We start from the raw sequence: 56,856 nt of genomic DNA on the forward strand, positions 1-56,856 counted from the left end.
GCCTGTTCGATCAAGGTCGGCTGGAACCCGCCGGCCTTGAGCCAAAAGGCAAGTGTAGGTCCCGCTATCCCTCCACCGGAAATCAGCACGGTTCGGTTGGCCATGTTGAATTGCGCCATCGCCTACAACACTTCGCCGGGATATACGCCCCACAAGCGGACTTGTTTGATGAAGCCGTTGGTTGAGCCCGACGTCGCCGCGCACCATTGCCCGTCGCACCGCTTCAGTTTGACTTCGACGCGAGGGGCAAGCCAAGCGGTTATGGAGCTATCGATCGTCGGCCTCGTGCGCAGCGGAACATTGTCATTGTTCCAGGGCGCGACGATGCCGGTCCTTTTCCCAGACAGGAGTGACCCATAGATCCATCCGCTGGTCCCCTCCCAATCCCTTACCCGACGCCAATTGCCATATTGCTGGTAGATCTCGAGGGGGATCCCCGGCCGCACAAAGATCCATTCAATATCGAAGCTGGCCCCCGGCCCAACCCGCAGATTTGCGGTCGACGCTTTCAACGAGACAAAGCGAGGCAGGGGCAGAGGTCCGACCTCCGCGCGCAGCCCTGTGGTCGTTGCCGGCGTCGCGAGCAATGAGGCTGTAAGAACGGCACTGGCCAACATAATATACAAGTGACGCCTGACGGTTCTGCGGGCGGTGAAAAAGCCAATCGCGGCTTCGGATTTCATGGGCATCCACCCGCGAACATGGTGAGAGGCATCGCTCCGCGTGAGAACTGAGTCGGTAGAAGTCCCCATGGAAAAAGGGACATTGCTACAGCCACGCACCTGTCTCCGAGGATACGGGTGTTCGATTGCAGCATTCTATTCTACGAGCATGTGGGCTTCTCGGGCCGCGTCGACCAATGCGTCCCGGGCGACATCAGCTCCAATGCCACCGTTCATGGCCTGGCGGCAGGCACGCAACGCGGCCTGATGCTTCTGACTTCCCGCGCTGCGCCAGTGCTTGGTCAACAAGTCGACCGCTTGATTGGCGTTGGAGAGATTCTTAATATCGCCAGATATGCCGGTCGCCACCGGCACCGGCCGTGAAAACCATGCTTCATACATGCCTGCGCCTCCATCATGAATAGCCAGCGAACACTCGTCTCGCCGCGCTGACATCAACGCCATTCAGCTCTTAGTGTTCTCCTGAGCCGCGCTATTCGCCGGGATCGTGTCCATCGCTGACAATTTATCCGCACATAGATCCGCGGCACCGGGCACATCCCTCTTTAAACCAGCCAGTTTCACCCACCCGCCATCGCTGATGAAGCTGTCCCTCTGATAGGAAGACGTTCCCTTCAGCTTGGCCAGGTTATCGCTGGCGTTCGACGCGGTGATGAACTTCTCGACACACAGATTGGCTGCCAGCTCAGCCTTGGCCTTGATGGCGGAAGTCTTTGCCATTTCTGCCGCTGTGCCCGCAGTGATCCAACCGCCGGCCGTGAAGCCGACAATCATCGTCAGCACCACGGCGCCTGCTACCGACCAAAACCAGAGTGTTTTTGAGGGCTGATATTCGTCGAACCGTTGCGAAAGTGACTGATCAGCGGCCATTGTTTCCTCCCTTTTCAGGTATGCTGCTTGTTTTTTCAGGTTGATTTGCTTTTCCAGCCGACAGCGGCCGGTCGATCGACATGATTGAGGCCATCTCTGCAGGGGTGACCCAGTCGAAGAGACGAGACAAAGGAAGGCCGGGTCCGATCGGCAGAATTTTCGGTCGCGACCATGCTGGCGCCGATACCCGAACGCTCGCACTCCTCACCCGCACTCTAGCGGCTGAGAGGCTGTGCTTGAGCGCCCGGAAATTCTCCAAAATAATGAGTGCGGACAAACTTCACCTCGATGCTGCATATACCAAACTGGGTCGGAAACTATTCCAGCCAGTCGCAATCATGTGATCGCTACGGTGCCGAGGTGGTCACTTCCATGAAGGCAAGAACCTTTGCGGTCGGGTTCTGAGGCCGAGTTTGAAGCGGCTTGTTTTCCGGGGTGGCATGATTATGTGATTGGCTCGGCGTGTGCTGCGTGCGCCCGGATCTCGGTCCGACTACGGAGAACGATAGAACCGTTTTTCATAGGGGGCGTGGCGATGCGAAAGCTGAAATCGATCCTGCGCGAATTCCTCGACGGCGAGGCCGCTGGCGACATCATCCTGATGGTGGCTGCAGCCCTTGCGCTGATCGTCGCCAACTCGCCTTTGGCCACAACCTATTTCGCCGTCCTGCACGCCTATCTCGGACCGCTCAGCGTCTCGCACTGGATCAATGACGGGCTGATGGCGGTGTTCTTCCTGCTGGTCGGGCTGGAGATCAAGCGCGAGATGCTGGATGGTCAGCTCTCGACCTGGCCGCGCCGGGTGCTGCCCGGCATCGCCGCCGCCGGCGGCATGCTGGTTCCGGCGCTGGTCTACGTCGCCGTCAATCGCGACAACACGGCCGCGCTTTCCGGCTGGGCGATCCCGACCGCCACCGACATCGCCTTCGCGCTCGGCGTGCTTTCGCTGCTCGGCAGCCGCGTGCCGGCCTCGCTGAAGGTCTTCCTCACCGCTCTCGCCATCATCGACGACCTCGGCGCCGTCATCATCATCGCGCTGTTCTACACCAGCGGCCTGTCGCTCGCCTATCTGGCCGCCGCCTTTGTCGTCATCGCCTTGCTGGTCGTGCTCAACCGCATGCGGGCCATGAAGCTCTGGCCGTATCTGCTGCTCGGCGCGCTGCTGTGGGTGCTGGTGCTGAAGTCGGGCGTGCACGCCACGCTCGCCGGTGTGGCGCTGGCGCTCACCATCCCGCTCGAACGCTCTCCGGGCATCAGCCACGATCTCGAGCATTCGCCGCTGCACCGGCTGGAACACGGCCTGCACAAGCTCGTGCCCTTCCTCGTCATCCCGATCTTCGGCTTCGCCAATGCCGGCGTCTCGCTCGGCGGCCTGAGCTTTGCGGCCCTTGTCGAGCCGCTGACGCTCGGCGTCGCCCGGCCTGGTGCTCGGCAAGCTGGTCGGCGTCTTCGGCTCCTCGGCTCTGGCCATAAGGTTCGGCCTCGCCGACCTGCCGGTCAATGCCGGCTGGATGCATATGGTGGGCATTTCGCTGCTCTGCGGCATCGGCTTCACCATGAGCCTGTTCATCGGCCTGCTTGCCTTCGCCGGCAACGCGGCGCTGCAGGATGCGGTCAAGGTCGGTATCCTCGCGGGCTCGCTGGTCGCAGCGCTACTCGGCTCGGCTGTCCTATTGTCAATCTCAGCACCGAGACCGCGATGCTCATCTCACCTCTCTTAGAGCCGTGGCTCAATGTCGCCCGCGCCGAAAACTAATCCTTTTGCTGGTCTTTAGGTTCGCCAGACTATACGAGAGAATACGGGGAAATGGGTTGGCGAACCACGCGCTAACGTATTGATTTCCGGTCGAAAACGATGACCCTCAGCGACTAACACAATCGTTGTTTATCGATAGGTTACGAAGCAGTTCGCCGAAGTCGATTCAAGAAGTTGATCCAGCCACTTACCAATCGCATTAATTTTCTACCGATGGCAACTCTCGCCTCAAACTTGGCCATAAAGTTCAGCTTAACGGCTTGCTAAGAGTCGACGTCGGAGATCGCAATTATACCCTTACGTGGCCTTACAAACGCTTACGTGCGCGTCAAAGTCGAGAGCTGATCTGTGTCGTAGCGTTTCGCAGATCGGCGAGTGCTTTTGCATCCGGGGCACCCTGCGCCGCGAGTTTTGCGAACTCTTCGAAATAATTCTCGTGGCCAGGCGGAGAAAACGGGCCTCGTTCAACCGGCGCCGATGATGATGGGATCCCATTCCACAATCGTCGTTCCTTGCCGTCTCAGCTGCCAAGGCCGCCGTCGACGACGTGAACCTGGCCCGTGACGAAACCCGCCAGCGAAGAGGCCAGAAAAAGCGCGACATCCGCCACTTCCTCCGGTTTCGCATGACGGCCTAGCGGGATCGCCCTGTCGATGGCGGCAGTAAGGTCGCCGCCGGTCATCGCCCCCAGTCTTGCCTCGATATCCGCCTGGAATGCATTGCCGATCGGTCCGGGATTGAGCGAGTTGACGCGGATGCCGCGCGGCGCCAGCGCTCGCGACAGTGCCCGGACCAGACCTGTCTGGGCATGCTTGAAGGTGGTGTAGGCGATGTTCTTGTCCGAGCCTTCACCGCCATGCAGTCCCGCCAGGCTCGATGTGACGATGAAGCTGCCGCCGTCGCGCATGTGCGGCGCGCCGTATTTGGCTGCAAGGAAGGCGCCCCTGACGTGGATGGCGTATGTGCGGTCGAAAGCGTCCTCGTCATAGGTCTCCAGCAGGCCGATATGACCATGGTTCCCGGCATTGGAGAACAGGACGTCGATAGGTCCCCATTCGGCGACGGCCGCCTCGACATAGGCACGCGTGGCGGCGGCACCCGAGACATCGGCGGCGAAGGTGGCGACGCGATCAGATGAGAACTGGGCCTTGGCGGTCGTAAGCTGGTTGACGTCGAGGTCGACAAGCATGACGCGAGCGCCTTCCGAGAGGAAGCGGCGGGCCGAAGCGAGGCCGACGCTGCCGCAGCCGCCGGTGATGACGCAGTTTCGATCTTGGAGAAGAGGCATGACGCGCTTTCCGATAAGAGTTGACCCGAAGCTTCTACTTGAGGCTGCCCGAGGCGAAGCTGCCCTCGAGGTGGCGGCGGATTAGGGTGAGCGCGACGATGGGTATGGCGAAGTAGATGGTCGAGCCGGCGAAGATCTGGCCGTATAGCGGCCCCTGCGGCGGCACGTATCGCGTCAGCATGGGCAGAAAGGTGAGAGCGTGGCTGTCGGTGAGCACCAGGGCGAACAGGAATTCGTTCCAGCAGAAGCAGAAGATGAGCACTGCCGTCGTCAGGATGGGAGCCAAGGATAGAGGCAGGATCACGAGCCGCAGCGTTGCCCAGGCATTCGCGCCGTCGAGTGTTGCAGCCTCGTCGATCTCGTGCGGGATGGCTGCGAAGAAGCCGCGGATCATCCAGACGGCGAATGGCAGGGAGAAGGTGAGATAGGTGACCGCGAGGCCCACCACATTGTCCAGAAAGCCGATCTGCCGGTAGAGAATGTAAAACGGGATGATCAGAACGATGCTCGGCATCATCCGCATGGCAAGGACGAAAAGCGCTAGGCGATCATAATTGACCTTGAAGCGGGTCATGCCGTAGGCGGCCATGACGCCCAGCACGATCGACACGGCCGTGCTGAGGCTGGCGGCGGCGAAGGAGTTCCACATCGACAGCCAGAACTGCGGATCGGCGGTGACCTCGGCGAAGTGGTCGAAGCCGAAACGCGACCGACCGTCCACATTCACCGAGACCGAGACATAGAGCGCCCAGATCGGCGGAAACATCGTCAAGGCGCATGAGACGAGCGCGACGGCGTAGAGGAGAGTTGTGCTTTTGCCCTTCACGACGCCGTCGCCTTCTTGCGAAGCGCACCGAGGAGTATCAGCACCAGCGCCATGATGACCGCGAAGACGATCAAGGCGAGGGCGGAACCCTTGCCGACCTGGAAGTCGAGAAAGCTCGTCCGGTATGCGTAGTAGTTGAGGATTTCGGTACTGGTGCCCGGGCCGCCCTGGGTGATGACGATGACCAGGTCGATATTCTTGAGCGCATCGATCAGCCGCAAGAGCACCGCCACCAGAAGAATGGGTTTCAAGAGCGGCAACTCGATCAGATAAAGGATCTGGAAGGCGCTGGCGCCATCGACCTTGGCGGCTTCGACGACCTCGCCCGGCAAGGTCTGCATGCCGGCGAGGATGATTGCGAACATAAAGGGTGTCCACTGCCAGGCGTCCGCGACGACGAGGCTATAGAGCGCGAATTTCGGATCGTTGACCCAGGGGATGGCAGGCAAGCCCAGCCACTCAAGCAGGGAGTTGAAGGCGCCGAAATTCGGGCTGTAGATGCTGCGGAAATAGAAGGCCCATATCAACGGCGCGATGAACAGCGGCACGCACAGGATCACGCGCATGAGCGGGAAGCCGCGCAACCGTCGCCTGATTGCCGTACGGAAAACGATCGCCAGCGCATAGCCGGCGAAGAGCTCGATGCCGACGGCCAGCGCCGTGTAGATCATGGTGGTCACCGCGACCTGGGCGGTGTCGGGATCCTGGAAGATGTCGATGAAGTTCTTGATGCCGGCCCACCGCTGAGTTCCTGAGATCAGGTTCCAGCGGTAGAAGCTGGTCTCGATCGCCCTGGCTAGCGGATAGCCGATCACTCCCGCCAGGCAGACGAGGCTGGGGATCACGAAAAGGAACGCGGTCCCCCGCGAGGAGAGGCGCATCAATAGTAACCGGCGTCGCGCATGATCTCGTCGACGGCCTTCACGGCGGCGTCGAGCGCTTCCTTCGGCCCGAGCTCGCCGGCGAAAGCGCGGCTGAGCTGCACCCCGCAAGCATTGTCGACAGCGCCCCATTCGGGAATCTGCGGACGGACCATGGCGACCTTGAGGCTTTCGGCCACGGCCGGGAACCACGGCTTTGCCGAGGCATTGGCCTCCCAGGCGGAGTTGCGGCAGGGCTGGCCGCCATGGGGGACAAGGAGCTTGGCCTGCACGTCTCGGCTGTTGAACCAGGCGCAGTACTGGGCGGCAGCCGAGACATCCTTGCCGTATTTCGACACGGTAAGGCCAAGGCCGCCCATGACCGGCGCCTGGCGAGCCTTGCCCTTCGGCGAAACCGCGCTTTTGAGCTGGGCCTGAACCGTGGAGTCGGCGGTGGTGATCGCATCTGGAATCCAGGCGACCGGATCAAGGGCGCCCAGGCCGCTCGCCATGGCCTTGACCTCGTCGGCTTCGGTATAGGCGGCGCCGCCGGTCGGCATGGTCTTGACCAGCTCGAGCAGCCTGGTCAGCGCGTCCAGGCCTGTCTGATCACCGAAGGCGGGCTTCATCTGGTCGTCGAAAACCTTTCCGCCATCCGCCCAGAAAATGGGAAGCCAGACCGAGAAGGCTTTCACCAGACGCTCGGTGCCGGCAATGAAGCCGTAACGGTTCTTGGACGGGTTGACCACTTTCTGCGCGGCGGCCAGCAGCTCGTCCCAGGTCTGTGGAGCTGACAGGCCAGCGTCCTTCAGATACGCCTCGTTGTAGATGAAGCGCTGGCAGTTGCCGATCGTGGCCAGGCCGTAGGTCTTGCCATCGTCGGAATACATATCCCTGAAGGTCTGAGGAATGTCGCTGAAATAATCCGACAGCTCCTTGGCCGGGACAAGGTCGTCGAGCTGCTGGATGTGGCCGGCTTTCGCGAACCCCTTGATGAAGACCGAATCGACCTGGACGACGTCATAGGCGTCGCTCTGCGCGGCGAAGGCAGCGGCCTGCTTCTGGATCGCCTCGCTGTAGCCCATGGTGATCATGTTGACCGGGATGCCCGTCGCTTTCGTGAACTCGGGCGCGAGGTCGACGAAGGGCTGGCCGAAAATGCCCTGACTGAGGGTCATGACGTTGATCGGCTTGTTCTGGGCGATGGCCGGCAGCGGGAACGAGGCGCCGAGAGCCGACATGCCTGCGAGCGCCGCAGTACCCTTGAGCACGTTGCGGCGCGATATCCCCGACTGTGTTGCGTTCTTTTCTTTCACCATTGTTGCACTCCTCCAATGCGTTTCTGTTCTTGGCATGCTTTCGTGATAGCGAATCCTGCAGGGCTGCGGCCACGCGGGCCTTAGCGCGGCGCCCTCTGCGCGTACATGCGCTCGAATTCCGCCGTGACCGTTTCGGGCTTTACGAGGCCGGCGCCGGTCGCCACACGCCACCAAGCCGCGTCGGCTTCGCGAATGATGGTGCATTCGAGGCTGCGCTGGACATTGTCGCCCTCGGCGGAATGGCAGGCGGCTATGTGGGCCACTGATTCCGGCAGGCCAGCCGTCAGGCAGATGTGAGCGCCGAAGATCGGATGGCGCAGGGATGGACGGCCGGCATGGCTGGCATCGGCATTCCAGCGCCTCTGGTTTTCCGGGTCGCACTCGAAGGTCTTGCCGATGTCATGGCAAAGGCCGCCGGCGATGAGGATGTCGCGGTCGATCCGGGCGGACGCGAACGCGTTGATGAAATAATCGGCCATCCCAAGGGCGACGAGCGTCACGCCGCGAAGATGCAGGTCCTGCCCACCTTCCTTCAGGATGAGCGTGCCGGGCACCGCTTCCCCAGGCATGTCGCGAATGCGGCGGAAGCTGGACTGGCTGAGCGAAAGGACCCAAGCATCGATCGCCTGTTCGCGCAGGGTGGCGTCGCCGATGAGGTCCAATTCCGGAAGGTCTTCCAGAACGCCCCGACGCAAGTCGGCCGACGCGTTTTGAGTGTCGATCGCCATGCAGATTGATTTCCTCTCCGTCGATGGCCCCTTATGCCCCCGCTTGGCCAGTTGACCGATTGAAACCGCGTTGCTTGAATAAAACAATTTGAAAGTTCTCGTGTGGTGGAATCAGGATTCTAAAACTATGCGCCCGACCTTCATCCAGCTCGAGGCGTTCTTCTGGACGGCTCGTTTGGGCTCGCTGAAAGAAGCGGCCCGCCATCTGCATGTGGCACCGCCCACCGTTTCGCTGCGCATCGACCAGCTTGAGGCCGAGGTCGGCGGCCTGCTCTTCGAGCGCGCCGGGCGCGGCTTGGCGCTGACGCCGAAGGGCCAGGCGCTGGTACCGGGCGTCGCAGCCGTCATCGATGAATACGGACGCGTCCGGCAGGTGATGGGAGGGAAGGGACTCGATTTCGGAATTCTTCGCGTCGGCACGACCGAGACCTTCGCCCTGGCATGCCTGTCCGCTTTCATGAAGGAGATCGAGCGCCGCTATCCGGGGTTGGAGCTTGAATTCGTCGTGCGCACCAGCGCGGACCTGGAACTGGGCCTCCTTGAGCGGCGACTCGACATCGTCTTTGCCATCAACCCTTCCGGCGATCCGAAGCTGACCCTGATACCGCTGGGCATCCAGCCCGCGATCTGGGTCGCCACGCCGGACTTCGGCCTGCCGTCACGCCTTCACCCAACCCACCTGCACGGAATTACAATCATCACCAATCCGCACCCGGCGCCCATGTGGCGGCAGATCACGGACTGGTTCCGACAGGCTGGCCTAGAGCCGTCGCGGGTATGCCGCTGCAGCAGCCCGACCGTCGCCGCGCAACTGGTGAAGGGCGGGCGGGGAGTCAGCTTGCTGCCGCGCCTCCTTGTCCAAAGCGCCATCGACGCCAACGAAATTTGCGGGATGGACACGGACCTTCCAGTGCATCCTTCGCGCATGTTTGCCGCCTACCGTTTTGCAGAGGGCAACAGCTTCCTGCAGGAGATCATCAACCTCGGGCACGACGTGATGCTCGAGACCAAATTGATCGAGAAGATCGTCTACTGAACCCCTTGGGGCGTATTCGTGCGGGTCCGCTTCCCGCGACTCTTGAAGCGCAAGGCGACCCTTCGTGCCGTTGCAGGGAACTTACCGGCCGATCTGGCCCCATTGTCGCCGGTGTGGTTCGTAGCCGCGTTCGCTTTGACGCGTCGGAGTTCACCACATCATGAAGGACGCAACGTCCGCGTCCGAGACGTTGCCGGCACTCACGTCGGCGATAGCCTGATGGAGCGGCGCTTGCCGCACATCATCGGCTTCGACCTGCCGATCGAACGCCTCGAAGCCAAGTTCAAGATGGCCGAGCGCCTCTACGACACGAACGGAGCCATCGGCGCGCTGGAGGCGGACGATCCTGCGCTGGCGGTGATGATGAAGGCGCACAACGCGCACCGCAAGGAGTGACCGACGCCGGAACCATATGCGGTCCGGGACGAGACCCTCGACTGATTCTTGTTGAGGCGGCTCTACATCTCGGTCACGAACTTTGTCCGCAGATAGGCGTCGAGACCCTCGATGCCGCTCTCCGAACCATAGCCCGACTCATTGACGCCGCCGAACGGCGTCTCCGGTGTCGACACCATCATGTGGTTGACGCCGACCATGCCGGCTTCCAGCGCCGCCTCGGTTTTCTGCGCCAGGCTGAGATTGCGGGTGAAGACGAAGGAAGCCAGGCCGTAGGGCAGGGCGTTCGCCCGCTCGATCATGTCGTCGAAGGTCGAGAAGCTGGTGGTCGGCGCGATCGGCCCGAACGGCTCTTCGGACATGATACGCGCCGTGTCCGGCACGTCCTTCAGCAATGTCGGCGCGTAGAAATAGCCCTTGTTGCCGATCCGCGTGCCGCCGGTGACGACGCTCGCACCCTTGGCCGCGGCATCGCTGACGAAACCGTCCATGGCGTCGAGCCGCCGGGGCGCGATCATCGGACCCATCTGCACGCTTGTGTCGAGGCCGTCTCCGACCTTGAGCTTCGCGGCGCGCGAGGCGAACCCGTCGATGAAGCGGTCATAGACAGCCTCATGCACATAGAAGCGCGTCGGCGAGGTGCACACCTGGCCGGCATTGCGGAACTTGAAGGCGACGACCGTATCGAGCGTTTTGTCGAGATCGGCGTCCTCATAAACGATGACAGGAGCGTGGCCGCCCAACTCCATGGTGCAGCGCTTCAGCGTGTCCGCCGCCTGCTTCTGCAACAGCTTGCCAACCGCGGTCGAGCCGGTCAGCGAAACCTTCTTCGGAATCGGCGAGGCGATCAGGTAGGACGAGACCTTGGCAGGCTCGCCGAACACGATGTTGAGCACGCCTGCCGGAAGTCCGGCATCCTGGAAGCAGCGGGCGATGGCGACCGCGGTTCCCGGTGTTTCCTCCGCCGGCTTCAGGATGATCGAGCATCCGGCGCCGAGCGCGCCTGAGATTTTGCGGATGACATTGCTCGCCGGAAAATTCCAGGCGGCGAAGGCGACGACCGGGCCGACCGGCTCCTTGAGCACCATCTGCCGCACGCCGGGCAGCCGGGCAGGGATGATGCGGCCATAGGCGCGCTTGCCTTCTTCCGCGTACCAGCGCGTCGCGTCGGCCGCGAACTGCACCTCGCCGGTGGCCTCGGCCAGCGCTTTACCGTTCTCCATCGTCAGGATACGGGCGATGGTGTCCTTGCGCTGCTCGATCAGGTCGGCGGCCTTGTCCATGATCGCCCAGCGTTGCATCGCGGTCATCGTCTTCCACTGCTTGAAGCCTTTGAGGGAGGCGGCGAGCGCGCGGTCGAGATCGGCCTGTGTGGCATGCGGCACGGTTGCCAGCGCCTCCTCGGTGGCGGGATTGATCAGCGTTTCGGACTTGCCGTCCGACCCCTGGCACCACATGCCGTCAATCAGCAACTCGATCGTCTCTGGATACATGTCCTGGCCCTTTCCAGCCCGGCGTCCGCGAAAAGCCGCCGGCAGTTTGCACGTCACAAGAAAATTTCCGCGATGGCTTGACCAGTACATTGTATACAGTATGGTGTCGACATGATTTTAGCGCGCATCCAGAAATTGTCGGTCGCCATCCCCGAGAATCTTGCCGACATGCTCGAGGAAGAGATCATCTTCGGCCGCATCAAATCCCGGGAGCGGTTGACCGAGGAAATGGTCGCCGAGCGCTACGGCGTCAGCCGGTCGCCGGTGCGTGAGGCGTTGCGGCTTTTGGAACGCGACGGCTTGGTGATGCGCGAAGCCAGGCGCGGCATCTGGGTCTCGCCGATGTCGCAGCGCGATTTCGATGAGGTCTATATGTGCCGCATCGAGTTGGAAGGATTGGTCGCCAAACAGGCCGCCGAATCCGCCGACATCGCGAAGAAAGCCGAGTTCAAGATACTGCTGTCCGAGCTGAAGGAGGCGCAGTCCAGAAACGATGCCCGGCAGTTCTTCATCGTTGACGTGCGCGGATCGTTTCTGACCTACGATCTTGCCGGCAACAAGACGCTGACGCGCCTGCTCGGCGGGCTGGAAAAGCAGGCCTTGCGCTACCGCTATCACGCCTACGAGCAGGATCCGAAGATCATCCAGCTGTCGCTCGACGACACGGCCCGTATCTATGACGCGATCACCGCCGGTGACGGCGAAAGCGCCAAGGCGATGACCGAGAACCTCATCCGGGAAATCTGGCAGAGCATGCGGGCCGGCATTCGCGACGCCTTCGGAGAGGGCTAGTTCGTGTCCAGCTTCTCGTCAGCGTTCGCCGTCATCGATTCCCACACGGCCGGCCACCCGACGCGCGTCATCCTGAGCGGCGTTCCGAAACTCTCCGGTTCGAGCGTGCGCGAGAAGCGCGACGATTTCCGCCAGCGCTTCGATCATCTGCGCCCGGCGCTGCTGCATGAGCCGCGCGGCCATGCGGCCATGGTCGGTCTGGTGCCGGTCACCTCGGATGTCGCCGACTACGGCGCGTTCTTCGTTTCGTCCTATGTCTATCTCGACATGTGCGGCCACGGCACGATCGGCCTTGCCAGGACGCTGGCCTTCACCGGCCAGATCTCCGTCGAAACCGGCAACAGCTTCACGCTTGAAACGCCGGCGGGCATCGTGACTGTCCATCTGATCTGGAACGAAGACGGCTCGCTGGACCGCGCGCGGATCGCCAACGTCCCGAGCTATGTCGGACTGGAGCACCTGAGCGTCTCTGTCGAAGGCATAGGCAAGGTCGATGCCGCGATCGTCTATGCCGGCATGTGGTACGCGTTGGTGGATGCCGCGCCGCTCGGCTTCAAGCTGATCCCGGACAATGCGTCTGCCCTGATGCAGGCCGGCGCCAGGATCAAGCACGCGATCAAGGCGGCGACAAAGGATCTGCCGCTGCTGGCGGGTGCTGCCGCGCCAAGCGTGCTGTTCCACGAGGCCGACAGCGGGCATTCGGCGACGCATTTTCTGGTTCTGGAATCCAACAAGTTCGACCGCTCGCCTTGCGGCACGGGGACGTCGGCGCGCTTGACCCATCTGCTCGAGAAGGGGCTGATCGGTCCCGATCAGACCTACCATGCCAAGAACATCTTCGGCATTCCGTTCGAGGCGCGCCTGCGGCAGCGCGTCGAGGAACAAGGTCGCGAGGCGATGATCATCGAGATCGAGGGCTCGGCCTTCATCACCTCGACCCAGACGATCTACTTCGAGAAGAGCGACCCTCTCTCGAAGGGATTTCTAGCCCGGTAACCACCAAGAAACTCAGAAGGGGAATGACATGAAATTCACAGTGATGCGTACGCTCATGGCCGCTTTGACCATTGGCCTCGGCCTGCTCACGGCGCCGATCGCGGCTTCCGCGGACGACAATCCATCCGCCGTCATCGACCAGATCCGCGCCAGCGGCGTATTGAAGGTCCCGGTGATGACCGGCGAGGAGCCGGGCTATATCAAGGATCCGGCCACGGGCCAGTGGAGCGGCTTCTACTACGAGTTCCTGGGCGAGATCGCGACCCAGCTCGGCGTCAAGCTCGAGCCCGTCGAGACGACTTGGGGCAATCTGGCCGCCGACTTCCAGTCCAACAAGATCGACATCGCCATCGGCGTCAATCCGAACCCGAAGCGCGGCCTGGTCGTCGACTATCTGTGGGAGCCGCTGTTCACCGACGCCTGGGCGGTGCTGACGCCTCCCGGCAAGCCGGTCAAGACCTGGGCCGAGCTCAATTCGCCGGACAAGACCGTCGTCGTCCAGAAGGGCAGCACCATGCAGGTCGTCGCCGAGGCGCTGCTGCCGAAGGCCAAGATCACGCCGGTCGAAGATCGCGGCCTGGCGCTGATGGAACTGCAGGCCGGCCGCGCCGATGGCGTCGTGCTTTCGATCTTCGATGCGCTGCAGATCACCAACCAGAAGATCGGCGCTGTCTCGCTGCCCGAGCCGATCCTGCGCAATCCGGCAACGCTTGCCGTCGCCCGCAAGCCCGGCAATGCCGGCTTCATCAACTTCCTGACGAACTGGATCCTGCAGGAGCGTTCGCTCGGCCTCGCCCAGGGCAAGCTTGCCCGATCCTGGGAAGCCCGCGGCATCGACCTGTCGATCCTTCCGGCAGGTTTCTCCTTCTGATCGCAATAGCCTGACCGCCGCCTGGTGCGGCGGTCAGGCCGCCACTGGACGTGCATCGAACCAGTGAGGACGCCATGTTCGACTATACAGTCATAACCAACAATATCGGGCTGCTCTGGCAGGGCCTGCTGATGACGCTCTACTTCACCGTCATCACCATCGGCGCTGGCATGCTGATCGGCCTTTTCATCGGGCTCATCCAGCTGAGCACGTTCAAGCCGCTGGTCATCCTCGGCCAGATCTATGTCGAGTTCTTTCGCAACATTCCGCTGCTCGTCACGCTCTTGTGGGTCTATTATGCTTTCCCGATCTTCGCCGGCATCAACGTCACCAAATTCTGGGCCGGCTTCATCGGGTTGAGCTGCTATGTCGGCTCCTTCTACGCCGAAATCCTGCGCGCCGGCGTCCAGTCGGTCGATCCCGGCCAGACCGATGCGGCGACCGCCATCGGCATGTCCTATGGCCAGCGCATGCGCAGGATCATCCTGCCGCAGGCGTTTCGCAAGATGATCCCGCCGCTCGCCGGCCAGTCGATCATCCAGATGAAGAACACCACGCTGCTGTCGATGATCACGGTCCCGGACCTTCTCTATCAGGCAAGCTACATCTCAAGCTTCACCTACCGGCCGATGGAAGTTTACACCGCCGTCGGCGTCATCTTCCTGATCATCCTGATCCCGCTGACTCTTCTGTCCCGGAAACTCGAACGAAGCGGGGCCCTCAAATGAGCGCCGGCGAAGCAAGCGCCATCACGGACAAGACCGACAAACCTGTCTTGCGGCTGGATCGCATCTGCCTGAAATTCGGCGACAAGCGCGTGCTGAACGGCATCGATCTCTCGGTCTTCGAAGGCGAGGTGGTGGTGCTGATCGGCGCCAGCGGATCGGGCAAGACCTCGCTGCTGCGCTGCATCAACCTGCTCAACGTGCCGACCAGCGGCAGCATCGTCATCGATGACGAGGCGCTGTTCGAAAGGCAGGCCGATGGCAAGGGCGCCCAGATACCGGCGCAGGAGGTCAACCGCATCCGCTCCAAGACCGGCATGGTCTTCCAGCAGTTCAATCTCTTCCCGCACATGACGGCGCTCGAAAACGTCATGGAAGGCCCGGTGATCGTCAAGAAGGAGCCGAAGGAGCAGGCTCGTCAAACGGCGCTGAAGCTTCTCGACCTGATGGGGCTGTCGCAGCACGTCGAAAAATATCCGCGCCAGTTGTCCGGCGGCCAGCAGCAGCGCGTCGCGATCGCCAGAGCCATGGCCATGCAGCCGAAGGTGATGCTGTTCGACGAGCCGACCTCGGCGCTCGATCCCGAGCTGGTCGGCGAGGTCATGAAGGCGATGGTCGAACTGGCCACGAGCGGCATGACCATGGTGATCGTCACCCACGAGCTGGGCTTTGCCTTCGAGGTCGCCGATCGGGTGGTGTTTCTCGATCAGGGTCTGATTGCGGAGCAGGGGCCGCCGTCCAAGGTGCTTCTGCATCCCGAACATCCGCGTCTGAAGAGTTTTGTCGGACGCTTCCATGAATCGGCGGATCTGCTTCGGCCGTTCCTCGAGGCGCGTGAAGCCGAGAAGGCGTGCTGAAGGCACGCCGCTTCATGCAAAACATCAAGGTGGCCATCGTCGGCAAGGACCGCACCGTTCATGCGGACCCTCTCGGTCTGGTCGCGGAAGGAAAATATCAATGACGCTGAGTTTCGACCCCACCACGGTCGCCGTCCCCAAGGGCCATCATATCGGTGGGCGGTCCATTGAACTGCCTGGCGCGGAGATCGAGGTTCTGCGCCCTTCAGATCTTCAGCCCATGGGCACGATCACCGATGGCGGCGAGGCGGCTGTGCAGCAAGCCGTCGATGCCGCGAAAGCGGCGCTGGCGCAGAGCCGTTGGGCGAAGATCGCGCCACGCGACCGCGCCGCCGTGCTGATGCGCTTCGCGGCGCTGATCGAAGAGAATGCCGCCTATCTCGGCCAGCTGGAAGCGGTGGGGTCGAGCCGGCTGATCTCGATGACCATTGTCCGCGACGCGGTGCGCACCGCCGGTGTCGTGCGCTACTACGCCGAGTTCTGCGACAAGATCGAAGGCACGGTCACCGCGACCGAAGCGAATGCGCTGAGCATCGTCAAGCACGAGCCCTATGGCATTGTCGGCGCGATCGTTCCCTGGAATTTCCCGATGATCACGGCGGCCTGGAAATTCGCGCCGGCGCTGGCCGCCGGCAATGCCGTGGTGATGAAGACCTCGGAACTGACGCCGCACAGCCTTCTGGCGCTGGCCGAACTTGCGGCCAGAGCTGGCGTCCCGGCCGGTCTGTTCAATGTCGTCAACGGCTATGGTCACACGACAGGGGCAGCGATCGTGCGCCATCCCGATATCCTGAAGATCTCCTTCACCGGTTCGACGCAGACAGGGGCGGCGATCATGACGCTTGCCGCCCAGTCCGGCATCAAACCCGTCACGCTCGAGCTTGGCGGCAAGAGCCCGCAGCTGGTGCTGGCCGATGCCGGCGATATCGATGTGGTGGCCGGGCGTGTCGCGGCGGCGTTCATGGACAATGCCGGCCAGGTCTGCACGGCCGGTTCGCGGCTGATCGTCGAGGACAAGATCGCGGATCAGCTTGTCGAACGTGTCACCGCTCGCACCAAGGCGATCAAGGCAGGGCCGACCTGGGACGAGACGACGACCTTCGCGCCGATCATCAGCCGCAAGCAGCTCGAGCGTATCGATACGATGGTCCGCGCCAGCATCGGCGAGGGCGCCTCGGTCATCACCGGCGGCACGGTGCTGGAGGGCCGCAACGAAGGCAGCTTCTACGCGCCGACCATTCTCGAAAACGTCTCCGACGACAATATCGGTTTCAAGGACGAGTTTTTTGGTCCGGTGCTGACGGTGCGCACCTTTGCCGATCTCGAGGAAGGTCTCGCCCAGGCGGCGCATCCGGTCTACGGGCTCGCCGCCAGCGTCCACACCACGGATTTGAAGAAGGCGCTCAAGGCTGCGGATTCGATCGAGGCCGGCATGGTCTGGATCAACCAGCATGGACGCGGCCCGGAGTTCACCTACCCGGCCGGTGGCTACAAGGGCTCCGGCTTCGGCAAGGATATGGGTCGTGCCGGCATCGAGGCGTTCCTGCGCCAAAAGGCCATCTGGGCCAACTACGCCTGAGCGAGCGCAAGCACATGCAATTCGATTACATCATTGTCGGCGGCGGCTCGGCCGGAGCCGTGCTTGCCAGCCGTCTTTCGGAAAACGGCACCAAAGAGGTGGCGCTTTTCGAGGCCGGGCCCGACACGCCTCCGGACGATGTTCCCGAGGTGATCGCCGACAGCTACCCCGGCCTGTCCTATTTCGACCCGAAATACCATTGGACGGAACTGCGCGTCTTCAACCGCTCGCCCAAGCAGAATGCGCAAGTCGTCAAGACGGCCAAGCTCGAACAGGCCAGGGTGATGGGCGGCGGCTCCAGCATCAACGGCCAGTTCGCTGTGCGCGGCCTGCCGCACGACTATGACGAATGGCAAGGCCTCGGTCTTCCGGGATGGGGATGGGACGGCATGCTGCCCTACCTCAAGAAGCTCGAGCGCGACCTCGATTTCGATGGCGAGCTTCACAACAAGACAGGCCGTATTCCGATCCGCCGCGTCTTCCCTGAAGATTGGGCCGGCTTCACCAGGTCCGTCCTCAAGGTGACGGAAGGCGAGTATCCCTACCGGCCGGACTACAACGGCAGTTTCGAGGATGGTTCGTTCCCGTTGCCGCTGTCGAACGAGAACGACCGCCGCGTCTCGACCGCGATCGGCTATCTCGACGCCGAGGCGCGCGCGCGAAAGAACCTGCATATCTTCGCCAACGCTTTCGTCGAAGGCCTGGTGACCGAGGGAACGCGCATCACCGGCGCCAGGGTCACGATCGCCGGCCAGACGAAGGTCTATAGCGCTGGCGAGACCATCGTGTCGGCCGGCGCCTTGCATTCGCCGGCCATCCTGCTGCGTGCCGGCATCGGGCCGGCGGCGCAGCTGAAGCGGCTGGGTATCGACGTGGTCGCCGACCGCCCAGGCGTCGGCGAGAACCTGACCGATCATCCGCATCTGGCCGTCGGCGCGCATTTCAAGAAATCCGCGCGGCTCAAGCCCGGCCAGCGGCGTCACATTTTTCTCGGCGTGCGGTATTCCTCGAACCATGCCGACTGCCACCCGGGCGACATGCTGCTGATGCCGGTCAACCGCGCCGGATGGCATCCGCTCGGCAAGGCGATGGGCGCGCTCAACGTGTGCGTCAACAAATCCTATTCGCGCGGCACCGTGACGTTGAAGTCCGCCGTGCAGACCGATGAGCCGATCGTCGATCTGAACATGGCGTCTGATGGCCGCGACCTGATGCGCCTGGTCGACGGCTTCAAACGCATTTGCAGGATCATGCAGTCGCCCGATGTCCAGCAGCACGTCAACACCTGGTTCCTGGCCGGCTATAGCGACGAGGCGCGCGCGCTCAGCGTCCGCAAAGCTTCGAACTGGGTTAAGACCGCGACCGCCGCCTATCTGTTCGACTACGCGCCGTTCTTCCGCGAGACCTTGCTCAGGCGCAAGTTCGGCACCACCGACCGCATCCAGGCGATGCTCGGCAACGAGGAATTGATCGCCGACTGGGTCAAGCAGTCCGTCTGGTCGGGCTGGCATGTCTCGGGCACCTGCAAGATGGGCGCCGACGGCGATCCGTTTGCCGTGCTCGACGCCGAATGCCGCGTGCGCGGCGTGCAGGGCCTGCGCGTCGTCGATGCCTCGGTCATGCCGACGATCGTCGCCGCCAACACCAACATCACCACCATCGCCATCGCCGAAAAAGCGGCGGACCTGATTTTGAATTCCCGACAATAGCAAAGGACTCGAATTCTATGCGTAGGAACAAGGTGAAGGACATCTGGGCGGCCGGCGGCGAAGCAGTGACGGGCTGGCTCGGCATTCCATCGTCGATCTCGGCGGAGCTGATGGCCCAGCAGGGCTGGGACGCGCTGACGGTCGACCTCCAGCATGGCGCGACCGACTATGTTGACGCCGTGCCGATGCTGCAGGCGATCTCGACGACGGATACGACGCCGATGGTGCGCGTGCCGTGGAACGATCCGGCCATCATCGGCAAGGTGCTCGACGCCGGCGCCTATGGCGTGATCTGCCCGATGGTCAACACCGCAGAGGAAGCGGACGCCTTCGTCAAGGCCTGCCGCTACTTCCCCAAGGGCGGCCGCAGCGTCGGCCCGTTGCGCGCCTCGCTCTATGCCGGCGCGGACTATTTCCAGCACGCCAACGACACCATCATCACCATGGCGATGATCGAGAGCGAACAGGCGGTGAAGAACCTGGAGGACATTCTGAAGACGCCGAGCCTCGACGCCATCTTCGTCGGCCCGTCGGACCTTGCGGTGACCATGGGCGAGGCGCCCGGTTTCGATCCGCGCTATCCCGCCGTCTACGAAGCGATCGAATACATCGCCGCCAAATGCAAGGAAGCCGGCGTCATCCCGGGTATCCATTGCGGCTCGGTCGCCTACGGCGTCGACATGCGCAAGCTGGGCTACCGCTTCATGGCCTATCTCTCCGACTTCCGCATGCTGCAGCAGATGGTGTCGCGGTCGCTGCCGGCCTTCCGCGCCGGCACGCCGAGCGCGACCGCGCCCTGACCTGCAAAACGGATCGATCGCCATGACATCGATAGGCACGCCGCGCGGCAAGGTGACGGTCATCGGCGCCGGCATCATCGGCGTCTGCGCCGCGAACTACCTGCTTGAGCAGGGTTTTGCCGTCGAGGTTGTCGATCCGGCCTTGCCGGGGTCGCAGGAGCAATGCTCCTTCGGCAATGCCGGCGGCATCTGCCCGGGTTCCTGCATCCCGAACGCGATGCCGGGTGTGCTGCGCAACGTGCCGAAATGGCTAATGGATCCGGAAGGGCCTTTGATCGTGCGGCTCGCCTATCTGCCGCACGCGCTGCCCTGGCTGCTGCGCTTCCTCGCCGCCAGCCGCAAGCCGCGCGTCGAGGCGATATCGGCGGCGATGCGCTCGCTGCACCGCTACACATTCGAATGCTACGAGCCGCTGATCAAGGCCGCCGGCTGCGAGGATCTTTTGCAGAAACGCGGCCAGCTCTTCGTCCACGAGACGGCCGATGGGCCGTCGAAGGGCGCCTATGGCCTCGGGCTCCGGCGTGCGCACGGCGTCAAGGTCGATATCCTCGATGCCGACGAGATCCGCCAACTCGAACCGGCGCTGGCGCCGATCTTCAAGAGCGCGGTCTATCTGCCCGAACAGGGCCAATGCCCGAATCCGGGTCGGCTTGTCGCCAGGCTCGCCGAGCATGCTGCGCGGCAGGGAGCTCGCTTCACACGGGCAAAAGTGATCGGCTTCGACCTGGCCGCCAACGGTCCATCGGCGCTGCGGCTGGAAGGCGGCGGGCGCATGCCGGTCGAAACCGTTGTGCTTTGCGCCGGCGCCTGGTCGGGCGAGCTTGCCCGCATGCTTGGCGACCGCATTCCGCTCGAGACCGAGCGCGGCTATCACATCATGGTCAAGGGCGCCGATACGGGCCTGCGCATCCAGACGATCTCGGCCGACCGAAAGTTCGTGGCGTCGCCGATGGAAGATGGTTTGCGGATCGCCGGCAACGTCGAGTTCGCCGGCCTGAAAGCGCCGGCGAACATGAACCGGGCGGATACTCTCCTGAAGCAGGCGCGGCCGATGTTCAGGAAGCTGGAAATAGGCGAAGTGACACGCTGGATGGGACATCGCCCGGGCACGCCCGACTCCATTCCGGTCATAGACCGCGCGTCGCGGGCGAAAAACGTCATCTACGCCTTCGGCCACGGCCATCAGGGCCTCATCGGCGGCGCCGTTACCGGCAAGATCGTGTCGCAACTCGCCGCCGGTTTGCCGTCGGTGATCGATCTGACGCCTTTCCGAGCGGATAGGTTCTGATCATCCAGGACACCTGCTGTCGGAGCAGGCATGCCGTTCTTGCTTTGGGGGAAACGACGTGACCGCAAACACCAGCCCACAGGCAGTGGAGCCGATCGATCCGCAAAGCGCTTACGCCGTGCTGATCTGTGATCTGGTCGGCCTGCGCTTTGGACCCGACGGCAAGCCTGACCCAAGCGAAGTGCGTGCTCATATCGAAGCCAAGGGCGGTCGCTTTCACCTGTCCGCGCTTGGCGACAAAGCAGGCCTAGAGCATGGCCGGGTGCATTTCTTCTACCAGCCGGACCTCAGCACCCGCGAAGAACTGATCGAAGCCGCGGGAGATGGACGCTATGACGCCGTCATCGCCGCCGCGACCTTTCTGCCTGCCGAGACCGTCTTTCCGTTGGCCGGCGTGCGCATCGGTGCCGGCACCGGCAATATGGGGTCGCGCTCCTAGGGCGGCGGCAGCGGCGAGGGCGGCACCGCGGTGCTGATGAATACGCCCGGCATCAACAGCCGCGCTACGGCGCAAATGGTGATGAAGGCGATCCTGAAGGTGCTGCCGGATCTCCCCCTGTCGACCTGCTTCACGAGCGGGTGGCGCGCGGCGCCTTCGACACCGGCCGGGAGCTGCGCGATTTCCCGACCGAAAAGCTTGAAGGCAAGACGATCGCGATCATCGGCTACGGCAATATCGGCCGCGAGGTGGCCAGGCTCGCCCGGGCCTTCGGCATGCGCGTGGTGATCCATGCACGGCCACGGCACCGCGACTGGATCGAAGCCGAGGGCTTTGCCTTTGCGGCTGACCTTGGTGATGCGGCCGATGGCGCCGACGTGCTCAGCGTCCATGTCGGCCTGGGCAAGCAGGATGCGCAGACCGGCCGCTATGCCAATGCCGGGCTCATCGGTGCCGAGGTGCTGTCACGCATGAACAAGGGCGCGGTGCTGGTCAACTACGATCGCGGCGAGCTTGTCGACGTTGCGGCGCTTGGCGACGCTCTGGATGCAGGGCAGGTGCGCCACGCCGCCATCGATGCCGACCTGTTCAGGGATGCCTCGACCGGGCGTCTTTCCGGCCCGATGCTGCCCTATCTCGACCTTGTCGAAAGGCATGGCGCCAGGCTCGAGCTTCTGCCGCACGCCGCGGCCGACACCGACCATCCTTCGCGCGTCGCCGGCGCCAAGCAGGCCGTCGACCAGATCTTCGACGTCATCTGCCGAAAATCGGCGACGAATGCCAAAGGCACCCTACCGCCGGGCTATGTTTCCGAGGGGGCGACGACGCCTGCCGGCATCGGACCGGTGACGGCGGACCGCCTCCTGAGATTGACTTCCGGCGAATGCTCCGAATTGGCGGATGTCTGCGACCGGCAAAGCCGGTTGTGGAAGGCCCTGTCGGACACGCCGTCCGCCGAGCGCGGCAAAAACATGGCCGAACAAGGCGAAGAGCTTGTCCGGCTGATCGACCGCTTCTGTCTTTTGGCCGAGACGCTGAATCTCAGGGGGCCTTTCCAATAGCGTGAAGCCGCTGCCGTCGTTGCAGCTTCCCTCCCTGTGGGTCTTCAACGCCGCTCGCGCATCGCGGCCGCGATGACCGCGTCCCAGCCCTTGTTAGGGAGTCGGAATGCGCTTGGCCGTCTGCCGCATCATCTTTCAGGTGTGATGACCACAAAGGCCTTGGCCTCCTTGCCATCGATGGCGACGCCATTGTGCTCGAAGGAGGATTCGAACTGGATGCAGTCGCCCGGCCCCAGGATAATCTCGGTGCCGGCATAGTCGAAGCGGATGCGCCCCTCCAGCATCAGCAATATCTCCTCGCCGGCATGGCGGAAGCGCGGCAACTGCGCGTCCTCGATGCAGGGCAAGGTCAGGAAGAAAATCTCGGATCGCGGATTGGCCTTGTTGAAGGAGGCCACCTCGTAGACATAGCCGAGCTCGCTGCCGTTGCGGTTGATCAGCCTGCGCTCATCGGCGCGAACTATAGAGATCGGGCCCTTCTCGCCAGGCGAAATGAAGACATCCGACAAGGGCACGCCGTAGACGTCGGCCAGCCGGCTGACCACCGCGATCGAGGGCTGCGAGGCGCCGGATTCGACCTTCGAGAGATAGCCTTTGGTCACCTCGGCCTGGCGCGCCGCGGCCTCGACGGTCAAGTTCGCGGTCTTGCGCAGCCGGCGCAAGGATGCGCCGATTTCTCCCATCTTGGCGCTGGCGTCCATTTTCTTCCCCGATAGGATCGTTCCGAACCCGCTGGCGCGCATCACTCGGACGCGCCCCGGCGCCGGTGCACCGTATCGCACGAATCGAGTTGACATGGAAGTTTTCTTATAGGAAACATCTAGGAAACAAGTCGTTGTCCGGGAGGAGAAGGGATGCGGCAGCCCGTGTCGCGCCAAGTGTTGGCGCGTGTCGAAAATCCGCGCCAGGGGTCTGCCCGCGCGTCGGCCGGCCTCGACGGATCGAGCCGCCGGAGGACTGCGTGAGAGTTACGGGCGCCGCGCGCTTGCTTGCATCCGCCGCGGTCCGCGCCGCCGCCGCGGGACCAACGGTCGCGTCGCTCTTCCGCGACAGCGCGCGCGCCAATGCCACCGCTCCCGCCATCGTCCAGGCCGACAGGGCAATCAGCTACGGGGCGCTCAATGAACGCGTCAACCGGCTGGCGTCCGCACTCGTGCGCAGCGGCGTGGCGACAGGCGACCGTGTCGCCATCGTCTCGGAGAATCGGCCGGAATATATCGAAATCGTGCTTGCCTGCGCCAAGATCGGCGCCATCGCGGCCTGCCAGAACTGGCGGCAGGCAGCGCCGGAACTCGCCCATTGCCTCAGGCTCGTCGAACCCCGCCTCATCTTCGCGTCGCCGCGCTTCGGCGAGGCGACGCCGGCGCTCGGACTGTCCTATCCGCAGATCCTCTTCGGAGACGACTACGAGCGGCTGGTCGGATCCGGTTCGCCGGAGGAAGCGCCTATCTCCGCAAGCGCCGAGGACGGGCTGTTGATCCTCTACACCAGCGGCACCACCGGCCTGCCCAAGGGCGCCGTCATCAGCCATCGCGCCATCATTGCCCGGGCGCTGGTGATGATGGCCGATTGGGCGATCCGCCCGAGCGACGGCTCGATCGCCTGGTCGCCGCTGTTCCACATGGCGGCGGCCGATCCGGCCTTTGCAGCGCTTTGCCACGGCGCACCGGTCTATATCGTCGACGGCTTCGACGCCGATGCGATTGCCCATGCGCTGACCGAAATCGATGTCGGCTGGTTCGTGCTGATGCCTGGCATGATCGAACGCATGATCGAGGCGCAGCGGCGCGCCTCGAAACCACCGCGCCGGGTCGCCGCCGCCGGCTGCATGGCCAATCTGGTGCCGCCGGCGCAGATCGCGGAAATCTCGCGGCTGGTGGCGGCGCCATTCCTCAACAGCTTCGGTTCGACCGAGACGGGGATCGCGCCCGCCAGCGGCGACAGGATCCCCGCCGGCATCCTGCCCACCTCTTTCGCCAAGCGGCAGACCTCCGCCTGCGAGATCCGACTGGTCGACGAGGACAACCGCGAGGTGGCGATCGGCGAAGTCGGCGAGATGACATTGCGCTCGCCGACGCTGTTCAGCGGCTACTGGAACGCGCCGGAAGCAACCGAGCGTGATTTTCGCGGCGGCTGGTTCTACATGGGCGACGATTTCATCCGCAACGCCGACGGCACGCTCCACTTCGTCGAGCGCCGCAAATATCTGATCAAGTCGGGCGGGGAAAACATCTATCCGGCCGAACTGGAGCTGGTGCTGCGGGAAAGCGAGCGCATCCGCGAGGCGATCGTCGTGCGGCAACCCGACAGCCGCTGGGGCGAAGTGCCCGTCGCCTTCGTCGTGCCGGCCGACGAGAGCCTGACGGCGGACGATGTCATCGCCTTCCTCGACGGCAGGATCGCGCGCTACAAGCTGCCCAAGCGGGTGATCTTCCTGCGTGACGAGGAGCTGGAGCGCAACGCCACCGGCAAGATCCAGCGCCAGCCGCTGGAGCAGAGACTGGCAAGCGAGGCACGCCCATGAGACCGTCGACCGCCTTCGCCTTCACCCAGGAACGCATTGTCATCGCCATTACCGCGGCACTCTTCGTGTTGTTTTCTGCGACGCTCAACTCCTTCCTCACCGCCGGCAACATCCTGGCGCTGATCCAGAACGTATCGATCCTCGGCATCCTCGGCGTCGCCATGGCGCTCGCCATCATCGGCCGCGGCATCGACCTCTCCATCGTCGCCACCATGGCGGTGTCGGTGGCCTGGGTGCTGCAGCTCTCCAACAATGGCGTGCCGATCGATCTCGCCATCCTGATGGGGCTCGGCCTGGCCTTAGCCATCGGCCTCGTCAACGGCTTCCTGGTCGCCTATGTCGAGATCCCCGCCATCTTCGCCACGCTCGCCATGGGCACGGTCGCCTATGGCTTCGTCCGCTCGCTGCTGCTCGACGACAACCTCATCTACCTCAAGGGCGCGGCCGATACCTGGTTCAAATGGATCGGCAGCGGCCAGGTGCTCGGCGTGCCCAACGCAGTGCTCCTGTTCGGCCTTGTGGCGCTGGTGGCGCATGCCGTGCTGCGCATCACCGTTCCCGGCCGCTTCCTCTATGCGATGGGCGACAACCCGGTCGCGGCGCGCTCGACGGGCGTGCCGATCCGGCCGCTGATCCTGCTGCAATATGTGACGGCGGCGGCCATCGCCTTCGTCGCTGGCATCATCGCCGCGACCTCGGTCGACAGCGTCGAGACCCGCATAGCGCGCTCGAACCTGGTTTACGACGTCATCCTGGTGGTGGTGATCGGCGGCGTTGGCCTCTCCGGCGGCAAGGGCAGCATCCGCAACGTCATTGTCGGCACGCTGATGATCGGCGTGCTGGTCAACGGCATGACGATCATGAACGTCCCCTACATGCTGCAGAACATCATCAAGAGCCTGATCCTGCTCGCGGCGATCGTCGTCGATTCCATCATGAACCCGCGCGACGAGCAGACGTCGCAGCAGGGAGACATCTGAGGTGCGGGCGCTGGCCGCACCAGGCGCAACACCAGCGAGGGACGAACTCGAATGTTGGACCATGGGAGGAAAGCAATGAAGAAAAATATCCTGACAACCCTGCTTGCAGTAGGGATCGGCGCATACGGCCTCGTCGGTGCCGTGCGCGCCGAACAGCCCGACGACGGGCTGGTCAATGAAAGCGCGGCGGCGATGAAGGGCAAGAAGGTCGCCTTCGTGCCGATCGCCATGGGCTTCGACCTGACCGAGGCCTGGGCGGCCGGCCTCAAGCATGACGCCGAAACTTTCGGCTACACCCTGACCATCCGCGACCCGAACTGGAACGTCGACGCCGGCGCGCAGGCCTTCTCGCAACTGATCTCCGAGCAGCCCGACGTCATCGTCGTGCATCCGCCGGAAATTCAGACCTATACGCGCCTCATCCAGCAGGCGAATGCGCAGGGCATCCCGGTCGTCACCATGAACCTCAAGGCCGATGCCAATGGCGACGTCTTCATCGGCGCCAACTGGTACGATATCGCCGTCAAGCAGACGGAGGCGATCGTCAAGGCCTGCGGCGCCGGCAGCGGCAAGTCCGGCAAGATCGCCGTCATGCAGGGCGTGCTGACCAACCCGACCTCGCAATACGGCATCCAGGCTATCGAGGCGACGCTCAAGCAGCATCCCGAGGTGCAGATCGTCTCAAACCAGGCGGCCGACTGGGATGCCAGCAAGGCGCACGCCATCGCGGTCACCGTGCTGAAGGCCAATCCCGATCTCTGCGGCTTCATCGGCATGTGGGACAATATGGATGTCGGCATCGCCGCCGCCATCAAGGAGGCCGGCAAGACCGGTCAGGTGGCGCTGGTGAGCTCCGGCGGCGGCAACCAGGCTTCGGCCTGCGACAATGTCGCGAACGGCAATTTCTCGACCTACATCAGCTACGACGCCAAGGGCCAGGCGCGCGACCTGATGATGGCGGTGCGCTCCATCCTCCAGAACAAACCGGCGGAACCCGGCGCCAAGGCCTACGCGCTCTACACGCCGCTGAAGACGATCACCAAGGACAGCAATTACCCCGGTGCCTGCTGGAACCTTGACGACGTCAAGAAATACGGCCCGTGACATCAATCTGCCGGCGCCCGGCCGCAAGCCGGCGCCGGCCTTTACCGCTCTCCGCTGTCTGTTGATTTGATGCGCGAAACGCTGACCCGACTGCGCTACCGTCTGGTGCCGGACCATGTTCTTGGCGAGATCCTCGCCAAGAACTGGATCGACAACGCCATCCCGTTCGTCATCCTGGTGCTGACGCTCGCCGTCTTCGGCGCGCTCATCCCGGGCCTTTTGACGCTCGGCGGCCTTAGCGGGCTGGCACCGCAGTTCGGCGAATTGCTGCTGGTCGTGCTCGCCATGACCGTCGTCATGCTCGGCGGCGGCATCGATCTCAGCGTCGGCTCGGTGTTCGCGCTGGCGAATTTCGTCACGCTGGCGCTGTTCAACATGCTGGGCTGGCCGATCCTTCTGGTCATCCCGATCGCGCTGGCCTGCGGCGCGGCGGTCGGCCTGGTGAACGGGGTGCTGGTCGGCTATCTCAGGCTGCGCGCTTTTCTCACGACCCTGGTGACGCTGATCATCGTGCGCTCGCTCGTCGACATGCTGATCCTCGCCTATGCGGTGAAGGTGGCGCGGCCGGTGACGCGCTCGGCGATCTGGGACTTCATCAGCTTCAAGCACGTGCTCGGTATGCCGGTCTCGCTTGTCGTGGCGCTGGTGGTTGCCATCGCCGGCCACGTCTTCCTGACCAGGCTGAGGCCGGGCTGGCATATCCTCGCCGTCGGCGGCTCGCGCCGCTCTGCCTACAATGCCGGCCTGCCGGTGCGCCGCACCGTCGCCATGACCTATGTCGTCTCCGGCACGCTGGCCGCCGTCGCCGGCATCTTCTATGCCTCGCGCCTCAACGCCGCCGGCTCCGATACCGGCTTCGGCATGGAGGTGCTGGCGCTGACGGCGGCGGTCGTCGGCGGCAACAGTCTCGGCGGCGGGCGCGGCTCGGTGTTCAAGGCGCTGCTTGGCACCACCATCGTGCTGATCGTCTCCAACAGCCTGATCCGCCTCAGCCTGCCGACCGGCGGCAGCTCGCTGGTGCTCGGCCTGGTGCTGCTGGCAGCGGTGGCCATCGACGTCAAATGGTTGAAGAACCGCGCCAAGGTGCTGTCGCGCGTCTATGTCTCGCCGACTTACATGAAGCTCGGCGCTTCGCCCGCGACCGGCGAACATTCCGGCTCGCCCTATGCGCTTAACGACCGGCTCAAAGATGTTGAACTGATCGGGCTCGGCGAGATCGAGGGGCCGGAAGACCCGATCCTCGACGCCGAAGGCAATCTCTACAGCGGCACGCGCCAGGGCGACATCATCCGCTTCCTCGCCCCGGACCATAGGCGCAAGGAAGTCTTCGTCCACATTGGCGGCCATCCGCTCGGTATGGCCTTCGACCGCGACGGCAATCTCGTCACCTGCGTCGCCGGCATGGGCGTCTACAGCATCGGCCCGGACCGCAAGGCGACAAAACTGTCCGACCAGACCAACCGCAGCTGGTTCTCGGTGATCGACGATTCGCGCATGCGGCTCGCCGACGATCTCGACATCGCGCCCGATGGGCGGATTTTCTTCAGCGAGGCGACGATCCGCTTCGACATGTCGGAATGGATGATCGACGCGCTGGAGGCGCGCGGCAACGGTCGGATCATTTGCTTCGATCCACGCACCGGCTCGACCCGGACCGTGATCTCGAACCTGCGCTTTCCGAACGGCATCTGTATGGCGCGCGACGGTCAGTCCTTCTTCTTCGCCGAGACCTGGGACTGCTCGATCTCGCGCTACTGGTTCGACGGGCCAAAGCGCGGCCGGCGCGAGGTGGTGATCCCCGACCTGCCGGGCTATCCCGACAACATCAACCGCGCCTCCGACGGCGGCTACTGGCTGGCGCTGGTCGGCATGCGCACACCCGCCTTCGACATGGCGCTGCGCAAGCCGGCTTTTCGCAAGCGCATGGTCGAGAGAGTGGCGCCGGACGCATGGCTGTTCCCCAACATGAACTATGGCTGCGTGGTCAAGTTCGACGAGAGCGGCCGCATCACCGACTGCCTGTGGGACCGGCGCGGCGCCAACCATCCGATGATCACCTCGATGCGGGAAGATCGCGGCTGGCTCTATCTCGGCGGCGTCTCCAACAACCGCATCGGCCGCTACCGCATCCCGGGCGCCGACCCGGAATGGACGGCCTCCGCCTCCTACCGCGGGGAAAAGCCATGATGGCAGCACTTTCCCGCTGGTACGATCGTCTGCGCGGCGCCGGCGCCTTCGCCGTGACGACGCCGCCGATGGACGGCGCGTTGCAGCCGAACCAGGCGATCGAGACGGCCGAACTGGTGCGCGCAGCACCCGCTCCGGACAATCTCGTGCACACCGAACAAGGCGTGCTGTTCTCCAGCCGCAACGGGGTGCTGCGGCTCGATGGCGGTGGCGAACCCGTTCATCGCTTCGACGCGGATATCAGCGCGCTGGCCGCCGGTCCGGACGGCGGGCTGGCGATCGGGCTGGAGAGCGGCCGGATCCTGATCAAGGGCGGCGCGCATGACGGGTTGTCGATCGACACGCTCAACGGTCGCCCGCTGGTCTGCCCGACGGCGCTCGCCTTCGAGGACGCGTCCACGCTGATCGTCTGCCTCGGATCGAGCCGCAATGCGCCGGCGCGCTGGAAGCGCGACCTGATGCAGCGCGGCGCCACCGGCTCGGTCTGGCGTGTGCCGCTTGGCGGCAAGCCGGCCTGCCTCGCCGACGGCCTTGCCTATCCGAACGGCATCCTGCGTGCCGCGGACGGACGCCTCGTCGTCTCGGAAAGCTGGCGCAGCCGGCTCGTCTCGATTGATGCAGGCGGCCGGACGACGACGCTGCTCAGCGACCTGCCCGGCTATCCCGCCCGGCTGTCGGAGCGCGCCGGCGGCGGCGTCTGGCTGAGCGTCTTCGCGCCGCGCGGTCAGCTCATCGAATTCGTCCTCGGCGAACGGGATTACTGCGACGAGATGATGCGCGACATCGAGGAGGAATTCTGGATCGCGCCATCGCTCACCGCGCCGCGGTCCTTCCTCGAGCCGCTCCAGGGCGGCGCGCTGAAGCAACTCGGCATGCTGAAGCCCTGGGCACCGACGCGGTCGTTCGGACTGGTGCTGGCGTTGGACGCGCAGTTCCGCCCGGTGACCAGCTGGCACAGCCGTGCCGACGGAACGAGACACGGCATCACCTCCTGCATCGAGGATAAGGGCGCCCTGCTGATAACCTCCACGGGCGGCGACGCCGTGCTGCGGCTCGATCCCGATCCGGAGGCGCTGCCATGAGCGACGTGCTGATCGAGATGCGCGGCGTCACCAAGCGCTATGGCGGCGTCGCGGCGATAGAGGCCGTCGACTTCACGCTGCGCAAGGGCGAGATCCATGCGCTGCTTGGTGAAAACGGCGCCGGCAAATCGACGTTGACCAAGCTGATGGCCGGCGTCGTCCAGCCAAGCGCGGGTGAGATCCTGCTCGAGGGTGTTCCGGTCTCCTTTACCTCGCCGGCCGACGCCATGCGGCGCGGCATCAACATGGTCTATCAGGAAAACAGCCTGGTGCCGTCGATGACGGTGGCGCAGAACATCTTCCTCGGCGACGAGCGCTTCTTCAACAAACTGCGACCGCTCTACATCGCCGCGCAACAGTTCCTGCAGTCGCTCAACTTCAATGTCGATCCCTGGGCGAATGTCGCCGGGCTCGGCGTCGCCAAGAAGCAGATGGTGGAGATCGCACGCGCGGTGCGGCAGCAGGCGCGCGTCATCGTCTTCGACGAACCCACCGCCTCGCTGACGCCGGAGGAAAAGCACTATTTCTTCTCCCTGGTCCGACGCTTGAAGAGCGATGGCGTGTCGATCGTTTTCATCAGCCACGCGCTGGAGGAGGCGCTAGAGCTTTCCGACCGCATCACCATCCTGCGCGACGGCAGGCTGGTGATCAGCGACGACCGCGCCACCTTCGACCGCGAGCGGATCGTCACCGCCATGGTCGGGCGGGCGCTGTCGCGCGACCTCTACGGCGAAGGCGAGAGGACGCGCCGCAGGCCCGGCGAGCGGGTGCTGTCGGTGCAGAATCTCTCCATGGGCAAGGTGGTGCGCAACACCTCCTTCACCGTCTATGCAGGACAGGTCACCGGCATGTTCGGGCTGATCGGCTCGGGCCGCACCGAGACCGCCAAAATCATCGCCGGCATCGCCAAGCGCAACTTCCTGCATGGCGGCGAGACCAGGCTCGGCGACCAGTCGGTCCGCTACCGCGTGCCGCGCCAGGCGGTGCGCGACGGCATCGTCTACGTCACCGAGGACCGCAAGCTCGAAGGTTTTTTCGACACCATGTCGATCGCGCAGAATGTCGGCGTCGGCCACATTGCCGCCGGCTTCAACAAGGGTCAGGTGGTGCGCACGTCCGAGATCGCGGCGATCGCGCGCGGCTGGAGCGAGAAACTGGCGATCCGCTCGATCAATGCCGATGCGCGCGTCATCGAACTGTCGGGCGGCAACCAGCAGAAGGTCGTCATCGCCAAGTCGCTGGTGCAGAAGCCGCGGATCATCATCTTCGATGAGCCGACGCGCGGCGTCGATGTCGGCGCCATCGCCGAGATCCACCAGCTGATCGAGCGGCTTGCCGATGACGGCCTCGCGGTCATCGTCATCTCGTCCTACCTGCCGGAGATCCTTGGCATCAGCGACCGCATCCTGGTCTGCCAGAAGGGCCGCGTGGTGGAGGAGTTCCGCGCCGAGGACGCCACCGAAGAAAAGATCATGTACGCCGCCGTGCACTGAACGGCGGCGTCGGCAATAGCAGGAGGTTTCGCGTTGATGCAGAAAGCCAGAGCCGCCGCGGTCGGGATAGGCGAAGTGCCGTCCGGCCGCTTTCCCGAACGCAGCGAGATCGAGGCGGCGGTGCTCGCCTGCCGCGCGGCGATCCTCGATGCCGGCATGTCGCCGCGCGACATCGACGTGGTCATGCCGGTCGGCGCGCTGGCGTCGCGCCACTTCAATGTCGACCTGGTATTCTCCAGGCTCTGCGAGGAGCTCGGCATGCTGCGCTCGGCCAGGATGAACGTGCAGGTGATGTCGGGCGGCGCCACCAGCACCAGCATGCTTGCCGTCGCCGAAGGGCTTGTCGCCAGCGGCCTTGCCCGCAACGTGCTGTGCGTCCATTCCGACGCCGTCGGCTCGCTGCCGAAACAGGTCGGCATCGACCTGTTCGCGACCACCGGCGTCTCCGAGGAATGGGAGGCGCCCTATGGCCACAACATGAACGCGGTCGGCGCGCTCGCTTCCAACCGCTACATGCACGAGAGCGGCACCACCGACGAGGAGATGGCGGCCCTTTGCGTGTCGCTGCGCAAATGGGCCGAGCTCAACCCGCATGCAATGTTCCGTACGCCGCTGACCATCGAGGAGGTGCTGGCCTCCAAGATGGTGGCGACGCCGCTGAGGGCCAAGCATTGCAACATGCTGGCCGACGGCGCGGCGGCCTTCATCATCGCCCGCGCCGAGGATGCACCTCACATCACTTCGACCCCGGTCTATGTGCGCGGCCACGGCTCGCTGGTCACCCATTACACGACCTCGCAGGATACCGATCTCGGCAAGCTCGGCTACGAGCAGGCGGCGGCGCAGGCTTACGAAAAGGCTGGGATCGGTCCGAGGGACATCCAGATCGCCGAACTCTACGACGCCTATCCGGTGTTCGCCATGATCGCGCTGGACGGCTTGAAGCTCTGCCGCGGCGAGCGCGCCGGCGCTTTCATTGCGGCGGGCGAGACTTCACCGGGCGGCTCGCTGCCGATGACCACCAATGGCGGCATGCTTTCGCAAGGACATACGGCGGTCGGCGGCGGCATCGCGGTGCTGGTGGAGGCCTTCCGGCAATTGATGGGCAAGGCAGGCGCGCGGCAGGTGCCGAACCTGGTCAACGCCGTCGAAACCGCGTCCGGGGGGACATGGATGGATTCGCACGTCACCGTGCTGTCGAAGGAGCCCTAGCATGAGCAACGCCCCGCGCCCGCTACCGCATCCCACCCATTGGTCCGCCGGCTATTGGCAGGCCGCCGCCGAGCGCCACTTCGTCGTCCAGGAATGCCGCGACTGTGACCGGCCGATCATGTACCCCAAGCGCGTTTGCCCTTACTGCCTTGGCGAGAGGCTGAGCTGGCGCGCTTCGGCCGGCAAGGGCGAGATCTACGCCGTCACGGTCCAGCTCGCCGGCCCGCCGACCGGCTTTGCCGACCGGCTGCCCTATGTGATCGCCGTCATCCGCCTCGACGAGGGCGTGCAGCTGATGAGCAACATCGTTGGCGACGGCGCGCTGGAGGCGCGCATCGGCGACCGGGTCAGCGTCGACTTCGAACCGGCCGGAGAGATGGTATTGCCGGTCTTCCGGCTCGAAAAGTCCGGGGCGGCGCAATGAGCGCGGCGATGCCGGTCGCCGTCATCACGGGTGGCGCCAGGGGCATTGGCGGCACCGCCGCCGCAATCCTCAAGGATCGCGGATGGAAGGTGCATTCGCTCGACCGCCGGCCCAATCCCGATCCGGCTATCGTCAGCCACATCTGTGATGTCACCTCGGACAACGAGCTTCGCGACCGCGCCAGCGAGATCGGCGAGCTCGACGCGCTGGTCACCTGCGCCGGCATCAATCTGCGGCCCGACGACAGCCGCGCCGAACAGCTGAAGCTCGATGCCTGGCACCGCACCCTTGCCGTCAACCTGACGGGCGTGATGCTGAGCGTGCGCGCCTTCCGGCCCTCGATGCGCAGCGATGGCGCGATCGTGCTCTTGTCGAGCATTGCGGCCTTGCGAGCCATGCCGTTGGCGGATGCCTACACGGCATCGAAAGGCGCTCTCGTCGCGCTGACCCGCTCCTGGTCGGTCGACTATGGCCGTTTCGGCATCCGCGTGAATTGCATCTGCCCGGGACCGACCGCCACCGAGATGATGTCGGGCGTCATGGAAGCTTTCTCGGCCGGCCAGCAGTTGCAATTGCCGCAGCAGCGCATGGCCAGGCCGGAAGAAGTGGCGAACCTCATCGCCTTCCTGGTTTCGCCGGAAGCGTCCTACATCTCGGGCGCCATCATCCCCGTCGACGGCGGCGCCGCCGCCCACAGCGCCGGCATGCCGTTTCCCAAGCGACGGGTCTGAGATGCGGCCATCAAGCTCGTTCCGTTCCGTCCTGCGCGCACTCGACAAGCACATTCACGGCTTTCTGAAGCAGCGTGCCCAACCGCCGGCCTTTTTGCCAGAACACCACGTAGTGGTAGAGCGCGCTTGGCTCGAAGGGGCGGACTTCCACCGGAAAAGACGCATATTGCCGGGCGGCGAAGGTGTTGCTGCTTGAAATGCCCAGGCCCGCGGCGACGAAACTGACCTCTTGGCCAATGACATCGACCTGTATGGCGAGATGCGGTTCCGCGCCCATATATCGCATGGCGTTCTCATTCATGAGATGCGACTGCATCTGGGGTTCGAGATCCGCAAGCGGTTCTCCCACGAGGTCTTCCGGCCTGATGACGTCCTTTTGCGCGAACCGGTGGCCCCGGGCGAAGACGTAGACATTGGTCGCGGTCGTCGCCGGACGCCAGTCGAAGACGTTGCCGTCCAGCGGCAGCCGCGAAATTCCGATGTCGGCGCGTCCCTCCAGCACATGGTCCGCGACTTCGGGGTAGGTGCCCGATTTGAGAACGATGCTCGCGACCTGCTCGCGTGAGCGCAGCCTATGGAAAGCCTCCGGAAGAAGCCGCAGCGAGAAGATGTGCGGCGCTGCGATGCTGATCGTGTCGCTGTCGATGCCCTTCAGCGTCTCGACCGTCTTGGCGATCCTCTCCATCTGAACGAAGGTCGCGTCGCTGTCGCGAAAGAGGATCATCGTCTGGGCCGTCGGAAGAAGCCGCCCTTTGTCGCGCACGAACAACTGCACGCTGAGCAGGCCCTCCAAGATCCGAATTTGCTGGCTGACGGCGGGCTGGGTGATTTCGAGCGCCTTGGCGGCGGCCCGTTCCGAGCCTGACCTGACGACCTCGCGCAGGATCTGAAGCTGGCGCAGCGTGATGCCGGTTTTCGCGATTTCCACCATGACGAGGCTTCCGTGCGGCTGCCGATTGGCGTTCTGAGTGCAAAGATCAACTTATACCACCCTGCCGACCGCGCCATGCCGATTGCTGCAACAGTGCCGAAGGTGATCAATCGCCTTGAGATGACGCTCGACCATATTAGCTGACCTTATCGAAAAATAATTTCGCTTATAAATTGACCTGCGCAAAGCTCGCAGGCAATTCTGAGATCAAGACGCCGTTCCGAACGCGCGTGGCGCCGCCGAAGGGACGGTCCCACACATCGACAACCGAAAGCAGAAGGATGGTGCCGCTCCATGCGCGCAGCAAGGGCTTTGCCGTGTCCAGCATTTCCCGCGACTCGCATCGGCGGCAGGCGGTCTCCCGCGCGGAGCGCCTGATGCCTGGCGGTCCGACATCTGACCTGACCCTGACGCACGGCATCCGTGCCGAGCGGATCGAAAAACGGCTTGGCGGCAACGATGTCCTGCGCGGCGTCGATCTCGACGTCCGTCCAGGTGAAATTCTCTCGATCGTCGGCAGCAGCGGCTCGGGCAAGAGCACGCTGCTGCGATGCCTCAATCTCCTGACAGTCCCCGACCGCGGCGACATCTGGATCCACGGCGAGAAGCTGGCGATCCGGGCCGCATCGCAGCATGGCGGGCCGGCTGCCATCCTCGACCAAGGGCAGGTCCGAAGAGCGCGGGCTTCCGTCGGCATGGTGTTCCAGAACTTCAATCTCTGGCCCCACAAGACGGCGCTTGAGAATGTCACGGAGGGCCCCGTCCTCGTGAAGGGACTCCGGCGCAATGCAGCGGCCGATCTCGGGCATCATTACCTGGCCAAGGTGGGGCTGTCGGGCAAGGCGTACGCCTATCCCCACCATCTCTCCGGCGGCCAGCAGCAGCGCGTGGCGATTGCCCGCGCGCTGGCGATGGAGCCAGGCGTGCTGCTCTTCGACGAGCCGACCTCGGGGCTGGATCCAGAACTGGTGGGCGAAGTGCTGCGCGTTATGGCCGCGCTTGCGGAGGAGGGGCGCACCATGGTGATCGTCACCCACGAAATGGCTTTCGCGCGCGAGGTGTCGACGCGGGCGGCCTTCATGCATCGCGGGCTGATCGAAGAGGAAAGCCCGCCGCGGCAATTCTTCTCCTCTCCCGTCTCCAGCCGCCTTCGCGGCTTTCTCGCCTCACATCGATAGAAGGGCTTCGCGCATGGACGGGTTCATGGTGCAGTTCGTCAACGGACTGAAGACGACCGTGCTGCTGGCGCTCGTCAGCGGCGCGCTCGGCATGGCGCTCGGATTGCTTGCGGCGGCGGGCCGATTGTCGCGGTGGAGGGCGGTAAGCCTCCTGGTCGGTTTCTACACAACGATCATTCGCGGCGTGCCCGAGCTCATCATCATCCTGCTGATCTTTTTCGGCGGAACGGTCGCCATCAGCGCTTTCTTCGGCCGCTATGTCGAGGTCAATGCGTTCCTCGCCGGCGTCGTCTCTCTCACTATGGTCTTCGTCGCCTATACGGCGGAAATCTTCCGGGGAGCGGTGCTCAGCATACCAACGGGACAGATCGAGGCGGCCCGCTCGCTCGGGCTGCATCCGTGGCAGACCTGGTTGCTGGTCATCCTCCCGCAGATGCTGCGCATCGCCCTGCCGGCACTTGCCAACCAGTCAATCTCCCTGGTCAAGGAAACGTCGCTGATCTCGATCGTCGGGCTGACCGACATCATGCGGGTCGCCGCTGTCGGCGCCGGCTCGCTGCGGGCGCCGCTGACATTCTATCTCGCCGCATCGGCCCTCTATCTCGCGCTGACCAGTCTTGCGCTGGTGGTCTTCAATCTTCTCGAACGGCATTTTGCCGTTCCCGGACGGTGAGGGCGCGCCAGGTCATGGACATCACGCTTCTCCTCACCAGCACGCTCACGCTTGCCGGCGGCATTCCGCTGACGCTCCTGCTGACATTCGCATCGCTGCTTGCCGGCCTCGTCCTTGCCGTGCCTCTGGCCTTCATGCGCGCCTCGTCCCGCAAGTGGCTTTCGCTGCCCGTGCTCGCCTATACCTATGTGTTTCGCGGCACGCCCCTGCTGGTCCAGCTTTTCATCATTTACTACGGCCTCGGCCAGATCGGCGCCATTCGCTCGAGCGTGCTGTGGGTCCTGCTGCGCGATCCTTTCTGGTGCTGCCTGCTGGCCTTTTCCTTGAATAGCGCTGCCTACACGACGGAGATTTTTCGCGGCGGCATCCAGGCCGTGGCCACCGGCATGATCGAGGCGGCGCAGGCGGTGGGCATGTCGCCGTTGCAGATCAAGCGCCGGATCATCTTCCCGATCGCCTTTCGAAGCGTGCTCCCCTCCTATGCCAACGAGGTGATCAGCATGGTCAAAGCGACGTCGCTCGCCAGCACCGTGACCTTGCTGGAGATAACCGGCCTGTCGCGAAAACTGGTCTCGGAAACCTTCGCACCCTACGAGATCTTCATTGCCGCCGGCGTGCTCTATCTCGGCCTGACCTTCCTCCTGGCCGGCTTTTTCCACCTGCTGGAAGCCCGGTTGAATGGCGCGCCCCGGGCAAAAGCACACCAGCATCGGGTCGACCTGCGGCAGGTGGCCCATGAACAATAGTCCTCGTCAAAATCCATTGCCCGTGGCCGAGACGGCCTGGCGTGAAATCGACCTGTCGGCCATCGCCTCAAACTATCGCGCCGTCCGGGCGGCGGTCGGCCAAGGCACGAAGATCTTCGCCTGCCTGAAGCAGGATGCCTATGGATGCGGGGCGGGCAAGGTCGCGTCTGTCTTATCCGCGGCGGGCGCCGACGCCTTCGGCGTGGTGTCGACCGCCGACGCGCTGGCGGTGCGGAGGGCGGCGCCGGGAAAACCCATCCTCATGTATCCGGGCATCGGCCCGAACGCCGTCGATCTTGTTCGCGATCTCGATCTGACGATTTCGATTTCCGGCGAGGAGGATCTGGCGGGCTGGCTGGCGACCGGCGCGCCACTAAAGGTATTCATCAAAGTCGATCTGGGTTTCTGGCGCGCCGGCGTGTCTCTCGCGAACCTGCGACGCCTGCTGGATCTATGCGCCTCGCAGGGCAGCATCGCCGTTGCCGGTCTCTATGCTCATCTCAGCGAGTTCGGCGATGCCGGTTCCTCGGCGCCTGAGCAGGTTGCGCGCCTGAGCCCGCTTCTCGAAGAGCTGAAGGCAGCAGGGCGCCTCCCCGAAACGATCATGGTCTCAAGCAGCGAAAGCCTGCTTCACCATCCGGAATTCGACATGGGCGCGGTCGATCCCGGTGCGCTCCTCTTCGGGCTGGTCAGTTCTTGCGCCGGGCGCCGCACCTTGTCCATCTGTGCGGCCTTGTCGGCGATCAAGGCGCGTATCGTCGCGCTGAAGACGAGTGACGACAGCATGGGATCGCCGCCGGACCTGCCGGGGTATCGCCCGGACATGCGCCTCGCGGTGCTGGGCATCGGCTGGGGGCATGGGGTGCCGCGGCACCTCGATGCCTCGGCTTCGGTGCTCGTCAGGGGACGGCGTGCTTCAATCGTGCCGCCGATCCATCTCGAACATCTTCGTATCGATGTCACGGACATTCCCGAAGCCATGCTTGGGGATGAAGCGGTGCTGCTCGGCTCTTCCGGCGCCGACCGCATCACGCTGCCCGAGCTCGCCAGGGTCTGGAAGACAGACGAAACCGGCGTCGCCTGCGGCCCACGTGAGAGCCTGCGCCGCATAGACCTCGCACGAGAATTCAAACCAAACCAACAAGAAGGGGAATGACATGAGAAGACATCTGACTTGCGCCCTTGCGGCTTTCCTGCTGGCCGCCGGCCTCGCCCATGCCGAAGAGCGCACGGCCATCACAATTGCCTCGGAAGGGGCTTCGCCGCCCTGGGATTATATCGACACGAAGGGCGCGCTCGTCGGCTTCGATATCGATGTCGGCAAGGAGCTCTGCACTCGAATCAAGCTGCAATGCACCTTCGTCGCCCAGGATTGGGACGGTATCATCCCCGGTCTTCTGGTGAAGAAATACGATGCGATCATGGCCGGCATGTCGATCACCGAAAAGCGCAAGAAATCGATCGCCTTCTCCATTCCCTACGCGGTGGCGCCGAACCAGATTGTCATGCGCCGGGGGCTCGGCCTGCCGGCAAGCGACATCGATGCCAAACTGAACCTGACGGACATCGACGCGGCGAAGAAACAGACTATCGAAAAGCTGCGGGAGAGCCTGAAGGACAGAACGCTGGGTGTCCTTCGCTCGTCCAATTCGGAGGCGGTCGTTCGCGAGCTCTTCGGCGATATTGCCGAGGTTCGCAGCTATGACAGCCAGGAAAACATCAAGCTCGACCTCGCGTCCGAACGCATCGACGGCGGCCTGGGCGACCGTCTGATGTGGAAGCAATTCCTCGACACGCCGGAAGGCAAGGCGGTCGAATTCTTCGGCCCGCAGCTTTCAGGCGGCACCTGGGGTCCCGGCGTCGGTGTCGGTCTTCGCAAGGAGGATGCCGATCTCGCCGAGGCCTTCGACAAGGCCATCGACGCGAGCGTCAAGGACGGCGCGCTCGGCAAGATCAGCCAAAAATGGTTCGGCGTGGATATTTCCCCGCAGCTCGTGAAGTGAGCGGTCGCCGTCGATTTTCGGCGGCCTCAAAACAAGGATTTGAAGCGCGTCGCCTGATCCGTTTCAGCACGATGCGCTTAAGGACCGCTTTCCAAAAATATCTCCAGGGTTCGCTATTCATGTCTTCACCGTTCACGCTCGTCCTGACCGGGCAATCCCTCATTCATCATGATGTTCGGCAGGTCCCCGACGAAGGGTTTGCCGCGATCAAGGCGCTGATCCGGCAAGCCGATATCGCCTTCACGAATTTCGAGACGACGGTGTTCGGCCGGCATGGCGGATGGCCGATGAAGGGTTCCTACTTCGGCTGTTCGGCCCCCGTGGTGCTGGATGCGCTGAAGGACATCGGCTTCAACGCCCTGGCGCTCTCCAACAACCATGCCTTCGACCTCGGCCCTCCTGGCGTCCTGTCGACGCTCGAAGAGGTGGCGGAGAGAGGGTTCCTTCACGCCGGCATCGGTGTCGATGCCGCGGATGCGCGTCGGCCCGGAATGAAAACCTTTGGCACGCGACAGGTGGCGCTTGTTGCCATGGATGCGGGACCCGGCCCGGCCACTATGTATGCAGCCGACGCGACGGACCGACGTCCTGCTAGGCCGGGCGTGAACGGGCTTGATGTCTCGAGGCGATTTGAGGTCGATCCCGAGGTGTTTGCGAGCCTGACCGACATTCGGGACACCTTCCAAAGCAGTCGGATGGAGCGGGCCAACTATGCCCAGCCGCACGATCCGCCTGAACTCCGATCGGCTGACGAGATCGATTTTTACGGGACGATCTTTTGCCGCTCCTCGAACAACAGCCGCCGGATCCTGGTGGACGAGGCGAGCCTGCAAAGCCACCTCTCGGCGATCCGTCGGGCCGCCGCGGAGGGCGCCTTCGTCATCGCCTACCTCCACCACCATCATTGGGAGCCGAATTGGCGGGAGGTTCCGGCATGGGTTCAGTCGCTCGCGCGCGCCTGCGTCGATGCCGGGGCAGGGGTGTTCGTCAGTCACGGCGCTCCCGTCCTGCAGCCGGTGGAGATCTATCGCGGCGCGCCGATCTTCTTCGGGCTGGGCAATTTCCTCTTCCATCTCAATGCGGGCGAAGTGGTGTGGAGCGCAACCGACGTCTGGAAAAGCATGGTCGCGACGTGCCGTTTCGATGCCGATGCCCGACTGCAGTCGATCGACCTCCTTCCCATAGTCATCGGTGGCGAGCGGATGCTGGGCGCCGAAAACTTTCATGAGCGCGTCGTTCCGGCTCCGGCATCGCAAAAGCTAGGGGCGAAGATGATCGAGGACCTGGCGGCCCGCTCGCGCTCGCATGGCGTGTCGATAGCCGTCGAAGTGCATGACGAAATGATAGCTGGTCGCTTACGTGCGGAAGAATAGAGCGCTCCACCCTGAGATGATGAAGCCTTCTACTTGAACGGGAAAGCGCTTTGGCCGAACGCTCTGCCGAGTTTCAAGACGAGCATCGGCTTGCTGAGGGCGCCTATGTCGAGCAGGGGATCTCCATCGACCGCGATCAGGTCGGCGGCCTTGCCTGCGTCTAGGCTGCCGGTTTCCCGCTCCATACCAAGAGCCTCTGCAGCCACCATCGTTCCGGCGCGCAGAGCGTCGTGCTTACCCATGCCCCACGCCACGGCAAGCTCGAACTCCGTCGCCGCCTCGTGCAGCGGATGCGTCGGCCTGCCGATCAGGTCGGTGCCCAGCGCATAGCGCACGCCCGCCTCCAGTCCAAGCTGGAAATCGCGCCGCATGATCGCCCAGTGGCGTTCGTAGACGTCGCGCTCCCACTGCGGGTACCTGTAGGCATCGTAAGCCATCCTGTGGAAATGCAGTTGCGAGATCGTCGTGACGACGATCTTTTTTTCCTCTACCAGGCGCGCCCGCGTGTCGGCGGATATGCCATAGCCGTGTTCGATGACGTCGATGCCGCCGTCGAGGGCAAGCTGCACCGCCTCGTTGCCAATGGCATGGGCGCTGACGGAAAGCCGGTTGCGATGGGCTTCCTCGACCGCAGCCAACACCTCGTCCAGACTATAGGTCACCACCTGGCCCAACGGGTCATCGCCCCATGCGTGGTAGCGATCGTGCACGCCGCCCTTCGACAGTCCGAGCTTGATGAAATCCGCTCCTTCGCGCACGCGCTGTCGCACGGCCCGAACCAGGCCGTCGGCGCCGTCCGCAACCTCGCCGCCCTGCCGCGCGGCCGAAAGCGATACGAGCCTGCTGTCCCAGGTGCCCGAGGTGGATGAAATGAAGCCGCCCGCCACCTTGAGCCGCGGCCCTTCGGCCAGTCCGTCGTCGATCGCACGCCGGAGATCCGGACCGATTGTCGATCCCAGGCAGCGGGCCGAGGTGAAACCCGCATGCAGCATCCGTTTCAGTTCAGCAAGGGCACGGGCCGCGCGGTATGACTCCCGTTCCGTTGCGAGCAGGTGCAACTGCGTGCTGTCGACGCCGAATGTGTGCATGTGGGCGTCGATCATGCCGGGCATCAGCGTCGCCTCGCCGAGATCACGCTCCGCGCATCCGTCCGGGCGAGGCACGGTGCCATCCTGGCCGACGGCGGCGATCAGGCCGCCTTCGATCAGGAGGGCACCCTGCCTGATCGGCTGAAGGTCGGGTCCAGCCAGAACCTGGCTTGCGCTCAGCCTCAGCCGTTCCGCCATGACTCACTCCTATATTTGTTCTAATTTGGACTAACTATTTGATGGTATTGTGCAGATTTGACATATTATGCGCTTATGTGTCAAAGCCTTGGAAGCACGGGAGGACAGTCGCGTCCATGACGCCATCACAAGCACGTCTGCGGGCAAATATTCTGGACGTATTGGGCGCGAGCGGCCCTCAGTCGCGGGCCGAGCTGGCGCGCCGATTCGGCGTTTCGCGTTCGACCATGTCAGGGGTCATTGCGGCGCTCAGCGATGAGAAGTTGATCGAAGAAGACGCCGACGCGGCTTCACCCGCGGCCAGGGCTGGACGGCCTGGAACGCGCGTCGCGCTCGTTGCGCCCAAGGGTTATTTCGTCGGCATCGACTTCGGCCGCATCTTCATCAAGGCCGCGATCTCGGATGCGAACTATCGCATCATCGAACAGGTTTCCTCGGACTTCGACATCGACGTTCCCGCCGATCAGGCGCTCGATCTCGCCGCCGCGAATGTCGAGAAGATCATCGCCGCGAGCAAGGTCGACCGTTCGCAGATAAGGGCGGTGGGCATCGGTGTCCCGGGACCGGTGGATGCGGCGACGGGAGAGCTGCATGCCGGCTCGATCCTGGCGCGCTGGGTCGGCACGGATGTGACGGGCGGTCTGTCCCAGCGTCTCGGCCTGCCGGTCTATATGGACAACGACGCCAATCTGGGCGCGCTCGCCGAAAGTGTCTACGGCGCCGCGCGTGAGGCGCAGGTCGCGCTCTATGTGCTTCTTTCCGTCGGCGTCGGCCTCGGCATCGTCATCAACGGCCAGGTTTTCAGGGGCGCCGGCGGCATCGCCGGCGAGCTCGGCCATATCGTCGTCGACGAACATGGCGCCGTCTGCCGCTGCGGCAGCCGCGGATGTCTGGAGGCCATCGTCTCGGTGAACGCGCTCGCCAAGGCGCTGAGCGTCTCGCACGGCAACATCTCTTCCGACGAAATGCTGCGCAGGGCCGTCAAGGGCGATGTCGGCGCCAGCCGGATCGTGGCCGATGCCGGCGCGCTTGTCGGGCGCTATGTCGGGCACCTGTGCAGCTACTTCAATCCCGAACTGGTCATCGTCGGCGGTGAGTTGATGCGCACCGGCGACAGCCTGCTCGTGCCGCTCAGGGACACGATGCGGCGCTTCTCGATCGCGCGCGCGACCGAGAATGTACGCGTGGTTCCCGCGTCGCTCGGCGAACAGGCGGAGCTCGTCGGCACGCTGCTGTTCGCGGGCGAAAGGGCTCGCGCGGCCGAAGCGCAGCGCCTTACGGCGGGAGCAGGCCAGCCGATGGAAGGACACGCCTCATGACGGTCGACCGCGCCGACGCACGGCAGAAAACGACGATGCGTTGGGCATCGCTTTCCAGCTACGCGCTGCTGATCATATTCGTGCTGCTTTTGATCGGCTTCAACTTGAGCGTGCCGCATTTCGCGACCTGGGCCAATTTCGCCAACGTGCTGCAGCGCAACTCGATCATCGGCATCGTCGCCTGCGGCATGCTGCTGATGATCATCACCGGCGGCTTCGATCTTTCCGTAGGCGCCGTCGGCGCCATGTCGTCGGTGGTGGCGGCCGCCCTGATCGTCCAGGCCTCGATGCCGCTCGGCATCGCCGCGGCACTTCTGCTTGGACTGGCGGTCGGAGCCGTCAATGGCTTCTTCATCGCCAAGATCGGCATCAATCCGTTCGTCACGACCTTGGCCACGCAGGTTCTGGTCACCGGCTTCCTGTTCGTCGGGACGGCGGCGCAGCCGGTCTATGGCGTGCCGGAGTCCTTCACCGTGCTGGGGCTCGGCCGCATCGGGCCAGTGCCGATCCCGACCATCATCTTCGCGGCGGTCGCCTTGGTGACCTGGGCCGTGCTGCGCTTCACGACGCTCGGGCACTACATCTACATCGTCGGCGGCAACAAGACCGCTGCACGGCTGGCCGGCATCAACGTCGACCGCGTGATCCTCACCACCTATGCGCTTGGCGGGCTCTTTGCCGCGATCGCCGGCATCGTCCTGCTTGGCCAGACCAACATCGGCCAGCCGGCAAGTGCGGCCGACTGGCCGCTCACAGCGATCGCCGCCGTGGTGGTGGGTGGCGTGCCGCTCAGCGGCGGCGTCGGCCAGGTGTGGAGCGCGGTGCTGGGCACGCTGCTGCTCGGCATCATCGCCAACGCGCTCAACCTCATCGGCGTGTCGCCCTTCTGGCAACCCGCCGTCACCGGCGCGGTCATTCTCGTGGCCGTGGGACTAGACAGCTATCAACGCAAGCAGCGCGAGATGCGCTGAACAAAGGAGGAGAACGTCATGACTGATCAGGCACATTACACACGGCGCTCGGTGTTGGCGGGCGCGGCCGGTCTGGCCGTGCTGGCTGGCACCGGCCTCGGCAGGGCCCAGCAGGGCAAGCGCATAGGGTTCATGATCTGGAACACGTCCGTGCCCTTCTATTCCAATCTCATCAAGACCGCCAAGGAGACGGCCGAGAAGAACGGCATCCAGCTCGATCTGCAGAGCGGCAATGGCGACTTGGCCACCCAGATATCGATCGTGCAGCAATTCATCGCCCAGCAGGTCGACATGATCATGATCGCGCCCAGCGATCCGAAGGGCATCGTGCCGGTGATCAGGCAGGCCAACGGAGCCAACATCCCGGTGATGGCGGTCAACACCAAGGCCGATGTCAGCAGCGGCGCCAAGGTTCTCACTTATGTCGGCGTGGACGATTTCGTCTTCGGCCAGCGCCAGGGCGACCTGATTGCCAAGGCGCTAGGGGAAAAGGGCAAGGTCGCCTATATCATTGGTAAGCTCGGCACGTCGGCGCAGCTTGATCGCGAGGCCGGCCTCATGGACACGCTGAAGAAATATCCCAACATCGCCATCGTCGAGAAGCAGGCCGCCGACTGGGACAATTCGAAGGCTCTTGCCATCACCCAGGACTATCTCAGCAAATATCCGCAAGGCGCGATCGACGCCATCGTTGACCAGGGTCCCGAAGGCGTGAACGGGGCGAACTTCGCCGCCGAGAACGGCCGCACCGATGTGAAGTTCATCATGGGCGATTTTCCGCTCGATGTCCGCAACGCCATCATCAAGGGCAACGTCTACGGCACCGTCGACCAGGATCCGGCGCCGCAGGGCAAGGTGGCGATCGAGGACGCCGTGCTCTTCTTCGGTGGCAAGGGCGCCGACATCCCGTCGCCCAACCACTATCTCGACCTGCCGACGATCACCAAGGAGAACGTCGAGACCTATCCCGCCGCCTGGGGCGGCTGAGACAGAGGTTGCCCCGATGCTTCTCGAGATGCGCAATATTCGCAAGCACTTTGCCGGCGTTCCGGTGGTGCGGGGCGTCGACTTCTCGCTGAAGCCGGGTGAGATCCATGCTCTTGTCGGCCACAACGGCGCCGGCAAGAGCACGCTAATGAAAGTGCTCGGCGGCAACTACGCCGACTATGAAGGCGAGATCGTGCTCGCGGGCGAACAGATACGACTGACGATGCCGCGCGATGCGCTGCAGCGTGGCATCGCAATCATCTACCAGGACTTCTCATTGGTCCCGGAGCTGAGCGTGGCGGATAACATCGCGCTTGGCCGCGAGCCGCGCGGCCGGTTCGCCGGAACCATCGCCCATGCGCAGCTTCGCGAACGCTCGCAACAGGAAGCGCAGCGGCTGGGCATCGCCCTGCCGATGGATGTCCCGGTGCGCCGGCTTGGCGTCGGCGCGCAGCAATTGACCGAGATCGTGCGAGCCTGCTCGCAGGATATCCGCATCCTGGTGATGGATGAGCCGACGGCGCGTCTGGCGCCGGCGGAACGCGAGCTTCTGTTTTCGACGATGCGCCGGATGGCGGCGGAGCAAAAGGTCGGCATCGTCTATATCAGCCACTTCCTCGACGAGGTCTGCCGCTTGGCGGACCGCGTCACCATCATGCGCGACGGAACCGTGGTGGAGACCGGTGCGGGTTCATCCTACACGGTGGATAGCCTGGCTCATCTTCTGGTCGGCCACGACATCGCTGAAAACCTGGCGGCAGCGCCCGGCGGAAGCCCGGCAAGCGAGGTGGGAGAAGTGCTCAGGGTCGAGCAGCTCCAGGTGCATGGGCGACCGCCGATCAACCTGTCGATCCGCCGCGGCGAGATCGTCGGGCTGGCGGGGTTGGTCGGCTCGGGCCGCACGCGTTTTGCCAGGGCGGTCATCGGCGATGTGCGCAGCAGCGGCAGCGTCAGGGTTGACGGCCGCGCCATGAAGGGGCGTACGCCAGGGCGTGCCGTTCGGGGAGGGTTGGTCCTGGTGCCGGAGGATCGCAAGGTCTCAGGCCTGGCGCTTACCGCTTCCGTCGAGGCCAATGTCGTTGCGAGCTCGCTCGCCAAGCTGCTTGCGACCGTTGGCATCGTCCATCCGGGCAGCCGTGCGCGAATGGCGCTCGACATGATAAAGCGTTTCGCGATCAAGCCGCCGGACCGCAGGAAGATCGTCGGCCAATTGAGCGGCGGCAATGCCCAGAAGGTTCTGGTCGCTCGAGCCGTGGCGTCGCGGCCGAAGGTCATGATATTGGATCAGCCGACCGCCGGCGTCGATATTGGCGCCAAAGCGGAACTGCACAACCAGATCAGGTTCGCCGCGCGGCAAGGCGCCGGCGTGCTGGTGATATCCGATGACCTCGATGAGTTGCTCGACCTCAGCGACCGCGTCGCCATCATGACCGGCGGAACCATTAGCGGTTCTTTCCACAAGACGGAGCTTACGCGCGCCAGCCTGCTCGCGGCGATAAGCAGGGTGCCCGAAAGCGTCTGACAGGCTCTGTTGGTCAGGCCCTGAAGGCTTTGAGCGCGGCCAGCATCGCCTTACCCTTCCCAGTATCCATCATGTCGAGCAGATCGGTGAAGGTGAAGATGCAGACGCCGTCGGCCTGCGACTTGTCGAGCGTGGCCAGCGCCTGCCCGAATTCCCCGGCGCTTATATCCGCTTCGCGGCCGCCCCCGGCATGCATGCCGTAGAGATAGAGCGCCTTGGCCTGCAGCGTGCAGATAGCCTTTCGGCCGCTCCGTTCCCTGATGTCGTCCGAGATTGCGGCCGGCCAATCGGCGGGCCGGGCAAGGATCTGGTGGTAAGCCATCACCTCGAAAGTGTCGACGACGCCGGCCAAAGCTGCGATGTCCTGGCCGAAGACCTCTTCGACCGCGTTGTCGAAATCGGCGCGGAAGAACGGCAAGGTGTTGATCGAATATTCCAGCCCGGCCTGGACGGCTGCCAACTCTTGCCGAATATGCGCTATGGCCGCGACCGTCCTGGCGCATTTCCAGCCTGTCCATGCCTGGCGATGTTGCGCAAGGATGATCCGCGCCGCGGCAGCCGGATCGTGCGTGGGAACGGCAAGGCCAAGGTCGCGGTTGAAGGCGCCGACCGAGCGGGGCGAGAAGCAATATTCCGGCTTGTCGCTTCGGCTGTCTCCCGGCAGCCAGGTCTCCCAGAAACCCGGCCAGCGGATGAAGCCCAGATGCACCGCATCCGGCTTCAACGCGGCGACCGCCTTGCGCAGCAGGTCCGTCTTGTGGGCGAGGTTTTCCTCTCGATCCGGCGGCAGGCCGATATACCAGTCCTGCTGCTTGGCGCGGCGCCCCCATTGATCGATGGTGGCCAGTTCAGGATGCGCTTGCGAAAAGGCGGGGTCGAAGCAGATGTTTAGGCAAGCGAAATAGGCGATGCCCCTTTCGCGTAGCAGCTCCCGAAAACCCACATCGTCCAAGGCATCGTAGGCGCGTCTGTCGGTCTCGGTGACGGCGCTTGCGACCGCAGAATCCGACATCGGCAGGAACTTGCTTTGCGCGATCACATAGGTGACGCCCCAGTCAGCCAATAGGTCCGCGGCCTGGACCGGGCTCAGTCCATGGCGCAGGAACCAGTCATTGTCGTAGATCTTGACGCCGAACCGCAAATTCACACACGTTTTCCTTCGTGACCCACCCCGCCCGGCTTATTCGCTGTTGCAAGGTCGGATCAAGAAGGAATTTTGCTGCGGTTCCATCAGGTCGGCTAGCGCCAGTCGGCTACCTCCGGAATTGAAACATGCGTCCGAGGGCAAGCACCCGGCCAACGCGCACAGTGGCAGCCAACCGTGCCGAAGATTTCTCCCGGCTTTCATGGCGCTCGCTGCGCCAAGTCCGGCTATCCTCTAACCAGTCGCGTTCATCCAACGCGGGCCAAGGGCCTGGTTCAGCAATCCAACCAACACCTCGATGGCCAAGCCCGCCGCTGCCACGCTTTCCCGGTGACGGAGTCCTGCGCGGCAGCTTTTTTCCATCACCGGCCTGGGCGTCACCGGCGTATCGGAGCCGAAATTCGGAGCGTGACGGTTCTCAATCGGGTTCGCTTTGGATTGAGTGGCCGCCAGAAATTGTGGTACCTTTGAGACAAACGCAAAGGTACCTTGACTTGTCCAGTAGCATAACGATCGATCGCCCAAGGTCGCTGGTAGCGACTGTTGTTGAGCGCCTGCGACAAGCGATCATCGATGCGGAACTTGCGCTTGGCAGCGAGTTGTCCGAAGCGGGGCTCGCCTCGATGCTCGGCGTGAGCCGGACGCCGATCCGAGAGGCGCTGACGATCCTGCAACAGCAGGGAATGGTCAACATCATTCCGCAGCGGGGTACTTACGTCTTCTTTCCCACCGAACAGGATATCATCGACCTGTGCGAGTACAGGATCGTGCTGGAAAGCCGTGCCATATCCTTTGCGATGGCGAGACATCGTGACGAAACCACGATGCAGCTCGAACGCGCGCTGGACATGATGGACAGGGCGCGGGCGGATGGCGATCCTGTCGCATATTCACGGGCCGATACCGTGTTTCACGAAGCGTTCATTCGCAACTGCCGCAACCGTTACCTTCAGGAAGGCTTCGAGCAGGTTGCCGGCCAGATCGCGACGCTGAGAACGCACCTTTCGGTGCCGATAGCAGGCGCGCAGGATCGCTCCTATGTCCACCACAGGGAGATCGTGGAGGCGTTCAAGAATGGCGATATCCTGGCGATCGATGCTGTCCTGACAGATCACATCCTGTCGACGCGTAAGTCCTACATCGAGGCAATGCAGGAAGGGCTGATCAAGCCACCGGCCGCGGCCGTCCGCGTGCCTGCCGGTCTCGGCCGCTTCAGCAGTTAGCGCGCGCCGGGTAATAAATAGAAGTCGATCTTGGGTCCATTCTCAAGCACTTAGGTGGAGCGGTAGCGCGTTCGACTTGAGCGGCCACGGCTCTAGAATGTCTTGGCACCCGTGACCGGCAGTCTCACGCCGTAGAGGGATGTCGTTCCGCAAATATAGAGATAGTTCCGCTTCGGACCCCCGAAACATACATTGGCCACGACTTCCGGCACTTTGATTTTACCGATCAGTGTACCGTCGACGTCATAACAATGGACACCATCTCCAGCGCTCGTCCATATGCGACCCTCGGTATCGAGCCTCAGCCCGTCGAAATATCCGTTTGTCGATTCGGCGAATACACCGCCGTCAATGAGTGTCTCAGCTCCAACCGCGAATTTACGGATATGCCGCGGTCCATCCTTGCGGTGTGACGCGCCGGTATCGACAATATAAAGGGTCATTTCGTCGGGAGAGAAGGCTATTCCATTGGGCTGGACGAAGTCGTCCCCGACGACAGTCAGGCTGCCAGTCTCGGGATCGAGGCGATAGACGAAGTTGCCGGCCTGTTCGCTTTCTCCTTTGTTGCCCTCATAGTCGGAATCGATCCCGTAGGTCGGGTCCGTGAACCACAGGCTCCCGTCGGACCTCTCGACGACGTCGTTGGGACTGTTCAGCCGCTTGCCTTCGAAGCGGTCGGCGAGAGTGATGACCGTGCCGTCGACCTCGGTGCGGGAGACCCGCCGCCCGCCATGCTCGCATGTGACCAGACGCCCGGCCCGGTCGACCGTATTGCCATTGGAATGACCCGAAGGGTGTCGAAACACCGAGACCTCGCCGCTGCATTCGTCATAACGCAGCATGCGATCGTTCGGGATGTCAGACCAGACCAAGTAGCGGCCAGCCGGAAAATAGGCCGGGCCCTCCGCCCATCGACAGCCGCTGAACAGGATATCGAGCCTAGCCGTTCCAATGAACAGCCGGGCGAAGCGGGGATCCAGAATTTCAAAAACGGGCTCGCGATCCATCGAGTGCGCTCCTGCGTTGAATACGAGATGCCGCATCAACCGCCCTCTTGTCAACCCAACTGACATACTGTACCTCAGATACAGTCGGCTGCCCCAACGAGGCAAGCGGACGAGCAGACCGGGGTGAATCGTTCAATCTGGTTTTTTGGGAGGAATTCTATGAACCGTCTTACAGCGCTGCTTTCCGCAGCGGTGCTTTCCTCATGCCTGGTCGGTCCGGCGCTTGCCGACACGTCCGGCAAGAAAATCGCGCTTTCCAATGGTTACGCCGGCAATTCCTGGCGTCAGAGCATGCTGGAAAGCTGGAGGAAGATTGGCGACAAGGCTGTCGCCGACAAGATCATCGGCGCCGCCGACGCCTTCACGACGGCCGCCAAGGAAGCGCCGCAGCAGGCAGCACAGATTCAGAATCTGATCTTGCAGGGCTACGACGCCATCGTGCTGGACGCCCTGTCGCCAGACGCTCTCAACGGCTCCGTCAAGCAGGCTTGCGATGCCGGCATCATCGTCGTCGCCTTCGACGGGCTCGTGACCGAGCCTTGTGCCTACAAGGTGACGGTCGACCTCGCCGAGACCTACGGCGCCGAGCAGGTTAGGCAGATGGCCAAGCGCCTGCCGAACGGCGGCAACATCCTCTACATCCGTGGCGTCGCAGGCACCAGCATCGACGACGACATCACCAAGGGCGTGCTGCGCGAGATCGAAAAGCACCCCAACCTCAAGATCGTCAGCACCGTTCACGGCGACTGGGATCAGACGACCGCCCAGAAGGCGGTGACCGGCGTATTGCCTTCCCTGCCTGACATCGCCGGTATTATCGACCAAGGTGGCGACGGCTACGGCACGGCGGAGGCGTTCCGTTCGGCCGGCCGGCCGCTCCCCATCATCATGCTCGGCAATCGTAAGGACGAGCTGGTCTGGTGGAAGGAGCAGATCAAGACCAACGGCAACTACGACACATGGTCGGCTTCGGAGGCTCCGGGCATGGTGACATTCGCCTTCTGGGTGGCACAACAGATCCTCGACGGCAAGGCCGTTCCCAAGGAAGTGCCGATGGACATCCTGTTCGTCGACAAGTCGACCCTGGACGCGCAGATCGCAGCGACGCCCGACGGCGGTGTCGCCAATGTCGAATATTCGCAGGATGACGTGGTCAAGGCTATCGCCGCGGCTAAGAAATAGACTTCAGGAGCCGTAGGGATGACCCCCGGGAAAACCTCCATCGTCGCTTTTTCGGCGGTCGCCAAGGCCTATGGTAACGTCAAAGCGCTCAATGGCGTGGACTTCGTTGTCGACGCTGGCGAGTGCGTCGGTTTGGTCGGCCACAATGGCGCCGGCAAGTCCACTTTGGTGAACGCAATTGCCGGCACGATAGGGGCGGACGCAGGCCGCCGAATCATCGCCGGCCAGGATTTATCCGAACATTCCGTTGTGCTCGCCCACAAGCTTGGCGTGCGCTGTGTTTTCCAGGAACTGTCTCTTTGTCCCAACCTGACCGTCGCGGAAAACGCACGCATAAGCCATCCCTCGCTGACCGGCTGGGGATCGCTGCGTCGCGCCGACGCGCTGATTGTTGCCATGCTCGACGATATTTTCCCCGGACATGGCATCCGGGGCGACCAGATCGTTGGCGATCTCTCCATCGGCCGCCGCCAAATGGTGGAAGTCGCCCGCGTGTTTACGCAAAGCGTCGACCCTATCAGGCTGGTCATCCTCGACGAGCCGACCTCGTCGCTCGACAGCCATGCTTCCGCGCAGCTTCTTGCCTATGTCCGCCGCGCGGTGGCGAGCGGGGTCAGTTGCATCTTCATCTCGCACGTTCTCAACGAGGTCCTGGCTTCGACAGACCGCATCGTCGTGATGCGCGACGGCAAGGTTGCCGTTACCGGAGCGACGACCGATTTCGATCGCGAGAAACTCGTCGCGGCAATGGTCGGCATCGTCAGCGCCCGCCAGAATTCAGTGGCCAGGCAGCGGCGGGACGATGCTCCGCTGCGTGTCGGCGTTCACAAGAAGCATGGTGCCGCCGGCAACGATCTCGACGCCAAGGCGGGTGAGATCATCGGTCTCTCCGGCCTGGCAGCGCACGGGCAAAGCAATCTGCTGGTGCGGATATTCCAGGCGGCGAGCAGGCGCGATCGGGGGGTGGACGTCACCGCCACCGTGGCCGTGGTCGCAGGCGACCGGCAGACCGATGGTGTGTTTCCGCTATGGTCCGTGCTCGAGAACATCACCGTCCGTTCGCTGCCGGCACTGAGCTCCAACGGCCTAATCTCCCGGAAAAAGCAGCGGGCCATAGGCGAGACCTGGCGACAGCGCCTTGGCATACGCACGCCGGACCTCGGCAATTCGATCCTGTCGCTATCGGGCGGCAATCAGCAGAAGGCGCTGTTTGCGCGCGCGCTCGCCTCAAATGCCCAGATCATTTTGATGGACGACCCGATGCGTGGCGTCGACATCGCGACCAAGCTCGAAGTCTACGCCATGATCCAGGAGGAAGCCGCAAAGGGCCGGACATTCATCTGGTACACGACCGAGTTCGAGGAGCTCGAGAACTGCGATCGTGTCTATGTGCTGCGCAACGGCGAGATCATAGCCGCGCTCGACCACGATGAGGTCAATGAGCAGAATGTAATCAGGTCCTCATTCGGAGAGGCCGCATGAGCGCCACCGCTTCGGCTCGCCCAGTCAATCCAACCAGCCCGGCCCGGTGGTTCGACCTGTCCCCAACGCTGCTGCGCACGGCCTTGCCGTTCGTGTCGCTGTCGCTGATGCTGGCCGCCATCGGTTGGCTCAATCCGCGCGCCATCAGCTACATGGGGTTCAACCTCATGCTCAGCCTGGCGATCCCGGTCGCGCTGGCGACGATCGCGCAAATGTTCGTCATCACGGTCAACGAACTGGATCTCTCGGCGGGCTTCTTCATTTCGTTCATCGCATCAGTTTCGGTCACGATGCTGAACGATACGCCACTTCTCGGCATCGCCGTCATCGCCGGAGCCGTCTTTGTCTACGCGGCGATCGGCGCGCTGATCCATCTGCGCAACCTGCCATCCATCGTCGTCACGCTCGGCATGGCCTTCGTCTGGCAGGGGCTGGCCCTGATGGTCCTTCCGCAGCCTGGCGGCAAGGCGCCAGCCTGGCTGCAATCATTGATGGCGGTTCATGTGCCCTTTGTTCCGTTCCCCATTGTCGCGGCCGCCGCCATTGCTCTGGTGGTCCACCTTGCGCTGATGAAAACAAGCTACGGCGCCGTCCTGCGCGGCATCGGCGGCAACCAGGCGGCCGTGGCCCGGGCCGGCTGGTCGATCCTGCGTGCCAAAGTGCTCGCCTTCACGCTCGCCGGCGTGTTCGGGGCGTTGTCGGCGCTTGCCCTGGTCGGTCTTTCGACTGCCGGCGACGCGAACATCGGCGCCGGCTATACGCTGCTCGCCATCGCCGGCGTCATCCTGGGCGGTGGCGAGTTCATGGGCGGGAGGGTGTCCGCCGTGGGCGCGGTGGCCGGCGCGCTGACACTGACGCTCGCATCCGCCTCGCTCCTGTCGTTCATGCACATTCCGACCGACTGGCAGACCGGCGCCAACGGCGTGATTCTGATCGTCGTGCTGGCCCTGCGCGCCTTGATCGAGAGGCGCTCCCAATGAATGCGCTCGGCATGAACACCCTTGTCAGGACGCTGCCGGCCAGGCCGTGGATATGGTCCTTCGTCGGCGCGGCAATGGTCTTCCTCGCCTCGCTCCTTTTTACCGGGGGCGCCGGCGCGGGCGGCATAGTCGTGGCGGCCCTTTCGCTGGCCTCCTTCGCGGTGGTGGTCGGGATGGGGCAGATGTTTGTCATGTCGCTCGGCCCTGGCAATGTCGATCTGTCGCTGCCGGCCAACATCGGCCTTGCCAGCGCCATCGCCATGAAGGTGATGAACGGGTCGGACAGCATGATCGCGGCCGGCACAATTGCGGCGTTGGCCAGCGGTATGCTGATTGGCCTGGCAAATTACGGGCTGATCCGCACGCTGCGCATTCCACCGATCATCGCGACCCTGTCGACGAGCTTTATCGTGCAGTCGATCGACATCAGCTATGGCCGCGGCCTTCAGGTAAAGCCGCCGCCCGGATTTGCCGGTTTCACCGATCTTCGCTTGCTTGGCGTGCCGGTGTTCGTACTGGCCACCGTCGCCGCTTCGATCGTGGCGGCGATCGTGCTCGGCCGGACCGTCTTCGGACGCTCGGTCCTGGCGATCGGTCAAAACATGCGCGCCGCGGGGCTCGCAGGCATCAAGGTCGAACGCATTCGCGCCATCACCTACATGCTGTGCGGCGCGCTCGGCGGCCTGAGCGGCGCTCTGCTGGCGGCCTATTTTCGCGGATCTTCCACCGATATCGGCAACGAGTATCTGCTCATGTCGATCGCCGTCGTCGTCATCGGCGGCACCTCGGTCGCCGGCGGGCGCGCCAACTTGCCGGGCCTGTGGGGCGCGGCCCTGTTCCTCGTGCTGCTCCAGGTCATGCTCAATACGTTCGGCGCCGATGCCAGCGTCCGTCTGGTCACCACGGGTTTCGTCATTATCGCCGTCATCACGGCAGCGGGCGGCCGCGTGGCCGAACGCTGAGCCAAAAAGGAAATACCGTGTTCCAGCCAAATGAATTGAAGAGGCGTCTCGCCGCCGGGGAACAATTGCTCGGGGCATGGATTGCCACCGGCAGCGCCACCATAGTCGAGATCATGGGCAATGCAGGGTTCGATTTTCTGCTCATCGACCTCGAGCATGGCCAAGGCGAACTCAACGACCTCGTCCATATGCTGCGCGCCGCCGAGAACACAGGTACGCGCTGCATCGTTCGCGTGCCGTGGAATGATCCGGTGACGCTCAAGCGCGTTCTCGACGCAGGCGTCGATAGCGTCATGGTTCCGATGGTCGAAACCGCAGCCGAGGCAGCCGCGGCGGTGCGCGCCTGCCATTATCCGCCACATGGCGCGCGTGGTTATGCGGCGCCGCTGGTGCGGGCTTCGAATTATGGCCTGGTCAAGGACTACATCCATATCGCCAACGAGAATCTTCTCTTGATTGTGCAGATCGAGAGCGCGTCGGCCGCCGCAAAGGCGGGAGAAATTGCCGTCGTCGAGGGCATCGACATGGTCTTTGTCGGCGTCAACGATCTCGCCGGATCGATTGGAAGGCTGGAGCAACTCGATCGACAGGACGTCCGAGCGCTTGTCGCCCAAGCCGAAATCCAGATTCGCGCATCGAACCGTTGGCTGGGCACCGTTCCGAGCGCCGGCGGAACTTGGGATGAACTGCTTGCTGCCGGCTACAATCTTTTACCCATCGCCAGCGACGTGACCCTGCTGCGCGATGCTGCCGCCGATCTCGTGCGCGCGCAACGCGGCAAACGTATCGGCCATCTGTCCAAGCCCACGAGATCAAAGGCCCAGAGCGGATATTAGACACAATGGACCATGCAACGCGAGAAGCCTTTCTTCATGCGCTCAAGGACACACTCGGCGCGGCCGCACTGATCGGCGAGGACGTCCCGACCCGTAACGAGCAAGACTGGAGCGCGCTTCCCGTGCGGCCGCTTGCCGTAATCCGTCCAACGACGCCCGAAGCAGTAGCGACTGCCATGCGACTGTGTCATGCGCATCGCGTGGCAGTGGTGCCTCAAGGTGGGCTGACGGGACTGGCCGGTGGTGCCAGGCCGATCGAGGGGGCCGTCGTTATCTCGCTGGAGCGGTTCGCGGGTATCGAAGAGATCGATGGCAACTCCTCGACGATCACTGTTCGCGCTGGAACGCCGCTGGAACTCGTGCAGCAAGCGGCGGATGATGCCGGTTTTTTCTTCGCGCTGGACCTTGGGTCGCGCGGGTCCTGCACGATCGGCGGCAATCTCGGGACAAATGCCGGAGGCAACCGGGTTCTGCGTTATGGCATGATGCGTGAATTGGTCCTAGGCATTGAAGTGGTGCTGCCAGATGGAACACTGGTCACCAGCCTCAACAAAATGCTCAAGAACAATGCCGGCTACGACCTGAAACAGCTTTTCATCGGCAGCGAGGGCACGCTCGGCATAGTCACACGTGTCGTGTTGCGCCTGCACCCGAAACCCAAAAGCATCATGGCCGCTATGGTAGCTTTGGACAGCTACGAGCATGTCCTAAATTTGCTGGCCAGTGTCAGGGGCAATCTCGGCCCGCTGCTTTCGGCATTCGAAGTCATGTGGAAAGACTATTGGGACGTGGCGACCGGACGAGTGCCGGGCGTGCGCAATCCGGTGCCAGGCGATCATCGGTTCACCGTCCTTTTGGAGGCGCAGGGCAACGATGCCGAGAATGATCCTGCCCGCTTCCAGGAAGCGCTCGCAAAAACGGTTGAGGCTGGCATGGTCACCG

At 63.6% G+C, this 56,856-nt stretch carries 53 protein-coding genes and 3 pseudogenes (2 of these 56 cut by a window edge); 40 read left to right on the top strand and 16 right to left on the bottom strand.

Features of this window, described 5'->3' with window-relative positions; genetic code table 11:
* From FJ424_RS10910 to FJ424_RS10925, 4 genes are all read right to left on the bottom strand, one after another.
* Positions 1–119 carry the start of an FAD-binding domain gene (locus FJ424_RS10910; protein ID WP_246677211.1) on the bottom strand. 1,099 nt of this gene lie to the left of the window's left edge, so only the first 119 of its 1,218 coding nucleotides appear in the window; the start codon lies at positions 117–119; its stop codon lies beyond the left edge, outside the window.
* A 3-nt stretch (positions 120–122) separates the two neighbouring features.
* On the bottom strand, positions 123–683 hold the full coding sequence (locus FJ424_RS10915; protein WP_140655775.1) for an SH3 domain-containing protein: 561 nt from the start codon (positions 681–683) through the stop codon (positions 123–125).
* Between the two features lie 135 nt (positions 684–818).
* A complete protein-coding gene (locus FJ424_RS10920; protein ID WP_140655778.1) occupies positions 819–1,064 on the bottom strand; it encodes a DUF982 domain-containing protein in 246 nt (81 codons plus the stop codon).
* 63 nt (positions 1,065–1,127) lie between these two features.
* Positions 1,128–1,553 carry a hypothetical protein gene (locus FJ424_RS10925; protein WP_140655781.1) on the bottom strand — a complete coding sequence of 142 codons (426 nt, stop codon included), beginning with the start codon at positions 1,551–1,553 and terminating at the stop codon, positions 1,128–1,130.
* A 535-nt stretch (positions 1,554–2,088) separates the two neighbouring features.
* Here FJ424_RS10925 and nhaA point away from each other — a divergent pair.
* Positions 2,089–3,274, top strand: a pseudogene (nhaA, locus tag FJ424_RS10930) (Na+/H+ antiporter NhaA).
* 352 nt (positions 3,275–3,626) lie between these two features.
* On the opposite strand, the pseudogene FJ424_RS33995 reads toward nhaA, so the two are convergent.
* The 6 genes and pseudogenes from FJ424_RS33995 to FJ424_RS10960 all read right to left on the bottom strand — a co-directional run.
* Positions 3,627–3,760, bottom strand: a pseudogene (locus FJ424_RS33995) (cupin domain-containing protein); the annotation flags it as partial.
* Positions 3,761–3,829: 69 nt separating this feature from the next.
* Positions 3,830–4,597, bottom strand: a complete 768-nt coding sequence (locus tag FJ424_RS10940; RefSeq protein WP_140655784.1) for an SDR family NAD(P)-dependent oxidoreductase — start codon at positions 4,595–4,597, stop codon at positions 3,830–3,832.
* Positions 4,598–4,631: 34 nt separating this feature from the next.
* Positions 4,632–5,423, bottom strand: coding sequence for a carbohydrate ABC transporter permease (locus tag FJ424_RS10945; RefSeq protein ID WP_140655786.1), 792 nt, complete (start codon positions 5,421–5,423; stop codon positions 4,632–4,634).
* Positions 5,420–6,268: a sugar ABC transporter permease gene (locus FJ424_RS10950; RefSeq protein ID WP_181183374.1), complete on the bottom strand. Its 849-nt coding sequence runs from the start codon at positions 6,266–6,268 to the stop codon at positions 5,420–5,422. The genes FJ424_RS10945 and FJ424_RS10950 overlap by 4 nt, the downstream gene beginning before the upstream one ends.
* Positions 6,269–6,303: 35 nt before the next feature.
* Entirely contained in the window at positions 6,304–7,602 is a 1,299-nt protein-coding gene (locus tag FJ424_RS10955) for an extracellular solute-binding protein (RefSeq protein WP_181182181.1), read from the bottom strand.
* An 80-nt stretch (positions 7,603–7,682) separates the two neighbouring features.
* Entirely contained in the window at positions 7,683–8,330 is a 648-nt protein-coding gene (locus FJ424_RS10960; RefSeq protein ID WP_140658945.1) for an HD domain-containing protein, read from the bottom strand.
* A 127-nt stretch (positions 8,331–8,457) separates the two neighbouring features.
* Here FJ424_RS10960 and FJ424_RS10965 point away from each other — a divergent pair, with 127 nt between their 5' ends.
* Positions 8,458–9,366, top strand: a complete 909-nt coding sequence (locus tag FJ424_RS10965) for a LysR family transcriptional regulator (RefSeq protein ID WP_140658944.1) — start codon at positions 8,458–8,460, stop codon at positions 9,364–9,366.
* Positions 9,367–9,597: 231 nt separating this feature from the next.
* Positions 9,598–9,762, top strand: coding sequence for a hypothetical protein (locus tag FJ424_RS10970; RefSeq protein ID WP_246677212.1), 165 nt, complete (start codon positions 9,598–9,600; stop codon positions 9,760–9,762).
* A gap of 62 nt (positions 9,763–9,824) precedes the next feature.
* On the opposite strand, the gene FJ424_RS10975 is transcribed toward FJ424_RS10970, so the two are convergent.
* Complete coding sequence (locus tag FJ424_RS10975) at positions 9,825–11,255, bottom strand: NAD-dependent succinate-semialdehyde dehydrogenase (protein ID WP_140658943.1); 1,431 nt, start codon at positions 11,253–11,255, stop codon at positions 9,825–9,827.
* Positions 11,256–11,366: 111 nt separating this feature from the next.
* On the opposite strand from FJ424_RS10975, the gene FJ424_RS10980 reads away from it, so the two are divergent.
* From FJ424_RS10980 to FJ424_RS11025, 10 genes and pseudogenes are all read left to right on the top strand, one after another.
* Positions 11,367–12,047 (top strand): GntR family transcriptional regulator, encoded by a 681-nt coding sequence (locus FJ424_RS10980; protein WP_140658942.1) that lies wholly within the window; start codon positions 11,367–11,369, stop codon positions 12,045–12,047.
* A 3-nt stretch (positions 12,048–12,050) separates the two neighbouring features.
* Positions 12,051–13,043, top strand: a complete 993-nt coding sequence (locus FJ424_RS10985) for a proline racemase family protein (RefSeq protein ID WP_140658941.1) — start codon at positions 12,051–12,053, stop codon at positions 13,041–13,043.
* 28 nt (positions 13,044–13,071) lie between these two features.
* A complete protein-coding gene (locus FJ424_RS10990) occupies positions 13,072–13,914 on the top strand; it encodes a transporter substrate-binding domain-containing protein (protein WP_140658940.1) in 843 nt (280 codons plus the stop codon).
* Positions 13,915–13,988: 74 nt separating this feature from the next.
* Entirely contained in the window at positions 13,989–14,642 is a 654-nt protein-coding gene (locus tag FJ424_RS10995; RefSeq protein ID WP_140658939.1) for an amino acid ABC transporter permease, read from the top strand.
* Complete coding sequence (locus FJ424_RS11000; RefSeq protein ID WP_140658938.1) at positions 14,639–15,496, top strand: amino acid ABC transporter ATP-binding protein; 858 nt, start codon at positions 14,639–14,641, stop codon at positions 15,494–15,496. Before FJ424_RS10995 ends, FJ424_RS11000 begins: the two co-directional genes overlap by 4 nt.
* A 100-nt stretch (positions 15,497–15,596) precedes the next feature.
* Complete coding sequence (locus FJ424_RS11005) at positions 15,597–17,075, top strand: aldehyde dehydrogenase family protein (RefSeq protein ID WP_140658937.1); 1,479 nt, start codon at positions 15,597–15,599, stop codon at positions 17,073–17,075.
* A gap of 14 nt (positions 17,076–17,089) precedes the next feature.
* Positions 17,090–18,784 carry a GMC oxidoreductase gene (locus tag FJ424_RS11010; RefSeq protein ID WP_140658936.1) on the top strand — a complete coding sequence of 565 codons (1,695 nt, stop codon included), beginning with the start codon at positions 17,090–17,092 and terminating at the stop codon, positions 18,782–18,784.
* 17 nt (positions 18,785–18,801) lie between these two features.
* The gene (locus FJ424_RS11015; protein ID WP_140658935.1) at positions 18,802–19,584 is read left to right on the top strand and encodes an aldolase/citrate lyase family protein; all 783 of its coding nucleotides are present in this window, start codon (positions 18,802–18,804) and stop codon (positions 19,582–19,584) included.
* Positions 19,585–19,606: 22 nt separating this feature from the next.
* Positions 19,607–20,872 carry an FAD-dependent oxidoreductase gene (locus FJ424_RS11020; RefSeq protein WP_140658934.1) on the top strand — a complete coding sequence of 422 codons (1,266 nt, stop codon included), beginning with the start codon at positions 19,607–19,609 and terminating at the stop codon, positions 20,870–20,872.
* 97 nt (positions 20,873–20,969) lie between these two features.
* A pseudogene (locus FJ424_RS11025) lies at positions 20,970–22,162 on the top strand (2-hydroxyacid dehydrogenase); the annotation flags it as partial.
* A gap of 338 nt (positions 22,163–22,500) precedes the next feature.
* On the opposite strand, the gene FJ424_RS11030 reads toward FJ424_RS11025, so the two are convergent.
* Complete coding sequence (locus FJ424_RS11030; RefSeq protein ID WP_181182180.1) at positions 22,501–23,073, bottom strand: helix-turn-helix domain-containing protein; 573 nt, start codon at positions 23,071–23,073, stop codon at positions 22,501–22,503.
* 260 nt (positions 23,074–23,333) lie between these two features.
* Here FJ424_RS11030 and FJ424_RS11035 point away from each other — a divergent pair, with 260 nt between their 5' ends.
* The 9 genes from FJ424_RS11035 to FJ424_RS11075 all read left to right on the top strand — a co-directional run bounded on the left by FJ424_RS11035 (position 23,334) and on the right by FJ424_RS11075 (position 34,109).
* Entirely contained in the window at positions 23,334–24,896 is a 1,563-nt protein-coding gene (locus FJ424_RS11035; protein WP_246677213.1) for an AMP-binding protein, read from the top strand.
* Positions 24,893–25,876 carry an ABC transporter permease gene (locus FJ424_RS11040; RefSeq protein WP_140658931.1) on the top strand — a complete coding sequence of 328 codons (984 nt, stop codon included), beginning with the start codon at positions 24,893–24,895 and terminating at the stop codon, positions 25,874–25,876. Before FJ424_RS11035 ends, FJ424_RS11040 begins: the two co-directional genes overlap by 4 nt.
* A 75-nt stretch (positions 25,877–25,951) precedes the next feature.
* On the top strand, positions 25,952–26,980 hold the full coding sequence (locus tag FJ424_RS11045; RefSeq protein ID WP_181182179.1) for a sugar ABC transporter substrate-binding protein: 1,029 nt from the start codon (positions 25,952–25,954) through the stop codon (positions 26,978–26,980).
* 69 nt (positions 26,981–27,049) lie between these two features.
* Positions 27,050–29,167 (top strand): SMP-30/gluconolactonase/LRE family protein, encoded by a 2,118-nt coding sequence (locus tag FJ424_RS11050; protein WP_140658929.1) that lies wholly within the window; start codon positions 27,050–27,052, stop codon positions 29,165–29,167.
* Positions 29,167–30,249 carry a strictosidine synthase gene (locus FJ424_RS11055; RefSeq protein ID WP_140658952.1) on the top strand — a complete coding sequence of 361 codons (1,083 nt, stop codon included), beginning with the start codon at positions 29,167–29,169 and terminating at the stop codon, positions 30,247–30,249. The genes FJ424_RS11050 and FJ424_RS11055 overlap by 1 nt, the downstream gene beginning before the upstream one ends.
* Positions 30,246–31,742: a sugar ABC transporter ATP-binding protein gene (locus FJ424_RS11060; RefSeq protein ID WP_140658928.1), complete on the top strand. Its 1,497-nt coding sequence runs from the start codon at positions 30,246–30,248 to the stop codon at positions 31,740–31,742. Before FJ424_RS11055 ends, FJ424_RS11060 begins: the two co-directional genes overlap by 4 nt.
* A 36-nt stretch (positions 31,743–31,778) precedes the next feature.
* Entirely contained in the window at positions 31,779–32,954 is a 1,176-nt protein-coding gene (locus FJ424_RS11065; protein ID WP_140658927.1) for a thiolase family protein, read from the top strand.
* 1 nt (position 32,955) lies between these two features.
* Positions 32,956–33,378, top strand: coding sequence for an OB-fold domain-containing protein (locus FJ424_RS11070; protein WP_140658926.1), 423 nt, complete (start codon positions 32,956–32,958; stop codon positions 33,376–33,378).
* Positions 33,375–34,109 (top strand): SDR family oxidoreductase, encoded by a 735-nt coding sequence (locus FJ424_RS11075; protein WP_140658925.1) that lies wholly within the window; start codon positions 33,375–33,377, stop codon positions 34,107–34,109. The genes FJ424_RS11070 and FJ424_RS11075 overlap by 4 nt, the downstream gene beginning before the upstream one ends.
* 10 nt (positions 34,110–34,119) lie before the next feature.
* On the opposite strand, the gene FJ424_RS11080 is transcribed toward FJ424_RS11075, so the two are convergent.
* A complete protein-coding gene (locus tag FJ424_RS11080; protein ID WP_140658924.1) occupies positions 34,120–35,040 on the bottom strand; it encodes a LysR family transcriptional regulator in 921 nt (306 codons plus the stop codon).
* Positions 35,041–35,052: 12 nt separating this feature from the next.
* Between FJ424_RS11080 and FJ424_RS34315 the strand changes: the two genes are divergently transcribed.
* From FJ424_RS34315 to FJ424_RS11110, 7 genes are all read left to right on the top strand, one after another.
* Positions 35,053–35,184, top strand: a complete 132-nt coding sequence (locus FJ424_RS34315; protein WP_281405432.1) for a hypothetical protein — start codon at positions 35,053–35,055, stop codon at positions 35,182–35,184.
* 233 nt (positions 35,185–35,417) lie between these two features.
* Positions 35,418–36,218: an amino acid ABC transporter ATP-binding protein gene (locus tag FJ424_RS11085; RefSeq protein WP_140658951.1), complete on the top strand. Its 801-nt coding sequence runs from the start codon at positions 35,418–35,420 to the stop codon at positions 36,216–36,218.
* A 13-nt stretch (positions 36,219–36,231) separates the two neighbouring features.
* Entirely contained in the window at positions 36,232–36,891 is a 660-nt protein-coding gene (locus FJ424_RS11090; protein WP_140658923.1) for an ABC transporter permease subunit, read from the top strand.
* 14 nt (positions 36,892–36,905) lie between these two features.
* Complete coding sequence (locus FJ424_RS11095; RefSeq protein WP_140658922.1) at positions 36,906–37,637, top strand: ABC transporter permease; 732 nt, start codon at positions 36,906–36,908, stop codon at positions 37,635–37,637.
* Positions 37,627–38,793, top strand: coding sequence for an alanine racemase (locus FJ424_RS11100; protein ID WP_181182178.1), 1,167 nt, complete (start codon positions 37,627–37,629; stop codon positions 38,791–38,793). The genes FJ424_RS11095 and FJ424_RS11100 overlap by 11 nt, the downstream gene beginning before the upstream one ends.
* A 1-nt stretch (position 38,794) precedes the next feature.
* The gene (locus tag FJ424_RS11105) at positions 38,795–39,640 is read left to right on the top strand and encodes a transporter substrate-binding domain-containing protein (RefSeq protein ID WP_140658920.1); all 846 of its coding nucleotides are present in this window, start codon (positions 38,795–38,797) and stop codon (positions 39,638–39,640) included.
* A 119-nt stretch (positions 39,641–39,759) separates the two neighbouring features.
* Positions 39,760–41,013, top strand: a complete 1,254-nt coding sequence (locus FJ424_RS11110) for a CapA family protein (protein WP_140658919.1) — start codon at positions 39,760–39,762, stop codon at positions 41,011–41,013.
* Between the two features lie 29 nt (positions 41,014–41,042).
* Here the strand turns inward: FJ424_RS11110 and FJ424_RS11115 are convergent, their stop codons facing one another.
* Positions 41,043–42,299, bottom strand: coding sequence for an amidohydrolase family protein (locus tag FJ424_RS11115; RefSeq protein ID WP_140658918.1), 1,257 nt, complete (start codon positions 42,297–42,299; stop codon positions 41,043–41,045).
* A 116-nt stretch (positions 42,300–42,415) separates the two neighbouring features.
* Between FJ424_RS11115 and FJ424_RS11120 the strand changes: the two genes are divergently transcribed.
* Genes FJ424_RS11120 through FJ424_RS11135 form a run of 4 tightly spaced genes read left to right on the top strand, consistent with a single transcriptional unit; the run spans position 42,416 to position 47,098 of the window.
* On the top strand, positions 42,416–43,618 hold the full coding sequence (locus FJ424_RS11120; RefSeq protein WP_181182177.1) for an ROK family transcriptional regulator: 1,203 nt from the start codon (positions 42,416–42,418) through the stop codon (positions 43,616–43,618).
* The gene (locus tag FJ424_RS11125; RefSeq protein WP_140658916.1) at positions 43,615–44,589 is read left to right on the top strand and encodes an ABC transporter permease; all 975 of its coding nucleotides are present in this window, start codon (positions 43,615–43,617) and stop codon (positions 44,587–44,589) included. Before FJ424_RS11120 ends, FJ424_RS11125 begins: the two co-directional genes overlap by 4 nt.
* 18 nt (positions 44,590–44,607) lie before the next feature.
* Entirely contained in the window at positions 44,608–45,576 is a 969-nt protein-coding gene (locus tag FJ424_RS11130) for a sugar ABC transporter substrate-binding protein (RefSeq protein WP_140658915.1), read from the top strand.
* Between the two features lie 16 nt (positions 45,577–45,592).
* Complete coding sequence (locus FJ424_RS11135; protein WP_181182176.1) at positions 45,593–47,098, top strand: sugar ABC transporter ATP-binding protein; 1,506 nt, start codon at positions 45,593–45,595, stop codon at positions 47,096–47,098.
* A gap of 13 nt (positions 47,099–47,111) precedes the next feature.
* Here FJ424_RS11135 and FJ424_RS11140 read toward each other — a convergent pair whose 3' ends face one another.
* On the bottom strand, positions 47,112–48,245 hold the full coding sequence (locus tag FJ424_RS11140; protein WP_140658913.1) for a hypothetical protein: 1,134 nt from the start codon (positions 48,243–48,245) through the stop codon (positions 47,112–47,114).
* 125 nt (positions 48,246–48,370) lie between these two features.
* Between FJ424_RS11140 and FJ424_RS11145 the strand changes: the two genes are divergently transcribed.
* Positions 48,371–49,465, top strand: a complete 1,095-nt coding sequence (locus tag FJ424_RS11145) for a GntR family transcriptional regulator (RefSeq protein ID WP_140658912.1) — start codon at positions 48,371–48,373, stop codon at positions 49,463–49,465.
* 92 nt (positions 49,466–49,557) lie between these two features.
* On the opposite strand, the gene FJ424_RS11150 is transcribed toward FJ424_RS11145, so the two are convergent.
* Positions 49,558–50,472 carry an SMP-30/gluconolactonase/LRE family protein gene (locus FJ424_RS11150; protein WP_140658911.1) on the bottom strand — a complete coding sequence of 305 codons (915 nt, stop codon included), beginning with the start codon at positions 50,470–50,472 and terminating at the stop codon, positions 49,558–49,560.
* Between the two features lie 159 nt (positions 50,473–50,631).
* On the opposite strand from FJ424_RS11150, the gene FJ424_RS11155 reads away from it, so the two are divergent.
* The 6 genes in view from FJ424_RS11155 to FJ424_RS11180 are tightly spaced (at most 18 nt apart) and all read left to right on the top strand, a layout consistent with a single transcriptional unit that may run on beyond the window.
* Positions 50,632–51,654 carry an ABC transporter substrate-binding protein gene (locus FJ424_RS11155; protein WP_140658910.1) on the top strand — a complete coding sequence of 341 codons (1,023 nt, stop codon included), beginning with the start codon at positions 50,632–50,634 and terminating at the stop codon, positions 51,652–51,654.
* A gap of 18 nt (positions 51,655–51,672) precedes the next feature.
* Positions 51,673–53,136, top strand: a complete 1,464-nt coding sequence (locus FJ424_RS11160; RefSeq protein WP_140658909.1) for a sugar ABC transporter ATP-binding protein — start codon at positions 51,673–51,675, stop codon at positions 53,134–53,136.
* Positions 53,133–54,116 (top strand): ABC transporter permease, encoded by a 984-nt coding sequence (locus FJ424_RS11165; RefSeq protein WP_140658908.1) that lies wholly within the window; start codon positions 53,133–53,135, stop codon positions 54,114–54,116. Before FJ424_RS11160 ends, FJ424_RS11165 begins: the two co-directional genes overlap by 4 nt.
* Positions 54,113–55,078 carry an ABC transporter permease gene (locus tag FJ424_RS11170; protein ID WP_246677215.1) on the top strand — a complete coding sequence of 322 codons (966 nt, stop codon included), beginning with the start codon at positions 54,113–54,115 and terminating at the stop codon, positions 55,076–55,078. The genes FJ424_RS11165 and FJ424_RS11170 overlap by 4 nt, the downstream gene beginning before the upstream one ends.
* Positions 55,079–55,095: 17 nt before the next feature.
* Complete coding sequence (locus tag FJ424_RS11175) at positions 55,096–55,914, top strand: aldolase/citrate lyase family protein (protein ID WP_140786356.1); 819 nt, start codon at positions 55,096–55,098, stop codon at positions 55,912–55,914.
* A 5-nt stretch (positions 55,915–55,919) separates the two neighbouring features.
* Positions 55,920–56,856 carry the 5' portion of an FAD-binding oxidoreductase gene (locus FJ424_RS11180; protein ID WP_140658906.1) on the top strand. 464 nt of this gene lie beyond the right edge of the window, so only the first 937 of its 1,401 coding nucleotides appear in the window; it begins with the start codon at positions 55,920–55,922; the stop codon falls past the right edge of the window.

The sequence above is a fragment of the Mesorhizobium sp. B3-1-8 genome, from assembly GCF_006439495.1.
GTDB lineage: Bacteria > Pseudomonadota > Alphaproteobacteria > Rhizobiales > Rhizobiaceae > Mesorhizobium.

Excerpts from the sequence above, each read along its gene's own strand:
- FJ424_RS10915 (WP_140655775.1), bottom strand. The coding sequence starts at position 683 with ATGAAATCCGAAGCCGCGATTGGCTTTTTCACCGCCCGCAGAACCGTC.
- FJ424_RS10920 (WP_140655778.1), bottom strand. The coding sequence starts at position 1,064 with ATGTATGAAGCATGGTTTTCACGGCCGGTGCCGGTGGCGACCGGCATA.
- FJ424_RS10925 (WP_140655781.1), bottom strand. The coding sequence starts at position 1,553 with ATGGCCGCTGATCAGTCACTTTCGCAACGGTTCGACGAATATCAGCCC.
- FJ424_RS10940 (WP_140655784.1), bottom strand. The coding sequence starts at position 4,597 with ATGCCTCTTCTCCAAGATCGAAACTGCGTCATCACCGGCGGCTGCGGC.
- FJ424_RS10955 (WP_181182181.1), bottom strand. The coding sequence starts at position 7,602 with ATGGTGAAAGAAAAGAACGCAACACAGTCGGGGATATCGCGCCGCAAC.
- FJ424_RS10960 (WP_140658945.1), bottom strand. The coding sequence starts at position 8,330 with ATGGCGATCGACACTCAAAACGCGTCGGCCGACTTGCGTCGGGGCGTT.
- FJ424_RS10965 (WP_140658944.1), top strand. The coding sequence starts at position 8,458 with ATGCGCCCGACCTTCATCCAGCTCGAGGCGTTCTTCTGGACGGCTCGT.
- FJ424_RS10975 (WP_140658943.1), bottom strand. The coding sequence starts at position 11,255 with ATGTATCCAGAGACGATCGAGTTGCTGATTGACGGCATGTGGTGCCAG.
- FJ424_RS10980 (WP_140658942.1), top strand. The coding sequence starts at position 11,367 with ATGATTTTAGCGCGCATCCAGAAATTGTCGGTCGCCATCCCCGAGAAT.
- FJ424_RS10990 (WP_140658940.1), top strand. The coding sequence starts at position 13,072 with ATGAAATTCACAGTGATGCGTACGCTCATGGCCGCTTTGACCATTGGC.
- FJ424_RS10995 (WP_140658939.1), top strand. The coding sequence starts at position 13,989 with ATGTTCGACTATACAGTCATAACCAACAATATCGGGCTGCTCTGGCAG.
- FJ424_RS11000 (WP_140658938.1), top strand. The coding sequence starts at position 14,639 with ATGAGCGCCGGCGAAGCAAGCGCCATCACGGACAAGACCGACAAACCT.
- FJ424_RS11005 (WP_140658937.1), top strand. The coding sequence starts at position 15,597 with ATGACGCTGAGTTTCGACCCCACCACGGTCGCCGTCCCCAAGGGCCAT.
- FJ424_RS11010 (WP_140658936.1), top strand. The coding sequence starts at position 17,090 with ATGCAATTCGATTACATCATTGTCGGCGGCGGCTCGGCCGGAGCCGTG.
- FJ424_RS11015 (WP_140658935.1), top strand. The coding sequence starts at position 18,802 with ATGCGTAGGAACAAGGTGAAGGACATCTGGGCGGCCGGCGGCGAAGCA.
- FJ424_RS11020 (WP_140658934.1), top strand. The coding sequence starts at position 19,607 with ATGACATCGATAGGCACGCCGCGCGGCAAGGTGACGGTCATCGGCGCC.
- FJ424_RS11030 (WP_181182180.1), bottom strand. The coding sequence starts at position 23,073 with ATGGACGCCAGCGCCAAGATGGGAGAAATCGGCGCATCCTTGCGCCGG.
- FJ424_RS11040 (WP_140658931.1), top strand. The coding sequence starts at position 24,893 with ATGAGACCGTCGACCGCCTTCGCCTTCACCCAGGAACGCATTGTCATC.
- FJ424_RS11045 (WP_181182179.1), top strand. The coding sequence starts at position 25,952 with ATGAAGAAAAATATCCTGACAACCCTGCTTGCAGTAGGGATCGGCGCA.
- FJ424_RS11050 (WP_140658929.1), top strand. The coding sequence starts at position 27,050 with ATGCGCGAAACGCTGACCCGACTGCGCTACCGTCTGGTGCCGGACCAT.
- FJ424_RS11055 (WP_140658952.1), top strand. The coding sequence starts at position 29,167 with ATGGCAGCACTTTCCCGCTGGTACGATCGTCTGCGCGGCGCCGGCGCC.
- FJ424_RS11060 (WP_140658928.1), top strand. The coding sequence starts at position 30,246 with ATGAGCGACGTGCTGATCGAGATGCGCGGCGTCACCAAGCGCTATGGC.
- FJ424_RS11065 (WP_140658927.1), top strand. The coding sequence starts at position 31,779 with ATGCAGAAAGCCAGAGCCGCCGCGGTCGGGATAGGCGAAGTGCCGTCC.
- FJ424_RS11070 (WP_140658926.1), top strand. The coding sequence starts at position 32,956 with ATGAGCAACGCCCCGCGCCCGCTACCGCATCCCACCCATTGGTCCGCC.
- FJ424_RS11075 (WP_140658925.1), top strand. The coding sequence starts at position 33,375 with ATGAGCGCGGCGATGCCGGTCGCCGTCATCACGGGTGGCGCCAGGGGC.
- FJ424_RS11080 (WP_140658924.1), bottom strand. The coding sequence starts at position 35,040 with ATGGTGGAAATCGCGAAAACCGGCATCACGCTGCGCCAGCTTCAGATC.
- FJ424_RS11085 (WP_140658951.1), top strand. The coding sequence starts at position 35,418 with ATGCCTGGCGGTCCGACATCTGACCTGACCCTGACGCACGGCATCCGT.
- FJ424_RS11090 (WP_140658923.1), top strand. The coding sequence starts at position 36,232 with ATGGACGGGTTCATGGTGCAGTTCGTCAACGGACTGAAGACGACCGTG.
- FJ424_RS11095 (WP_140658922.1), top strand. The coding sequence starts at position 36,906 with ATGGACATCACGCTTCTCCTCACCAGCACGCTCACGCTTGCCGGCGGC.
- FJ424_RS11100 (WP_181182178.1), top strand. The coding sequence starts at position 37,627 with ATGAACAATAGTCCTCGTCAAAATCCATTGCCCGTGGCCGAGACGGCC.
- FJ424_RS11105 (WP_140658920.1), top strand. The coding sequence starts at position 38,795 with ATGAGAAGACATCTGACTTGCGCCCTTGCGGCTTTCCTGCTGGCCGCC.
- FJ424_RS11110 (WP_140658919.1), top strand. The coding sequence starts at position 39,760 with ATGTCTTCACCGTTCACGCTCGTCCTGACCGGGCAATCCCTCATTCAT.
- FJ424_RS11115 (WP_140658918.1), bottom strand. The coding sequence starts at position 42,299 with ATGGCGGAACGGCTGAGGCTGAGCGCAAGCCAGGTTCTGGCTGGACCC.
- FJ424_RS11120 (WP_181182177.1), top strand. The coding sequence starts at position 42,416 with ATGACGCCATCACAAGCACGTCTGCGGGCAAATATTCTGGACGTATTG.
- FJ424_RS11125 (WP_140658916.1), top strand. The coding sequence starts at position 43,615 with ATGACGGTCGACCGCGCCGACGCACGGCAGAAAACGACGATGCGTTGG.
- FJ424_RS11130 (WP_140658915.1), top strand. The coding sequence starts at position 44,608 with ATGACTGATCAGGCACATTACACACGGCGCTCGGTGTTGGCGGGCGCG.
- FJ424_RS11135 (WP_181182176.1), top strand. The coding sequence starts at position 45,593 with ATGCTTCTCGAGATGCGCAATATTCGCAAGCACTTTGCCGGCGTTCCG.
- FJ424_RS11145 (WP_140658912.1), top strand. The coding sequence starts at position 48,371 with ATGCGTCCGAGGGCAAGCACCCGGCCAACGCGCACAGTGGCAGCCAAC.
- FJ424_RS11150 (WP_140658911.1), bottom strand. The coding sequence starts at position 50,472 with ATGGATCGCGAGCCCGTTTTTGAAATTCTGGATCCCCGCTTCGCCCGG.
- FJ424_RS11155 (WP_140658910.1), top strand. The coding sequence starts at position 50,632 with ATGAACCGTCTTACAGCGCTGCTTTCCGCAGCGGTGCTTTCCTCATGC.
- FJ424_RS11160 (WP_140658909.1), top strand. The coding sequence starts at position 51,673 with ATGACCCCCGGGAAAACCTCCATCGTCGCTTTTTCGGCGGTCGCCAAG.
- FJ424_RS11165 (WP_140658908.1), top strand. The coding sequence starts at position 53,133 with ATGAGCGCCACCGCTTCGGCTCGCCCAGTCAATCCAACCAGCCCGGCC.
- FJ424_RS11170 (WP_246677215.1), top strand. The coding sequence starts at position 54,113 with ATGAATGCGCTCGGCATGAACACCCTTGTCAGGACGCTGCCGGCCAGG.